This window comes from Geomobilimonas luticola (assembly GCF_018476905.1).
In the GTDB taxonomy this organism is placed as follows: Bacteria; Desulfobacterota; Desulfuromonadia; order Geobacterales; family Geobacteraceae; genus Geomobilimonas; species Geomobilimonas luticola.
Genome location: NZ_JAHCVK010000003.1, coordinates 169,323 through 225,869, shown reverse-complemented (window position 1 = coordinate 225,869; position 56,547 = coordinate 169,323). Strand labels below are relative to the sequence as shown.

General features: G+C 59.6%; 58 protein-coding genes (2 of these 58 running past the window's edge). 28 read left to right on the top strand and 30 right to left on the bottom strand.

From position 1 onward, the window contains the following. From KI810_RS10070 to uvrB, 4 genes are all read right to left on the bottom strand, one after another. A protein-coding gene (locus KI810_RS10070; protein ID WP_214175403.1) for a spinster family MFS transporter crosses the window boundary here: on the bottom strand, positions 1-665 show its 5' portion. The gene continues 568 nt to the left of window position 1, outside the view; only the first 665 of its 1,233 coding nucleotides appear in the window; its start codon is at positions 663-665; its stop codon lies beyond the left edge, outside the window. Positions 666-702: 37 nt separating this feature from the next. After that, a complete protein-coding gene (locus KI810_RS10065) occupies positions 703-1,002 on the bottom strand; it encodes an MTH1187 family thiamine-binding protein (protein ID WP_214175402.1) in 300 nt (99 codons plus the stop codon). Positions 1,003-1,014: 12 nt separating this feature from the next. Then, positions 1,015-1,233, bottom strand: a complete 219-nt coding sequence (locus KI810_RS10060) for a hypothetical protein (protein WP_214175401.1) — start codon at positions 1,231-1,233, stop codon at positions 1,015-1,017. Positions 1,234-1,506: 273 nt separating this feature from the next. Continuing rightward, positions 1,507-3,501, bottom strand: a complete 1,995-nt coding sequence (gene uvrB, locus KI810_RS10055) for an excinuclease ABC subunit UvrB (RefSeq protein WP_214175493.1) — start codon at positions 3,499-3,501, stop codon at positions 1,507-1,509. Positions 3,502-3,641: 140 nt separating this feature from the next. Between uvrB and KI810_RS10050 the strand changes: the two genes are divergently transcribed. From KI810_RS10050 to KI810_RS10015, 8 genes are all read left to right on the top strand, one after another. Beyond that, the gene (locus KI810_RS10050; protein ID WP_214175400.1) at positions 3,642-3,833 is read left to right on the top strand and encodes a twin-arginine translocase TatA/TatE family subunit; all 192 of its coding nucleotides are present in this window, start codon (positions 3,642-3,644) and stop codon (positions 3,831-3,833) included. Between the two features lie 388 nt (positions 3,834-4,221). Continuing rightward, on the top strand, positions 4,222-5,841 hold the full coding sequence (locus tag KI810_RS10045; RefSeq protein ID WP_214175399.1) for a sensor histidine kinase: 1,620 nt from the start codon (positions 4,222-4,224) through the stop codon (positions 5,839-5,841). A 1-nt stretch (position 5,842) separates the two neighbouring features. Next, positions 5,843-6,205 (top strand): response regulator, encoded by a 363-nt coding sequence (locus KI810_RS10040; RefSeq protein WP_214175398.1) that lies wholly within the window; start codon positions 5,843-5,845, stop codon positions 6,203-6,205. A gap of 140 nt (positions 6,206-6,345) precedes the next feature. Beyond that, positions 6,346-8,850, top strand: a complete 2,505-nt coding sequence (locus tag KI810_RS10035) for a mannose-1-phosphate guanyltransferase (protein ID WP_214175397.1) — start codon at positions 6,346-6,348, stop codon at positions 8,848-8,850. An 82-nt stretch (positions 8,851-8,932) separates the two neighbouring features. Continuing rightward, positions 8,933-11,137, top strand: coding sequence for a glycoside hydrolase family 57 protein (locus tag KI810_RS10030; protein ID WP_214175396.1), 2,205 nt, complete (start codon positions 8,933-8,935; stop codon positions 11,135-11,137). 41 nt (positions 11,138-11,178) lie between these two features. Further along, positions 11,179-12,204, top strand: coding sequence for a galactose-1-phosphate uridylyltransferase (locus KI810_RS10025; protein ID WP_214175395.1), 1,026 nt, complete (start codon positions 11,179-11,181; stop codon positions 12,202-12,204). A gap of 67 nt (positions 12,205-12,271) precedes the next feature. Beyond that, positions 12,272-13,726, top strand: coding sequence for a glycogen synthase GlgA (gene glgA / locus KI810_RS10020; RefSeq protein ID WP_214175394.1), 1,455 nt, complete (start codon positions 12,272-12,274; stop codon positions 13,724-13,726). 3 nt (positions 13,727-13,729) lie between these two features. Next, a complete protein-coding gene (locus KI810_RS10015; protein ID WP_214175393.1) occupies positions 13,730-13,885 on the top strand; it encodes a hypothetical protein in 156 nt (51 codons plus the stop codon). Between the two features lie 137 nt (positions 13,886-14,022). Here the strand turns inward: KI810_RS10015 and KI810_RS10010 are convergent, their stop codons facing one another. After that, a complete protein-coding gene (locus tag KI810_RS10010; protein ID WP_214175392.1) occupies positions 14,023-15,573 on the bottom strand; it encodes a cytochrome c3 family protein in 1,551 nt (516 codons plus the stop codon). A 312-nt stretch (positions 15,574-15,885) separates the two neighbouring features. Between KI810_RS10010 and KI810_RS10005 the strand changes: the two genes are divergently transcribed. Next, entirely contained in the window at positions 15,886-16,956 is a 1,071-nt protein-coding gene (locus KI810_RS10005) for a pyridoxal-phosphate-dependent aminotransferase family protein (RefSeq protein WP_214175391.1), read from the top strand. A gap of 155 nt (positions 16,957-17,111) precedes the next feature. Beyond that, positions 17,112-17,285: a hypothetical protein gene (locus tag KI810_RS10000; protein WP_214175390.1), complete on the top strand. Its 174-nt coding sequence runs from the start codon at positions 17,112-17,114 to the stop codon at positions 17,283-17,285. Between the two features lie 24 nt (positions 17,286-17,309). On the opposite strand, the gene rd is transcribed toward KI810_RS10000, so the two are convergent. After that, complete coding sequence (gene rd, locus KI810_RS09995; RefSeq protein WP_214175389.1) at positions 17,310-17,468, bottom strand: rubredoxin; 159 nt, start codon at positions 17,466-17,468, stop codon at positions 17,310-17,312. A gap of 364 nt (positions 17,469-17,832) precedes the next feature. Between rd and KI810_RS09990 the strand changes: the two genes are divergently transcribed. The 10 genes from KI810_RS09990 (at position 17,833) to KI810_RS09945 (ending at position 27,119) form a co-directional block, all read left to right on the top strand. Then, positions 17,833-19,683, top strand: a complete 1,851-nt coding sequence (locus tag KI810_RS09990; RefSeq protein WP_214175388.1) for a phosphoenolpyruvate carboxykinase (GTP) — start codon at positions 17,833-17,835, stop codon at positions 19,681-19,683. 424 nt (positions 19,684-20,107) lie between these two features. After that, positions 20,108-21,130 carry a hydrogenase small subunit gene (locus tag KI810_RS09985; RefSeq protein WP_246525449.1) on the top strand — a complete coding sequence of 341 codons (1,023 nt, stop codon included), beginning with the start codon at positions 20,108-20,110 and terminating at the stop codon, positions 21,128-21,130. Positions 21,131-21,133: 3 nt separating this feature from the next. After that, a complete protein-coding gene (locus KI810_RS09980) occupies positions 21,134-22,834 on the top strand; it encodes a nickel-dependent hydrogenase large subunit (RefSeq protein WP_214175386.1) in 1,701 nt (566 codons plus the stop codon). Between the two features lie 10 nt (positions 22,835-22,844). After that, entirely contained in the window at positions 22,845-23,501 is a 657-nt protein-coding gene (gene cybH, locus KI810_RS09975) for a Ni/Fe-hydrogenase, b-type cytochrome subunit (protein ID WP_214175385.1), read from the top strand. A gap of 3 nt (positions 23,502-23,504) precedes the next feature. Then, positions 23,505-23,987 carry a HyaD/HybD family hydrogenase maturation endopeptidase gene (locus KI810_RS09970; RefSeq protein WP_214175384.1) on the top strand — a complete coding sequence of 161 codons (483 nt, stop codon included), beginning with the start codon at positions 23,505-23,507 and terminating at the stop codon, positions 23,985-23,987. A gap of 152 nt (positions 23,988-24,139) precedes the next feature. Continuing rightward, complete coding sequence (locus KI810_RS09965) at positions 24,140-24,331, top strand: hypothetical protein (protein ID WP_214175498.1); 192 nt, start codon at positions 24,140-24,142, stop codon at positions 24,329-24,331. Positions 24,332-24,362: 31 nt separating this feature from the next. Continuing rightward, the gene (locus KI810_RS09960; protein WP_214175383.1) at positions 24,363-25,595 is read left to right on the top strand and encodes a GGDEF domain-containing protein; all 1,233 of its coding nucleotides are present in this window, start codon (positions 24,363-24,365) and stop codon (positions 25,593-25,595) included. Positions 25,596-25,855: 260 nt separating this feature from the next. After that, positions 25,856-26,083 (top strand): hypothetical protein, encoded by a 228-nt coding sequence (locus tag KI810_RS09955; protein ID WP_214175382.1) that lies wholly within the window; start codon positions 25,856-25,858, stop codon positions 26,081-26,083. A 2-nt stretch (positions 26,084-26,085) separates the two neighbouring features. Then, on the top strand, positions 26,086-26,544 hold the full coding sequence (locus KI810_RS09950; protein WP_214175381.1) for an iron-sulfur cluster-binding oxidoreductase: 459 nt from the start codon (positions 26,086-26,088) through the stop codon (positions 26,542-26,544). A 2-nt stretch (positions 26,545-26,546) separates the two neighbouring features. Continuing rightward, on the top strand, positions 26,547-27,119 hold the full coding sequence (locus KI810_RS09945; protein WP_214175380.1) for a hemerythrin domain-containing protein: 573 nt from the start codon (positions 26,547-26,549) through the stop codon (positions 27,117-27,119). A gap of 124 nt (positions 27,120-27,243) precedes the next feature. On the opposite strand, the gene KI810_RS09940 is transcribed toward KI810_RS09945, so the two are convergent. The 5 genes from KI810_RS09940 to KI810_RS09920 form a co-directional block, all read right to left on the bottom strand. Continuing rightward, entirely contained in the window at positions 27,244-28,389 is a 1,146-nt protein-coding gene (locus KI810_RS09940; RefSeq protein WP_214175379.1) for a hypothetical protein, read from the bottom strand. A gap of 3 nt (positions 28,390-28,392) precedes the next feature. Beyond that, positions 28,393-29,199: a peptidoglycan editing factor PgeF gene (gene pgeF, locus KI810_RS09935; RefSeq protein WP_214175378.1), complete on the bottom strand. Its 807-nt coding sequence runs from the start codon at positions 29,197-29,199 to the stop codon at positions 28,393-28,395. 51 nt (positions 29,200-29,250) lie between these two features. Beyond that, a complete protein-coding gene (locus KI810_RS09930) occupies positions 29,251-30,240 on the bottom strand; it encodes an RluA family pseudouridine synthase (RefSeq protein WP_214175377.1) in 990 nt (329 codons plus the stop codon). Positions 30,241-30,317: 77 nt separating this feature from the next. Beyond that, positions 30,318-30,581: a hypothetical protein gene (locus KI810_RS09925; RefSeq protein ID WP_214175376.1), complete on the bottom strand. Its 264-nt coding sequence runs from the start codon at positions 30,579-30,581 to the stop codon at positions 30,318-30,320. Between the two features lie 116 nt (positions 30,582-30,697). Continuing rightward, complete coding sequence (locus KI810_RS09920; protein ID WP_214175375.1) at positions 30,698-32,125, bottom strand: DegQ family serine endoprotease; 1,428 nt, start codon at positions 32,123-32,125, stop codon at positions 30,698-30,700. A gap of 155 nt (positions 32,126-32,280) precedes the next feature. Here KI810_RS09920 and KI810_RS09915 point away from each other — a divergent pair, with 155 nt between their 5' ends. Then, positions 32,281-32,871: a helix-turn-helix domain-containing protein gene (locus KI810_RS09915; RefSeq protein WP_214175374.1), complete on the top strand. Its 591-nt coding sequence runs from the start codon at positions 32,281-32,283 to the stop codon at positions 32,869-32,871. A gap of 58 nt (positions 32,872-32,929) precedes the next feature. Here the strand turns inward: KI810_RS09915 and KI810_RS09910 are convergent, their stop codons facing one another. Continuing rightward, entirely contained in the window at positions 32,930-33,253 is a 324-nt protein-coding gene (locus tag KI810_RS09910; RefSeq protein WP_214175373.1) for a PilZ domain-containing protein, read from the bottom strand. Positions 33,254-33,255: 2 nt separating this feature from the next. Then, positions 33,256-33,447 (bottom strand): hypothetical protein, encoded by a 192-nt coding sequence (locus KI810_RS09905; RefSeq protein ID WP_214175372.1) that lies wholly within the window; start codon positions 33,445-33,447, stop codon positions 33,256-33,258. Between the two features lie 123 nt (positions 33,448-33,570). Between KI810_RS09905 and KI810_RS09900 the strand changes: the two genes are divergently transcribed. The 4 genes from KI810_RS09900 (at position 33,571) to KI810_RS09885 (ending at position 36,839) form a co-directional block, all read left to right on the top strand. Then, positions 33,571-34,482, top strand: a complete 912-nt coding sequence (locus tag KI810_RS09900; protein ID WP_214175371.1) for an NAD(P)H-binding protein — start codon at positions 33,571-33,573, stop codon at positions 34,480-34,482. A 58-nt stretch (positions 34,483-34,540) separates the two neighbouring features. Further along, positions 34,541-35,197: an isoprenoid biosynthesis glyoxalase ElbB gene (gene elbB / locus KI810_RS09895; RefSeq protein WP_214175370.1), complete on the top strand. Its 657-nt coding sequence runs from the start codon at positions 34,541-34,543 to the stop codon at positions 35,195-35,197. A 149-nt stretch (positions 35,198-35,346) separates the two neighbouring features. After that, positions 35,347-35,946 (top strand): outer membrane beta-barrel protein, encoded by a 600-nt coding sequence (locus tag KI810_RS09890; protein WP_214175369.1) that lies wholly within the window; start codon positions 35,347-35,349, stop codon positions 35,944-35,946. A gap of 455 nt (positions 35,947-36,401) precedes the next feature. Then, on the top strand, positions 36,402-36,839 hold the full coding sequence (locus tag KI810_RS09885) for a GSU0071 family protein (protein WP_214175368.1): 438 nt from the start codon (positions 36,402-36,404) through the stop codon (positions 36,837-36,839). A 66-nt stretch (positions 36,840-36,905) separates the two neighbouring features. On the opposite strand, the gene nrfD is transcribed toward KI810_RS09885, so the two are convergent. The 17 genes from nrfD to KI810_RS09800 form a co-directional block, all read right to left on the bottom strand. Next, positions 36,906-38,159: an NrfD/PsrC family molybdoenzyme membrane anchor subunit gene (gene nrfD, locus KI810_RS09880; protein WP_214175367.1), complete on the bottom strand. Its 1,254-nt coding sequence runs from the start codon at positions 38,157-38,159 to the stop codon at positions 36,906-36,908. A gap of 2 nt (positions 38,160-38,161) precedes the next feature. Next, a complete protein-coding gene (locus KI810_RS09875) occupies positions 38,162-38,947 on the bottom strand; it encodes a 4Fe-4S dicluster domain-containing protein (RefSeq protein ID WP_214175366.1) in 786 nt (261 codons plus the stop codon). Then, positions 38,944-39,417, bottom strand: a complete 474-nt coding sequence (locus KI810_RS09870; protein WP_214175365.1) for a cytochrome c3 family protein — start codon at positions 39,415-39,417, stop codon at positions 38,944-38,946. Before KI810_RS09870 ends, KI810_RS09875 begins: the two co-directional genes overlap by 4 nt. Before the next feature lie 114 nt (positions 39,418-39,531). Beyond that, on the bottom strand, positions 39,532-41,388 hold the full coding sequence (locus KI810_RS09865) for a DUF2339 domain-containing protein (protein WP_214175364.1): 1,857 nt from the start codon (positions 41,386-41,388) through the stop codon (positions 39,532-39,534). A gap of 373 nt (positions 41,389-41,761) precedes the next feature. Continuing rightward, a complete protein-coding gene (locus KI810_RS09860) occupies positions 41,762-42,361 on the bottom strand; it encodes a carbonic anhydrase (RefSeq protein ID WP_214175363.1) in 600 nt (199 codons plus the stop codon). Positions 42,362-42,477: 116 nt separating this feature from the next. Then, a complete protein-coding gene (locus KI810_RS09855) occupies positions 42,478-42,768 on the bottom strand; it encodes a Dabb family protein (RefSeq protein ID WP_214175362.1) in 291 nt (96 codons plus the stop codon). A 145-nt stretch (positions 42,769-42,913) separates the two neighbouring features. Then, the gene (locus KI810_RS09850) at positions 42,914-43,765 is read right to left on the bottom strand and encodes an NADH-quinone oxidoreductase subunit B family protein (RefSeq protein WP_214175361.1); all 852 of its coding nucleotides are present in this window, start codon (positions 43,763-43,765) and stop codon (positions 42,914-42,916) included. Positions 43,766-43,805: 40 nt separating this feature from the next. After that, entirely contained in the window at positions 43,806-44,441 is a 636-nt protein-coding gene (locus KI810_RS09845) for a HEAT repeat domain-containing protein (RefSeq protein ID WP_214175360.1), read from the bottom strand. Between the two features lie 67 nt (positions 44,442-44,508). After that, positions 44,509-45,366: an Nmad3 family putative nucleotide modification protein gene (locus KI810_RS09840; protein WP_214175359.1), complete on the bottom strand. Its 858-nt coding sequence runs from the start codon at positions 45,364-45,366 to the stop codon at positions 44,509-44,511. Further along, a complete protein-coding gene (locus KI810_RS09835; RefSeq protein WP_246525476.1) occupies positions 45,363-45,974 on the bottom strand; it encodes an Nmad2 family putative nucleotide modification protein in 612 nt (203 codons plus the stop codon). The genes KI810_RS09840 and KI810_RS09835 overlap by 4 nt, the downstream gene beginning before the upstream one ends. A 27-nt stretch (positions 45,975-46,001) precedes the next feature. Beyond that, positions 46,002-46,331 carry a hypothetical protein gene (locus KI810_RS09830; protein WP_214175357.1) on the bottom strand — a complete coding sequence of 110 codons (330 nt, stop codon included), beginning with the start codon at positions 46,329-46,331 and terminating at the stop codon, positions 46,002-46,004. A 200-nt stretch (positions 46,332-46,531) separates the two neighbouring features. After that, complete coding sequence (locus tag KI810_RS09825) at positions 46,532-48,052, bottom strand: hydrogenase large subunit (protein WP_214175356.1); 1,521 nt, start codon at positions 48,050-48,052, stop codon at positions 46,532-46,534. Continuing rightward, entirely contained in the window at positions 48,049-49,482 is a 1,434-nt protein-coding gene (locus tag KI810_RS09820; protein ID WP_214175355.1) for a proton-conducting transporter transmembrane domain-containing protein, read from the bottom strand. The genes KI810_RS09825 and KI810_RS09820 overlap by 4 nt, the downstream gene beginning before the upstream one ends. Positions 49,483-49,752: 270 nt before the next feature. After that, a complete protein-coding gene (locus tag KI810_RS09815) occupies positions 49,753-50,391 on the bottom strand; it encodes a hydrogenase (protein WP_214175354.1) in 639 nt (212 codons plus the stop codon). A 6-nt stretch (positions 50,392-50,397) separates the two neighbouring features. Further along, on the bottom strand, positions 50,398-51,306 hold the full coding sequence (locus KI810_RS09810) for a respiratory chain complex I subunit 1 family protein (protein ID WP_214175353.1): 909 nt from the start codon (positions 51,304-51,306) through the stop codon (positions 50,398-50,400). An 80-nt stretch (positions 51,307-51,386) separates the two neighbouring features. Next, the gene (locus tag KI810_RS09805; RefSeq protein WP_214175352.1) at positions 51,387-53,369 is read right to left on the bottom strand and encodes a proton-conducting transporter transmembrane domain-containing protein; all 1,983 of its coding nucleotides are present in this window, start codon (positions 53,367-53,369) and stop codon (positions 51,387-51,389) included. Further along, the gene (locus tag KI810_RS09800) at positions 53,366-54,055 is read right to left on the bottom strand and encodes a PTS sugar transporter subunit IIA (protein ID WP_214175351.1); all 690 of its coding nucleotides are present in this window, start codon (positions 54,053-54,055) and stop codon (positions 53,366-53,368) included. The genes KI810_RS09805 and KI810_RS09800 overlap by 4 nt, the downstream gene beginning before the upstream one ends. 496 nt (positions 54,056-54,551) lie before the next feature. Here KI810_RS09800 and rho point away from each other — a divergent pair, with 496 nt between their 5' ends. The 3 genes from rho to thyX all read left to right on the top strand — a co-directional run. Beyond that, positions 54,552-55,799, top strand: a complete 1,248-nt coding sequence (gene rho, locus KI810_RS09795) for a transcription termination factor Rho (RefSeq protein ID WP_214175350.1) — start codon at positions 54,552-54,554, stop codon at positions 55,797-55,799. 139 nt (positions 55,800-55,938) lie between these two features. Further along, positions 55,939-56,136 carry a 50S ribosomal protein L31 gene (gene rpmE / locus KI810_RS09790; RefSeq protein WP_214175349.1) on the top strand — a complete coding sequence of 66 codons (198 nt, stop codon included), beginning with the start codon at positions 55,939-55,941 and terminating at the stop codon, positions 56,134-56,136. Between the two features lie 161 nt (positions 56,137-56,297). Then, positions 56,298-56,547: the 5' portion of an FAD-dependent thymidylate synthase gene (gene thyX / locus KI810_RS09785; protein ID WP_214175348.1), read on the top strand. It continues 440 nt past the right edge of the window; 250 of the gene's 690 nt are visible here — the first part of the coding sequence; its start codon is at positions 56,298-56,300; the stop codon falls past the right edge of the window.

Sequence of the window (56,547 nt, the reverse complement as noted above, 5' to 3'; positions counted from 1 at the left end):
GCCAGTGTGTTGGTGACGAAGGAACGATTGGAGAAGAGGGAAGTGTAGTTTCGTTCTACAGCTTCAGACTCTGGCGAGTTAGTCATGGCGCCGCGGGCCGGCTCGTCGAGGAACCAGACCGGCAGCGCGAGTAGTATCCCCGGCATCCCGACGAGGAGGAAGGCGGTCTTCCACCCCAGGTGCTGGCCGATGAGGCCGCCGAGGAGATAGCCGAGGGCGCTCCCGACCGGGATGGCGAGGTAGAAGTAGGCGAGTATCCGGCCGCGCCGCTCCTTGGGAAAATAGTCTGCCAGAAGTCCCGGGGAAACGGTCCCGAAGCTCGCCTCACCGATACCCACAGCGGTGCGGGCGGCCAGCAGGGTCCGATAGCCGACGGCCACTCCGGCCCCGACGGTTGCGATGCTCCAGATGGCAAGCCCTCCGGCGGCGAGTCTGACCCGGTTCCACCGGTCCCCCAGCCATCCCATGAACGGTGCCGCTACCATGTAGCAGACCATGAAGGCGCTTCCCAGGAGACCGAGGGCGGTGTCGGAGAGGTTCAGATCTGCTTTGATCAGGGGGAAAACGGCATAGAGCACCTGCCGGTCGATGTAGTTGAGGAGGTTGACCGCCAGGAGCAGCGCCAGGGCATAACGGGGGGAAGAGGTTGTCTGTTGTCGGTTCATGACATGTCAGTTCCGCAGGGAAACGCTGCGCCTTCCCCTACAGCTTCTCCTCCACGGACCGGACCTTGCCGGCCATGGTATGGGCGGTCTTGTCGCGCCGGTCGTCGATCTTGATCAGGGTGGAGACCCGCACGGCCCCGGCGGTGAAGACCGACTCCTGCATCTGCCGGATGACCCGGAGAATGTCGTCTAGGTCCCCTTCCAGGATGGTCCCCATGGGGGTGAGCTGGTGGCTTATTCCCGACGCGCGAACGATCCTGAGGCACCCCGCCACGTAGCGGGAGACCCCGGTGTCGGCGGTGCCAAGGGGGGTTATGCTCACTTCGACGATGGCCATGTCAGTCTCCCTTTACTGGCGGTATTTCTCGCAGGGGCCGGTCCGTGACCCGGGTGGCGGGTCGGTGACCGTATAGATGGTGCAGACCCCGTGGTCGTTCTGGACGCACTCCAGGAACGTACAGACCAGGTAGGCCCGGTCGGCGGGGCGGCTGAGAAGCTGGTCGAGTTTTTCGGCCACGTCGGGGTGGCTGCCGATGGTTACGGCTGCCTGCTGGCGTTTCTTTTCCATAGGGACCTCCCGCTCCGGTTCCGGTCGTATTGTAGTACCAGAAACGGGGACGGTTTGCCATGCAAAAATCGGGCTGCGGATCCTCGTTGCACATACCCGGTGACGGCAGGGGGTGGGGGCTCTCCTTCCGCAAAGAGTCAAGCGTCACAGTCAATCGTTCAAACAGGCCAAACCCTTTATGCCGAATCTTTCCCAGGAACAGGCGAATGGCATTTCCATGCAGGACTCTTTTCTCCAGGAGAGCCCCCCAACCTGCCGCTCGCTGGCTTGGTGCTAACGTAGCGCCAGTTCCTGCTCCTCCAGTTTCTTGATCCGGTCCCTCAACTCCGCCGCGGTTTCGAAGTTCAACTCCTTGGCGGCGGCCAGCATCTCCTTGCGCAGCTTCTTCACCAGCTTCGGGATGTCCTGCAGGGGGACGTACTCCGTGCGGGGTTCGGCGGCGACGGGAATGGTGTAGTAGTCGTGCTCTTCCAGGGATTCCAGGATGGAACTGAATCCCTTCCTGATGCTCTGGGGGGTGATGCCATGCTCCTGGTTGAATGCCAGCTGCAGTTCGCGGCGCCTGGTGGTTTCGCCGATGCATGCCTTCATGGAATCGGTGACGGTGTCGGCGTACATGATAACCCGGCCGGCGACGTTGCGGGCGGCTCGGCCGCAGGTCTGGATGAGGGAGCGGGCGGAGCGGAGGAACCCTTCCTTGTCGGCGTCGAGGATTGCCACGAGGGATACTTCGGGGATGTCGAGCCCTTCCCGGAGCAGGTTAATCCCGACGAGCACGTCGAACTCACCCAGCCGCAGGTCGCGAATGATCTGCATCCGCTGGATGGTGTCGATGTCCGAATGGAGGTATTTTGCCTTGATGCCCAGCTCCCGGTAGTAGTCGGTGAGCTCTTCCGCCATCCGTTTCGTCAGGGTGGTGACCAGCACGCGTTCACCCCGGGCCACCGTCTCCCGTACCTGGTGGAGAAGGTCATCCACTTGGCCGGAGGCGGGGCGTACCTCGATTTCCGGGTCCACCAGCCCGGTGGGGCGGATAACCTGTTCCACGATGGCTCCTTCCGCCTGCCTGAGTTCGAAGTCGGCGGGAGTGGCGGAGACGTAAACCGTCTGGTTGAGCTTGGCGGTGAACTCCTGGAAATTGAGGGGACGGTTGTCGAGGGCCGAGGGGAGGCGGAAACCGTAGTTGACGAGGGTTTCCTTGCGGGAGCGGTCCCCCCGGTACATCCCCCCCACCTGGGGAACGGTGATGTGAGACTCGTCGATGAAGAGGAGGAAGTCTCGGGGAAAGTAGTCGATGAGGGTGTAGGGGGGCTCACCCTCATTCCGGCCGTCGAAGTGGCGGGAGTAGTTTTCGATCCCCTGGCAGAATCCCATCTCCTCCATCATCTCGATGTCGAAAAAGGTCCGTTGCTCGATCCGTTGGGCCTCCACCAGCATGTTCTGTGACGTGAACCAGCGGATCCGTTCCTCAAGTTCGATGCGGATCTGCCCGATGGCACGTTCCATGGTTTCCCGGGTCGCTACGTAGTGGGAGGCGGGGTAGATGGCGCATTTGGGGAGGCGCTGCATGACCTGTCCCCGCAGGGGGTCGATCTCGCTGATAGCTTCCACCGTGTCGCCGAAGAACTCGATGCGAAGTGCCCGCTCGTCATTGTGGGCCGGGAAAATCTCCACACTGTCACCCCTGACCCGGAAGGTGCCCCGGTGAAAATCGATGTCGTTACGCTCGTACTGAATCTCCACGAGCTTCCTGAGCAGGTCGTCCCGCCCCACGTCGTCCCCCTGGTGGAAGAAGATGTGCATCTCCTGGTACGCCGCAGGGGAACCGATGCCGTAGATGCAGGAGACCGATGCGACGATAATGACATCCCGGCGGGTGAGAAGGCTGCGGGTGGCGGAATGACGGAGCTTGTCGATCTCGTCGTTGATGGAGGAATCCTTCTCGATGAAGGTGTCGGTGGTGGGGAGGTACGCTTCGGGCTGGTAGTAGTCGTAGTAGGAGACGAAGTACTCCACGGCGTTATCGGGGAACAGCTCCTTGAATTCCCCGTAGAGCTGGGCTGCCAGGGTCTTGTTGGGGGCGAGGACAAGGGACGGCCGGTTAGTCCGGGCGATGACGTTGGCCATGGTGAAGGTTTTACCCGACCCGGTGACACCAAGGAGTACCTGGTGCCGGTCCTCGCGGAGAACGCCGTCAACGAGCTCGTCGATGGCGCGGGGCTGGTCGCCCCGGGGGGTGTGGTCGCTGACCAGTGAGAAGGTGTCCATGGGATGGATAGTACCATGCCCTGCGGTCCTTTGCATGGAGAAATGCGTTCGTCACGGGTCAGGTGGAGATTGCGGAACACTTGATTTTTTTCGTTGCCGGTGCGATACTCTGGGCAAATTCGGAACGTTGCGGAGGTTGTATGTTTGGCTTTGGGATGCCGGAACTGATTGTCATCCTTGTTATTGTCCTGGTCGTTTTTGGTGCAGGGCGTCTTCCTGAAATCGGCGGCGCATTGGGGAAGAGTATCCGGAATTTCAAACGGGCTTCGGATGGCAAGGACGAGATTGAAATCAAGCCGAAAAAGGATGGTGACCCGAAAAAAGAGGAGTAGTTTTTTCGGTATTGTTGCAGTGCATAGGTCCAAAGAGCACTTCTCCCGTTATCTCTCCGTTTTGACCCTCCCTGGCTGCCAGGTTGACGGGGTACCTGGAAGTTATTAATTAACAAATTGTATGGTTGTTCTCCTCCCGAAACTGTCGTCAGGGCACCGCGCGGCGTGGAAAGTGCCTTGGAAAGCGCCTGCGTCGCAGTGGTGCTGGCGAATTGCCTTGAAAAACAGTCCGCGACTGATATACTTGCCTCGATTATTCCCATCGACGGCGCTCTGCCGTTATCTTGTCCCGTTTAGCCGAAGTGTTTAATGAACAATTTCATCCCCATACGCCAGCACTTGGCGTTTCCGGGGAGGATGTCCGATATCGTGGCTGCTGGAGGTCTGCGTGGAGTTCGCGTGCTGCTGGACGAAAAAGGAACTCGCCCCGGAGGAGTGTCCCAATATTGCCGAGGGGGAAGAGGAACTGTACAGCGTCCACCGGCGTCGGGTTATGGAAAAGTGTCTTGATTGCCCGCTCTTTGCCAATGACCTGCTTCGTTTCAAGGAGTCCGGTCACCCCCTGGCCGAAATTTTTTCCATTGTGGTCAGTGAATTCCTCGACCAGAAGTCCCAGCTTCAGTCACTGGGGGGGTTCCTCTCCAGCAAGACCCGGGAAATAAAATTCCTCCACGAACTGAGCCTGGTTCTGCAGACATCCGTCGATCTGGACGAAGTGCTGTCGGTGGCCATGACTGCCATAACCGCAGGCAAGGGGTTCGGCATGAACCGGGCCTTTCTCCTGATGACCGACAAGGAGCGGCAGGCGTTACGGGGGTATCTGGGGGTCGGACCGCGTACCATGGAAGAGGCGTGGCATATCTGGGAGGATGTCAACCGCTCCAATCTGACCTTGCGGGATATGGCCCGCCTGTTCCAGAAGAACAAGCTATCGTCGGAGAAGGTGAAATTCAACGACATTCTCGAACGGCTAAGCGTTCCCTTGAGAGATCAACAGCATGTCTTCAACCGGGCATTGCGGGAACGGAAACCGATCCTCGTGGAGAACGCTTTTTCCAACCCGGACATCGATCCGGACCTGGCGCAACTGCTGGGGGTGGACAGCTTCCTTATCATGCCCCTGATTTCCCGGCATCGGCGCATCGGACTCATCATCGCGGACAACTGCATTACCCGGAAGCCGATCACGAGCCAGGACCTGCAATCCATGGAAACCTTTGCCTTTCCCGTAGCCTTCGCCCTTGAACGCGCCTTCCTCTACGAGCGTTTGCAGGAGGAGATCGACAAGCTTACCGTTGTCAATATCAAGCTCAAAGAACAGCAGGAGCTGATTGTCAAGATGGAGAAGATGGCCCTGGTGGGGCGGATTACGTCCAGCATCGCCCATTCCATCCGCAATCCGCTCATGATTATCGGCGGTTTCGCCCGGTCTCTTCTCAAGAACATGGAGCAGGATGATAGCAAGCGGGACTACCTGGAAACCATTGTCCACGAAGCGAAACAGCTGGAGGGGGTGCTCGAGGAGGTTCTCACCTATTCGGAATCGCTCTATCCCGCTCTGGATGCCTGGGACATCAATCAGCTTATCAGCGGGGTCAGAGATGACCTTGCAGGACACCTTGCCCGGCGCGGCGTCACCTGTATGCTGGAACTGGCGCCGGAACTCCCCAAGGTATCCATCGACTACCGGCAGATATCTTACTGCATAAAGACCATCATCACCAGTGCCCTCGAAACCGCCACTGCGGAGGGAGAAATTGTGATCCGGACCTGGCGCGATGACGGGGTAGTGGTGGTGAAGATTTCAGACAACGGCACGCCCCTTTCCCCGGAGATGGTGGAAACCCTCACCACCCCATTCATGGTAACCCAGAACCTGGGGACGGGCGTCGGCCTGCCGCTCTGCAAAACCATCCTGGAAAAGCACGGTTCACCGTTTATCATCGAAAGCTCTCCCGAAGGGGGAACGCACTATATCATCAGACTGCCGATCAAGGAGGAGATGTGACATGGCACGATTACTCGTGGTGGACGATGAAAGCAGCATCCGGCTGCTCTACTCCCAGGAACTGGCAGATGCGGGGTACGACGTGGTGACTGCCGGCAGCGCAGCGGAGGCGGCAGCGCTGCTGGAGGGGAGCGAGTTCGACCTCGTGGTGCTCGACATCAAGCTGAAGAACGAAAGCGGTCTCGACCTCCTGCAAAAGATTGTCAAGGAGCGGCACGAGATGCCGGTCATCCTCTGTACCGCCTTCTCCTGTTACAAGGACGATTTTTCCGCCTGGCTTGCCGACGGCTACGTGGTAAAATCGAGCGATCTGCACGAACTGAAAGAAGAGATTCGCAAGGTGCTGGACAAGAAAAGCAGGTAAAAGAAACAGGTAAAGGTAGAGGTAAAGGTAAAGAGAGAGAAATGGCAGGTTTGTTACTTTACCTCTACCTGTGAGCAGCGCGAACGCATGCCTTTCCACGATGTTTCACCTGATATTTACATGACAAAGGAGTCTATGCCATGAAAGCCGTGATAATGGCGGGGGGCTTCGGCACCCGCATCCAGCCCCTGACCAACAGTCTGCCGAAACCCATGGTCCCGCTGCTCAACCGCCCCATGATGCTCCACATAGTTGAACTGCTGAAGAAGTACGAAATCACGGACCTGGTGATGCTCCTCTACCACCAGCCCCACATAATCAAGAATTTCTTCCGGGACGGCACCGATTTCGGCGTCAAGATCACCTATGTAACCCCCCTGGAGGACATGGGGACGGCAGGTGCGGTCAAATGCGCCGAAAAGTACCTGGATGACCGCTTCCTCATCATCAGTGGCGACCTGTTGACCGACTTCAACCTGCAAAAGGTGATGGATTTCCATGAGCACAACAAGGCCCTGGCGACCATCACCCTCACGTCAGTGAAGGATCCCCTGCAGTTCGGCGTCGTCGTCACCGACAAGGAGCACCGGATCACCCAGTTTCTGGAAAAGCCGGGGTGGGGAGAGGTGATCTCCGACACCATCAACACCGGCATCTATGTGCTGGAGCCGGAGATTTTCAACTACATCCCCGAGGGGGAGAACTTCGACTTTTCCCAGGACCTGTTTCCGAAACTGCTGGAGAACCGGGAACCACTGTTCGGCTTCACCGCCAAGGGGTACTGGCGGGATATCGGCAATACCGACTCCTATCGCGAGGCACACCACGACATCTTCAAAGGGCGGATCAATGTCAGGATCGATGAGCCGAAACAGGATTTCGTCGGTCGCGACCTGCGCCTCGGGGCCGATGTCCGCCTGGCCGATCCGTCCCATCTTCAGGGGACCGTGGTTATCGGCGACAACTCCCAGATCCTCGGCGAGGCCCATATCAAGGATTCGGTGATCGGCCGCAACTGCACCATCGAGCCGGGGGCCAAGCTCAACCGCTGCGTGATCTGGGACAACGTGTACATCAAGAAGGGGACACGTCTGAATGATTGCGTCATCTGCAATAACGTCCGGGTCGGTCAGAGTGTCGTCATTGACGAGGGGGTCATCATCGCAGAAGAGACCTCCATCGGCGAGGAAGTGTACATCAAGCAGGACGTGAAGGTCTGGCCGCGCAAGGTGATCGAGGCGGGGGCCATCGTCACCGCCAACCTCATATGGGGGGAAAAGTGGAAGAAGTCCCTCTTCGAAGGGGCGATGATCAAGGGGCTCACCAACGTGGAGCTGACCCCGGAGTTCGTGGCCAAGCTCGGATGCGCCTACGGCACGTCGTTCCCCAAGGGGGGGTTCGTGCTCGCCGGCCGCGATGCGTACCTCGCCTCGCGCATGCTCAAGCGGAGCTTCATCGGCGGCATCCTTTCCGCCGGCGTCAATGTGCGGGACCTGCTGATGACGCCGTTGCCCATCGTCCGTTACAAGCTGAAGACCTTCGGCGAACTGGGGGGGGTCTACTTCCGGCAGGCGGCCGACGATCCGGCGTCCACCGAGATCATCTTCCTCGACAGCGATGGTCTCGATTTTTCCAGTTCCATGGGGAAAAACACCGAACGGGTCTTTTTCAAGGAAAATTTCCGTCGTGCCCACCATACGGAACCGGGGCGGATCACCGAGCTGCCGCAGGTCGTCGACTTCTACCGCGAAGGGATAACCCGGGGGCTCGACCAGGCAGGCATCCGGAAGGGGAAATTCAAGATCGTCATCGACTTCAACCATTCGCCGGCGGGCCAGGTGTTTCCCCCCATTCTCAATGACCTGGGGATCGAGGTCATCAGCCTTAATGCCTATGTGGACGAGGAGCGGGGCTCCAAGACCACCGAAGAACGTCCCGTCGGGCTTCAGCAGCTGGCCAAGATCGTTGCCACCCTGGAGGCCAATGCGGGGATCTGGCTCAGTCCCTGTGCGGAGATGATTACCCTGGTTGACGAGCAGGGGGCCATTTACGAGGGGTCCGGGTTGCTGGAGCTGTTCGTTGCCCTGACGCTCAAGGCGGGCCAGAAGGGAACCTTCGCGGTGCCGGTTCATGCCCCCTCCACCGTGGAGATCATGGCCCAGGAGCGCGGGTGCGCCGTGGTCAGGACCAAGAGCAGCGAGCGGGCCATGATCGAGGCGACCCTTTCGCCCGAAGCGGTCATGGCCGGGTCCATGGATGGCCGGTTCGCGTTTCCCAAGTTCCAGGCTGCCTTCGACGGCATGTTCGCCATCGGCAAGGCGATCGAACTCCTGGCAGCGGTCGGCAAACCCCTTTCCCATATTCTGGCCGATGTCCCGCGGCGAGCCTTTCTCCAGACCTCCGTCCCCTGCGTTTTCGAACTGAAGGGGGGGATCATGCGCAAGATGAGCGAGGACAGCCTGGACAAGGAAGCCTCCTTCATCGACGGCATCAAGGTGCATTTCGGACAGGACTGGGCGCTGGTTCTGCCGGACCAGTATCTGCCGGTGGTGCACATCGTAGCCGAGGCCAAGGAGCCGAAGGCGGCGCAGAAACTGCTGGATGAATACAAGAAAAAGGTCGAGAAGTGGAAGAAGGAACTTTAACCGTAGTTCAATGTTCCGGGTTCAACGTTCAACGCTCCACATCCTTTTCCCTGGCTGACGTCGAACCTCGAACGGGATTGCCATGGCCGAGCCCCTTTCCATAGTCTTTCTCTGGCATATGCACCAGCCTTACTACAAGGAGCCGGTCCGGGGGGAGTATCTCCTCCCCTGGACCTACCTCCATGCGGTCAAGGACTACTACGACATGGCCGCCATCGTGGCGGAGACGCCGGGGGCAAAGGTCGTCTTCAACCTGGTGCCGTCGCTTCTGGAGCAGATTCGGGATTATGCCGGCGGAACCGCGGTCGATCCCTTTCTGGTACGGGGTAAGATGGCGCCGGCCGAGATGGCCGAAGAGGACCGGCTCTTTCTCCTGGAGAACTTTTTTTCCGCCAATCGCCAGCGGATGATAGAACCCTATCCCCGGTATCTGGAGCTGCTCTACCTGGCGGGGGACGGTGCCGCAACGAGACTCTCCGACCGGTTGCGTCACTTCCGGGAACAGGAACTCCTCGACCTGCAGGTCTGGTTTTTCCTCGCCTGGACCGGCGAGGCAGCCCGCCGTCGTTACCCCGCCCTGCAGAGACTGGTGGACAAGGGGAGGCATTTCAGCCCGGCGGACAAGGCGCTCCTGTTTGCGACACACCGGGAGATACTCAACGAGATCATCCCGCTCTACCGGCGCCTGCACGAGGAAGGGAAAGCCGAGCTGGCGGTCTCCCCCTATTTCCATCCGATCCTGCCGCTTCTCTGCGACATGAAAAGCGCCCAGACGGCCATGCCGAGGGTGACTCTCCCTTCACAGCCCTATCGCTATCCCGAAGATGCCCGTGCCCAGGTGACCGGAGGGATCGCCTACTTCAGGGATACCTTCGGATTCGAGCCGACCGGCATGTGGCCGTCGGAGGGTTCAGTGAGCGACGAGGCCCTCACCATCATTGCCGAAAGCGGTCTGAAATGGGCCGCCACCGATGAAGGTGTGCTCGTGCACACGCTTGCCGGCGGTCTTGGTCAGGGAAGGGAGAACCTCTATCAGCCCTATGCCTTCCAGTCGGGAGAGCGGCGGCTGGGACTCTTCTTCCGGGACCATGCCCTCTCCGACCTGATCGGGTTTACCTACTCCCAGTGGGATGCTGCACGGGCAGCGGGGGATTTCGTCGGCAGGCTGCTCGATTTGCGCCAGCGGGCTCCCCACGCCCGGGTCGTGCCGGTCATCCTGGACGGCGAGAACGCCTGGGAGTATTACCCCGACAATGGCCACCCTTTCCTTCCCCGGCTGTACGGGGCAATTGCCGCCGAAAAGGGGCTGCAGCTGGCAACCTTCAGTGAGATCCTCGAACGGTCGGCGCCCCGGCAGGTGCTCCAGCACATTTATCCCGGCTCCTGGATCAATGCCAACTACGGAATCTGGGTCGGCCACCCGGAGGAGAACCTGGGATGGGATTACCTTGCGCGAGCCCGGGCCGCGGCAGTGGAGTTGGATGACGAGATGGCGAACCTGCTGTCGGCCGGAGGAGGAGCCCTCGACCCTTCCGCGACGGTCGATGACCGGCGCCGGCAACTCTGCCGGGCTCTTTATGCAGCGGAGGGGAGCGACTGGTTCTGGTGGTACGGCGATGACCACTTTTCTCCCCACAGCGACCGTTTCGATGCGCTGTTCCGGAAATACCTGATACACGTCTACACCCTGCTCGGCAAGGAAATCCCCCGTGAACTGTACCAGCCGATAAAGCAGAAAAGCCCGGCCGGTTTCGTGCGGGAGCCGGCGGCTCTCATTACCCCCATCGTCAACGGACTGGTGGCGGACTATTTCGAGTGGCTGGCAGCCGGTCTCTACGACCTGACCAAGCAGGCCTCGGCCATGCACGCCGCGGAAAGCCTCCTGCAGTCGTTTTTCTACGGCTTCGACCGCACTAACCTCTACTTCAGGATCGACGGAGTCTCCTCTCTCGACCGCTCCCTCCATGCAGGGGACAGCCTCGGTATCCACCTCCTTACCGAGCGGGAATGGCGGGTCACCATGGATATGGGGGGTGGTGAGGCGAAGTTGCAGTGCAAAGAGGATGGGGGATGGGCAGATACCGGCATTACCTGTGTCTGGAAAATTGCCCGGGTCTGCGAGATCGCGATTCCCGTCGATGCCATCAAGCTGGCGCCGGGGGGGAAGCTGTTCGCCTATCTTACCCTGGTTCGCGGTCGGGAAGAGGTGGGGCGCTGGCCGACGGATGCCCCCATGGTGCTGAAGTACGCGGGGCCGGACATAGAACTTGAAAACTGGCTGATATAGTTCATTGTGTGGTAGGAAACTGAAAAAAGAGGATACATTTCATGTCCGAACTGCGCTGGGACCCCCTGAAACTTCACTGGGTGATTATTGCAACGGAACGGGGGCGCCGTCCCCGGGACTTCCCCGTGGAGGCCGAAGCCGGTGTCCAGACCAGCTGTCCCTTCTGTTACGGCAACGAGGACAAGACCCCCCGGGAAATCTTCGCCATCCGTCCTTCAGGGGCACCCAACACGGCAAACTGGCAGGTGCGGGTCGTCCCGAACAAGTATCCGGCACTGCGGGTGGAGGGGGAACTGAAGAGCCGCGGTTACGGCCCCTATGACGTCATGGACGGGATCGGTGCCCATGAGATCATCATCGAGACGCCGGACCATGATCGGGGACTGGCTGACCTGGCCCCTGCGGAGATAACCAACGTGCTCAAGGCGTACCGCGCCCGCTTTCTCGACCTGCGTCAGGACAGGCGGCTTCGCTACATGGTGCTGTTCAAGAATCACGGTACCCGGGCCGGCGCGACCCTTTCCCATGCCCACAGCCAGCTCATCGCCGTACCCCTCACACCGCCGGTGGCGGCGACCGAACTCCGGATCTGCCGTGAATTTTACGATGCCAAGGATCGGTGCATCTTCTGCGACCTCATCGATTTTGAAATCTCCTGCGGTGACCGGATCGTGCGGGAGTTCGCCAATTACGTCATCATGACCCCCTATGCCTCCTGTTTCCCCTTCGAACTCCGGCTCTACCCCAAGCGCCACTCCCATGATTTCGCCCTGCTCGGGGACGGAGATCTGGCGGAGCTTGCGGTAGCCATGAAGGAGATGCTCTTTCGCCTCAAAACGGTTCTCAAGGACCCTCCCTACAACTTCATTCTCCACACGGCACCACCGACCCAGGACCGGCTGGGAAAGCCGAATTACTGGACCTCAATCGAGTATGACTATCACTGGCACATCGAACTGGTGCCGCGACTTACCCAGATTGCCGGCTTCGAATGGGGGACCGGCTTTTTCATCAACCCGACGTCGCCGGAGGATGCGGCGACTTTTCTCCGGGATGCGGAGGTCTGAAACCCGGTGCAGGTGTTCCCCGGAGAATCTGCGGCTACCTTTGTCCGCACGTGTGTGAGGCTGTGCAATGAAGATTCTGTTTGTCGCTTCTGAAGTGGCTCCCTTTGCCAAGACCGGCGGACTGGCGGATGTCACCGGTTCGCTCCCCGTTGCCCTCAAGGGTCTGGGGCACGATGTCCGCATCATCCTTCCCCTGTACAAAACCGTTGGTGAAGGACCGTTTCCCATCCACAAGGGGCGCAAGAGCGTCGAGATCCCCCTGGGCGGGAGCACCCACAAGGGATTTCTCCGGCAGAGCACTTCTGCCGATATCCCGGTCTACCTGTTGGAAAACAGGGGGTTTTTTCATCGTGACCATCTGTATGGAACGCCGGCTGGCGACTATCCGGACAATCACCAGCGCTTCGCCTTTTTTTGCCGGGGGATACTCGACCTGCTGAAAAGGATGGATTTTCGTCCCGACATACTCCATTGTCACGACTGGCAGACAGCCCTGGTTCCCGTCCTGCTCCGGTATGAACACCGGGAAGACCCGTTTTTCATGAACACGGCGACCGTTTTTACCATCCATAACCTTGCCTATCAGGGGCTGTTTCCCAAGACATCCCTGGCGGAAATGGGACTCGACTGGTCGTACTTCACCATTGACCGGCTGGAGTTCTATGACCAGGTGAATCTCATGAAGGGGGGGATCCTGGCAGCAGACCTGGTCACGACCGTCTCTCCCACCTACTGCAATGAAATCCTTTCCGTTGAACAGGGGTGCGGGCTGGAGGGGGTGCTGGCGGAGCGTCGAGACGATCTGTATGGTGTCCTCAACGGCCTTGACCCTGACGAGTGGGACCCGGCAACCGATCGGCACATCTTCAAGACCTACACGTCCGCGGCATTGGCGGCGAAGACGGCAAACAAGAAGGGTCTGCAGAAGCGTCTCGGTCTGGAGGAGGTGCCGGATATTCCCCTTGTCGGCATGGTGACAAGGCTGGCGTCCCAGAAAGGTATTGACCTGCTGGTGGAACTCCTCCCCCGCCTTGCAGCGGAAAAAGTGCAGTTTGTACTGCTCGGCGCGGGTGACGAATCCTATCACCGGCTGTTTGCAGATTTCAAGGCGAGGGGTGCCGGCAATATCTCGCTCAATATCGGCTACGACTCCGCTTGTGCCCGGCAGATATATGCCGGAAGCGATATCTTCCTCATGCCGTCCCACTACGAGCCGTGCGGTCTCGGTCAGCTGATAGCGCTCCGCTATGGGGCGGTGCCGGTGGTGAGAAAAACCGGCGGCCTGGCGGACACGGTGTTCGATGGAAGGGACGGGGTGCGGGAGCCCAACGGGTTCAGCTTTGATGATTTTACCTCGGAAGCGCTCTGGGAGACTCTTCAGCGGGCGCTACAGGCTTACCGGCAGCGGGATGCCTGGAAAAAAATGGTCCGGCGCGGCATGAACAGGGATTACTCCTGGCTGCAGTCGGCCGCCGAGTACGAGCGGCTCTATCGCAATGCACTGGCTACAAAGAGGTTATGAGACATGACGATTGAAAAGGATGACTTGGCGGAACTGGAGAAGGAAGTCAGAAAGCTTCTCGATGACAACCGGAAATTCCTCGAACGGGTGCTGGATGATGATTTTGAGCCGGAGGAGACTGTTGACGATGAGGGGCCGGAGGTGGCCGAGGAGTTGTAGTGCCGCGGGACTGTCATTACCGCGAAAACGCGAAGGAACCACCGGAGAGCCTTTCTCCGCAAAGTTTTTTAGTCCAATAAGAAAGCCCCCGGTCGAAACTCCGGGGGCTTTCTTATGTTCAGTGTATTGTAGGGGGGTCAGTGTTTCGGGATGGTTCCGGACCCCTCGCTCGTGACGTCGTGACCACCCGCCATGTGGCAGTCGCTGCAGTTGGTCTTGTACAGTTCGTCGCCGATATCTACCGGATGAACGAAGTTTTTGACCTGGGTGCCGGCGGGGATGTTCTCCTGCTTCTGATCGAGGACCGTGTGGCAGAGGTTGCAGTCCTTGGAGATGACCTTGCCCTCAGGTGACTTGTGTTTGCCGTCATGGCAGCGGAAGCATCCCGGCGAATAGAAATGGCCGATGTGGTTCGGGTAGGTGCTCCACGATACCTTCATGGCGGGGAAGAAGTTCCGGTTGTAGATTTCCTGGATCTCGACAGTCGCTTTCTTGATGGCTGCCGCCTTCCCCTTGGCTACGGCGGGGTAGTTCTTCTCGTAATATTCGGGAATCCCTTTGGAAATGGATGTCATAGCCTCACTGGAGGTCTTGTAGGGCTTGCTCAGCAACTCCACGGCAACCTTCTTGATAAAGGGAAGCGACTGGTCGATGTGCCCGGAGACGAAATTCTCGTCCATCTCCTGGCTCGGCGAGCGGTAGATGTGGGTCGGTCTGTTGTGGCAGTCGGTGCAGTCCATCAAGCGTTTTTCCCCCTTGGTGACCTCATCCTTGGTCAGGGGTTTATCGGTGTCCATGTATTCGGTGATCTTGCCATCTTTCCCCATGACCGCGATGTAGGGAATGTCGAAACGTTTCTTGTCGCGGGCGATATACTTGACCTCGGTGCCGATATGCCAGTGAATGCCCTTGGCATGGGGGGTTTTGGGCGTTCCGCCGATGTTGATCAGCATGTTGATCTCGCGCGGCATGTTGGTTTCATTGGGAGCGTAATGATAAAAGACTTTCTGTCTTCCGGAGTAGAATTTTTCCGGCCAGTGGCAGTGTTCGCAGGTGTCCCGCGCCGGCCGGAGGTTTTCAATGGGGGTTTCGATGGGGGCCGGATAGGTGTGGAATGCAACGGCAAAGAGCTGTCGCATGCCTGATATCTTAGCTTTAACGTACCAGGCCGCGCCGGGGCCGACATGGCACTCCACGCATTTGACCTTGGCGTGGGGGGAGTTGCTCCAGGCGGTGTGTTCGGGCTCCATGACCGTGTGGCAGAGTTCGCCGCAGAAGGAGGTGGATTCGGTGAACTCGAACCCCTTGAGGGAGGCGATGGAAACGATCAGGACAAAGATGATGGACGCCACGATGAAGAAAATGAACAGGTGCCGCCGGGAGGGTTCGTTCAGGTCGAGGCGGGGGTATTGGGGGATCTCCTCCTCCAGCGACGCCATCCCTTCGATGATCGCCTTGCGCCGCTGGGTACGGACGCGCCAGGCGCCTACCGGTACGAGGAGAAGGCCAAAGATGAGCATGCCGGGGAAAAGGAAATAGGTCAGCAGGCCGAGGTACGGTTTCTCGACACCGGTTATGGCCTCATAGGAGAGGAAAACGATGATTGCGCAGGTGGCGGTGACCGCCAGAATCATGCCTATCAGGCTTATGATGTTCCAGGCGTAGCCTGCGGTTTTTCTGATGGCCATAGTAAATGGTCTCCTTTGTGAAAATTTGCAATGACGTCATAACTATCTAAATTGTGTTGAAAACCGGTACAATTTACAACGCTGTTTCAGATTTTGTCAAACATAAAAAACGGGACGGAGATAAAAAAATCTTGCCATCGAGCCAGACAATCTGTTAAGTTTACTACCTTTAATTTGCAGTGCCACATGTTGTCGTTGCCCTCTTTTCCGTTAGTCCTCAGCGCCCGCTCCCCATCCCCTCCGCCTTGACATTCCCCCTGCTTTTTGCTAGCTTCGCGGCAATACAGGCAACATAGGCAAAGGAGTTCCCCCATGAGGAAAAAGCTTTTCATCCCCGGTCCGGTAGAGGTCGTACCGGAAATTCTGCAGGCCATGGCAACCCCCATGGTTGGCCACCGCATGGCAGAATATGCCGTCCTTCACCGGGGGGTAAAGGAGAAGCTGAAGCGGCTCCTTGAGACTGATACGCGGGTATTCCTAGCCACGTCGAGTGCATTTGGCGTCATGGAGGGGGCTGTCCGCAACCTGGTGGGGAAGCGTTGCGCCAATTTCTGCAACGGGGCCTTTTCCGACAAGTGGCATGACGTTACCCGTCGCTGTGGCAAGGAGGCGGATGCGATCAAGGTGGCCTGGGGAGAGCCGGTAACCCCGGAGTTGGTGGACGCGACGCTGGCCACCGGCCGGTATGATGCCATAACCCTGATTCATAACGAGACATCCACCGGCGTCATGTCACCGCTCCCCGAGATCGCCGCGGTATTGCGCCGTTATCCGGAGGTCGTGTCGATCATCGATACCGTTTCGTCCATGAGTGCTTTCCGGATTCCGGTTGATGAACTGGGGATCGACTGCTGCATCTTCGGGGTGCAGAAGGCCTTTGCCCTCCCTCCCGGAATGGCGGTCTTCACCGCCAGCGACAAGGCGCTGGATCGTTGTAAGACGATCGAAGGGCGTGGGTACTATTTCGATTTTCTCGAATTCGCTGCTGCCGATGAAAAAGACAATACTCCCTCCACTCCGTGCATTTCCCAAATCTACGCCATGGACCTGCAGTTGGACCGCATGTTTGCCGAAGGGCTTGATGCTCGCTGGAAGCGCCACCAAGCGATGGCCGACCATGTGCGGGGATGGGTGGCGGATCGGGGCTATGGCTTTTTCCCGGCGGCTCCCTACCGTTCCGTGACTCTTACCTGCGCTGCCAACACCCGTGGCGATGACCTGGGCGCACTCAAGAAACGGATGGGAGAACGGGGGTATGCGTTTGATGACGGTTACGGTAAAATCAAGGGGAAGACGTTTCGTATCCCTCATATGGGGGACATGCAGCTTGCCGACCTGGAAGAATTTCTCTCTGTCCTGGATGAACTCCTTTCCCCGTCTTGAGGGATTGTTGAGCGCCGCCGGTCCGATATTGTTACGACAGGTCCTGAGCTTTTCTTCGATTAGCTGCTATAGTTTGTGATAGCGGGAATCGATTGCCCGTGAACCCATTGAGTGTCAGTGATGACTATGTGGAATGCCAGAGCGAGGAGGTTTTCATGAAGTGTCCCAACTGTGGAGGAAGAAAGGCCGTCGAAATCGACATCCATTCGGAAGGGTTCTCTGCCGAAGTGTCGCCGGTGAAAGAATGCGGTGAATGCGGACTGGTCTGGCGCGTAAAGGTAGTGGGGGACAAGTCCGAGATAGACATCATCAAGCCTGCCAAGAAATAACGGAGTAGCTGGAGTATGGCCCGTTCAGGCCGGCTCGAACAGTTCCTTGCCGGCGCCGCAGATGGGACAGGCCCAATCGTCCGGAAGACTTTCGAAGCTGGTGTTCGGCGCTATGCCGTTGTCCGGGTCTCCTGCGGCCGGGTCGTACACGTACTGACAGATGGTGCACCGCCAACTTTGCATGTCTTTTCCCTCCCTGAGAAATAGTGTCTCCGTACCTGCCAGGGGGACGGGTGTAGCGCGTTCCCCTGTCTCCCTTTTTGCTTCCTTGAGGAAATAAAACAGTGGTGCGTTTGGTGTTCCGCATGGCGGGCTGTCCGCTGTTGTTTGCGTTGCTCCTCCGTTCCCGCAGGCAATTCCCCGTCGTTGCGTGAGGTGTCAGGGGGAGGCAACGGATTTGTTGTTCCACTGTAACACCCGGCGTACGGGTGTCAACCGGTACAAAATGAACAATGGTAAATTTTACTTTGAATTTACAGAATGTTGTGCTATTTTAGCAAGCCTAAAAACCTGCATCATTTACTTTCATTAAGAAGGGACACGAGGCATGAGTTACGAGGTTAAAAACGAGCAACTGCGTAAATGGGTGGCGGAGGTGTCCGCACTGTGCGAGCCGGATAACATCCACTGGTGTGACGGGTCGCAGGAGGAGTACGACAACCTGTGCAACCTGCTGGTGCAAAGCGGGACCTTCCGGAAACTGAATCCGGAAAAGCGCCCCAACAGCTATCTGGCCTGGTCAGACCCCATCGATGTTGCCCGCGTTGAAGACCGTACCTTCATCTGCAGTCTTTCCAAGGACGATGCCGGCCCGACCAACAACTGGATGCACCCCAAGGAAATGAAGGAGAAATTGCACGGCCTGTTCAAAGGGTGCATGAAGGGGCGTACCATGTACGTTATCCCCTTCTCCATGGGCCCGCTCGGCTCCAACATTGCCAAGATCGGCATCGAAATCTCCGACTCTCCCTATGTCGCCGTCAATATGCGGATCATGACCCGCATGGGCAAGCAGGTCCTCGACGTCCTGGGGAACGGCGACTTCGTCCCCTGTCTCCACTCCGTCGGTGCGCCGCTGCAACCGGGAGAGAAGGACGTCCCCTGGCCCTGCAACAAGGAGAAATACATCGTCCACTTCCCGGAAGAGTACGCCATCTGGTCCTTCGGTTCCGGCTACGGTGGCAACGCCCTTCTGGGCAAGAAATGCCTGGCACTGCGTATCGCCTCGAAACAGGGGAAAGACGAGGGATGGCTGGCCGAGCACATGCTGATCCTGGGGGTCGAGTCTCCCACCGGCGAGAAGACGTACGTCGGGGCCGCCTTCCCGAGTGCTTGCGGCAAGACCAACTTCGCCATGTTGATCCCCCCCAAGCCGTTCCAGGAGAAGGGGTGGAAGGTGACCACCATCGGCGACGACATCGCCTGGATCAAACCGGCCGCCGACGGGCAGGTCTACGCCATCAACCCGGAATACGGCTACTTCGGCGTCGCTCCCGGCACCAACTACAAGACCAACCCGAACGCCATGATCTCCTGCGAGAAGAACTCCATCTTCACCAACGTTGCCCTTACCGAGGACGGGGACGTCTGGTGGGAGGGAATGGACGGCGAGCTCCCCGCAAAACTGACCGACTGGCAGGGTCAGGAGTGGACCCCGGGCTGCGGCCGTCCGGCCGCCCATCCCAATGCCCGTTTCACGGCACCCGCTTCCCAGTGCCCTTGCATCGACCCTGATTGGGAGAACCCCAAAGGGGTGCCGATGAGCGCCTTCATCTTCGGCGGACGCCGCAAGGACACCGTCCCGCTGGTCTACCAGGCCTTTAACTGGAACTTCGGCGTCTACCTGGCCTCCACCCTCGGTTCCGAGACTACCGCCGCTGCTGTCGGCGCAACCGGCAACGTCCGCCGTGACCCCTTTGCCATGCTCCCCTTCTGCGGCTACCACATGGCAGACTACTTTGCCCACTGGCTGCAGTTCGGCCGCTCCATCGCCAAGCCCCCCCGCATCTTCAGCGTCAACTGGTTCCGTAAGGATGCCAACGGCAAGTTCATCTGGCCGGGTTACGGTGACAATATGCGCGTCCTGAAGTGGATTGTCGAGCGTGTCCAGGGCAAGTGCGGCGCGGTCGAATCACCGCTGGGCTGGATGCCCAAATACGAAGATATGGACTGGAGCGGCCTCGACATGCCCCGTGAGACCTTCAACGAGCTCATGTCCGTTGACCGTGACGTCTGGCAGAACGAGGTCATCTCCCACGAGGAGTTGTTCGTCAAGATGTACGATCGCCTCCCGAAGGAGTTTCTCCATATCCGCGAACTGATCCTCTCCGGTCTCTGGCGCTCGCCCGAGCACTGGGAACAGATCGGCGAGGTCCATCCAGAAGGGTGGAACGAGTAAGCGATTCCCTTCACTGGTGCTGGATTGATGTAAAGAGCCGGGCGACATGCCCGGCTCTTTTTTTTTGTGCCCGATGCACCCCCCCTTCAAAATTGCCGCAGGTGGGTGCGGTGCTATACTGTTACTACGTTCCTGGAAATGGCGGAGTCGGCGTGAGGTCTGTGGTTTACGGACAGCATCTCGGCAGGTGTACGGTATCTTTCTGCTTGACAAAATATCGGTATTTTGTAAAACAATGTTTAATTGAGTTGGTGTGGATGATAGGGTAAGATGGGTCTAATGGGTTGGGTCTCACGCACTCCACAGTACAAACAGGGGGTATGGCATGGGTCACACAGACAAAGGAGACGGAACTGACTCGGTAGAACGGCATTTGGACTTGCCGCGGATTTTTGCGGAGCGGGGTATTTCCCGGCGTGACTTCATGAAATTCTGCACCGCCATGTCCGCGGTCCTGGCGCTTCCGGTGACGCTGGTGCCGAAGATTGCCGCGGCACTGGAAGCGGACGGTCGTCCGTCCATCATCTGGCTTGAGTTCCAGAGCTGTACCGGCGACACGGAAGCGTTGCTGCGTGCCGCCAACCCGACCGTCGGGGAAATAGTCCTCGACGTCCTGTCTGTCGACTATTCCGAAACGATCATGGCTGCCGCCGGTCATCAGGCGGAAGAGGCCAGAATGAAGACTCTCAAGGAGCAGAAGGGAAAATACATCGCTGTCGTCGAGGGGGCGATCCCCGTGAAGGACGGGGGTATTTACTGCTGCATTGCCGGCAAGTCCGCCCTCGACATCGCCCGCGATGTATGCGGCAATGCCCTGGCCACCATCACGGTCGGGACCTGTGCCTCCTACGGTGGTATTCCTGCCGCGGCTCCCAATCCGACCGGCGCGGTCGGCGTGAAGGAGGCGGTGCCGGGTGCGACGGTGATCAATCTTCCCGGCTGCCCCGTGAACACCGACAACCTGGTGGCCACCGTCGTCCATTTCCTCACCTTCGGCAAGCTCCCGGCCGTCGACGGCAAGGGACGTCCCCTGTTCGCCTACGGCAAGCGGATCCATGACAACTGCGAGCGGCGTCCCCACTTCGATGCCGGCCAGTACGTGGAGGCGTGGGGGAGCGAGGCCCACCGAAGCGGCCACTGCCTCTACAAGATGGGGTGCAAGGGGCCCGAGACCTTCCACAACTGCCCCATCCAGCGTTATAACGAAAAGACCAACTGGCCCGTGGGGTCGGGGCACGGCTGTGCAGGCTGCTCCGAGCCCCAGTTCTGGGATACCATGACACCGTTCTACAAGCGGCTCCCCAACGTGCCGGGATTCGGCGTCGAAACGACCGCCGACAAGATCGGCACCGGTCTTGCGGTGGCGACGGCGGCTGCCTTTGCCGCCCACGGCGTGGTGAGTGCCTTCCGGCGCAAAGACGAACCGGAACGGGAAAAGGAGGAGTAGCCCATGGCCAAGATCGTCGTTGACCCGATTACGAGGATAGAGGGGCACCTTCGCATCCAGGCGGAGGTGGAGGGAGGGCGCATTACCGATGCCTGGAGCTCCAGCACCATGTTCCGCGGGATCGAGAAGATTCTCAAGGGGCGAGATCCCCGCGACGCCTGGTACTTTACCCAGCGGTTCTGCGGGGTCTGCACCACGGTCCACTCCATCGCCTCCATCCGGGCCGTGGAGAACGCCCTCAACATCAGGATCCCCCTGAACGCGGAGCTGATCCGCAACCTCATCATCGGCATCCAGGTGGTGCAGGACCACGTCATCCATTTCTACCACCTCCATGCCCTCGACTGGGTGGACGTGGTCTCCGCGCTGAAGGCCGATCCGGCCAAGACCGCGGCCCTTGCCGCCTCCCTCTCCGACTGGCCCCTCAATTCCCCCACCTACTTCAAGGGGATTCAGGAGAAGCTCAAGGCATTCGTTGCCAAGGGGCGTCTCGGCCCCTTTGCCAACGCCTATTGGGGACACCCGGCCTACAAGCTGCCGCCGGAGGCCAATCTCATGGCTACGGCCCATTACCTGGAGGCCCTGGACTGGCAGCGGGAGGTCATCAAGATCCACGCCATCCTCGGTTCCAAGAACCCCCATCCCCAGACCTTCCTCGTGGGGGGGATGGCGATCCCCATCGATCCCAATTCCCAGAACGCCCTGAACGCCGACAAGATTGCCGAGATCGGGGAACTGCTCAAGAGGGCGAAAACGTTCGTGGAGAAAGTCTACATCCCCGATCTCCTGGCCGTGGCCTCCTTCTACAAGGAGTGGGCGGGGATCGGCGCCGGGGTGGGGAATTATCTGAGCTGCGGCGAATATCCCCTGGATAACAGCGGGAAGGCGGAAAAGCTCTGGTTCCCCGCGGGAATCATACTCAACCGGGATCTTTCCAAGGTCTACCCCATTGACCAGAAGAAGATAACCGAGAGCGTTGCGCACTCCTGGTACGAGGGGAGCGACGCCGGTGTCCACCCCTACGACGGGCAGACCGAGCCGAAGTACACGGGACCCAAACCCCCCTACGACATGATCGACACGACGGGGAAATATTCCTGGGTCAAGTCACCCCGCTACGACGGGACCTCCATGGAGACGGGACCCCTCGCCACCATCCTTGTCGCCTATGCTTCAGGACATGCCGGGGCAAAAGGTGCCGTGGACATGGTGCTGAAAAAGCTCGGGGTCGGCCCCGAAGCTCTCTTCTCCACCCTGGGACGGACGGCGGCCCGGGGAATCGAAACCCTCCTGGTGGCTCAGGAGCTGTCCAAATGGCTCGACATGCTCGTGGCCAACGTGAAGGGTGGGGACCTGGCGGTTCACAACGGGGAGAAGTGGGATCCCGCGACCTGGCCGCGGGAGGCGGCCGGCTTCGGCTGGCACAATGCGCCCCGCGGTGCCCTGAGCCACTGGATCAGGATAAAGGACCAGAAGATCGAGAACTATCAGGCGGTGGTTCCCTCCACCTGGAATGCCTCTCCCCGGGACGGGAAGGGGCAGCGGGGGCCCTACGAGGCGGCGCTCGTGGGTACACCCATGGCCGACCCGAGCAAACCCCTGGAGATCCTCCGGACTATCCACTCCTTCGACCCGTGTCTTGCCTGTGCGGTCCATGTGGTGGATGCCGGCGGGGGCGAAATGGTGCAGGTAAAGGTGGTTTAGGAGGCCGGCCATGGGAAACCTCTCTGAAAAGTACGTATGGGAAGTGCCGGTACGGGTCACCCACTGGGTGAACATGGTCTGCATTCTGACCCTCTCCGTAACCGGCCTCTATATCGGCGCGCCCCGGACCCTGGCGCTCACCCCATCGGAGTACGTCATGGGATGGGTCCGCTTCGTCCACTTCGTTGCCGCCTACGCCTTTGCCATCAGCGTAGCGAGCCGCATCTACTGGGCATTCAGGGGGAACCGCTATGCACGCTGGCAGGAATTCTTTCCCATCCTGACCAGGGAAGGGCGCTGGCACATGTTCGAAACCTTTCGTTACTATACCTTCCTGAGCCGGCAGATCCCCCACGTTACGGGGCACAACGCCCTGGCCGGAACGGCATACGCGGTGGTCTTTCTCCTCTACCTGGTCATGATCGTCACCGGCTTTGCCCTCTATGCGGAGCACGCGCCCCAGGGGACGCTGCACACACTGGTGGGGTGGATGTTCGCCCTCTTTTCCAACCAGGGGATACGGCTGACCCATCACCTGACCATGTGGCTCCTGATCGCCTTTGCCATCCATCATGTCTACAGCGCCTGGCTCATGGACGTGAAGGAGAAGGGGGGGGTGATGTCGGGGATGTTCGGCGGCTACAAGTCGGTCAGGGAGAGGAACTGACCCTTGTCGACGCTCGTGCTCGGCATAGGCAACCTGGTTATGGCCGATGACGGCGTGGGGGTCCGGGTTGTCCAGCGCCTTCAGCGCGATTACCGGTTTCCCCCCGGGGTGACGGTCATGGATGGAGGGACCCTGGGGCTGGATATCCTCCCTTGGCTGGAAGGGGTGGAACAGCTTCTCATGGTTGATGCGATTGAAACCGGCTGGGAGCCGGGAACGGTGGTGCGGCTCGTGGGGGAAGAGCTCCCCGTTGCCCTCAAGACCAAGCTTTCTCCCCACCAGATGGGGCTGCAGGACCTGCTGGCGGTAGCGGAACTGCAGGGGTTTTCGCCGCGGGAGATGGTGCTCTGGGGGGTTCAGCCGGCGGTGCTGGAGTTGGGAATGGAACTCTCCCTACCGGTGGCGGCACAGCTCGATACCCTCGTCGATCGGGTACTTGCCGAGCTTGCGGGGTGGGGAGTGGGGGTGGAGCCGCTTGCCGGCTAGGCAAGATTTCCCCGACTGGTTTACGGTTGTTATGGGCCCGTGCCGGCATTGCCGGCCGGGCATTTTTTTGCTTCGTAACCTGTTGACGCGTGGAATGCCGCGGGTGTATAACACAGAGCCGGGGAGTATCCGGAAACATGGCGGAGGGGTTGATGCACAATGAAGGAAAGCCGGTCGGGTCGTACGGCAGAATTGTAGCTGCGTTACAGATCGTGATAGTTGGGCTGATCGTCGGCTTTGCCACGGTTCAGCTCTTCCTCGGCAATTTTGCCGCGGCCATGGCCACCTTTCCCCTGCTGGTTGTCTACTGGTTTTTCCTCACAGTCTGGAAAAAACAATCCTAGCAAATCGTCCAACCAGGGAGTACAGACTGTCGTGCGCCACCCCCTGCTGAAAAATCTTACCGCGTTCGCCCTGCCGGCCATCCTCCTGGTGGCCGCTTCCCTTATCCTGCCCCGCATCGCCACGTTTCCCGCCGAATGGCAGGCGCATCTGGTTTCCGCCCCGTATCTCATCTTTGCCACCCTCATCATCCTCAGCTTCCACTTCAACCGCGGCCGGATCTTTTGTGTGGCGCTCCTGCTCGGTGTTGCCTACTGGAGCTGTCGCGTCTACCTGCAGCAGGGACTGGTGGATTTCCGAGCCGGCATGATCTACCAGTCCTTGGCGGTCCTCCTTCCGGTCAACATTACCCTCTTCTGTTTTGTCCGCGAACGGGGAGTCCTGACGACCGCCGGACGGTTGCGTCTTGCCTTCCTTGCGGGGCAGGCGTTCATGGTTGCCTGGTTCGTCCGCTACAACTACGTGGAGGTTCAGCAGTTCATGGGACGGGAACTGGTGGCCAGCCCGTTTTTGGAGCGGTTCCTCCTTCCCCAGTCGGCGCTGTTTCTCTTCTTTGCCGGGGGGCTCCTCATCGCCGCGAAACTGCTTGTCCGCCCCGCCCCCCTGGAGAGCGGCATGTTCGGCGCCCTGCTCGCCGTGGCTGTGGTCTGCAACTGGCTTGCCACCGAACACCTCGTGCCGCTGTTCATGGGGACCGCGGGCCTGCTCCTCATCATCAGCGTCGTTCAGGATTCCCACAACATGGCCTACCGGGACGACCTCACCGGCCTGCCGTCGCGCCGTGCCCTCAACGAGCAGTTGATGGGGCTGGGACGGCATTACGCAATCGCCATGCTTGACGTCGACCATTTCAAGAAGTTCAACGACATCTATGGCCACGATGTGGGTGACCAGGTCCTGCGGATGGTGGCGAGCAGGATGCAGGGGGTCAAGGGAGGTGGCAGGGCGTTCCGCTACGGTGGGGAGGAATTCACCATCCTCTTTCCGCGTCGATGTCTTGCGGATGCCGTTCCCCACCTGGAAGAGGTGCGCAGTACTATTGCCGGTTACCAGATGAAAATCCGCAGTGTCGACCGCCCCAAGGATGGCCAGGAGGGGAAAAAGCAGCGTGGAGCAGGCAACAGCGACCAGACCGTCTCGGTCACCATCAGTATCGGCGTGGCCGAGTGCTGCGATGGATCCGCGACCCCCGAGGCAGTGATAAAGGCAGCCGATCAGGCCCTTTACCGGGCCAAGCAGAAGGGGCGCAACCAGGTCTGCACGTAACGTAGTCCGTATAATCTGTCTCCTCATCTTACCCCTCGTCCCTTTAGGCCCGTATTCTGGGTCATCCCATCAAGGGAGGGGAACACCTGTTTGCTATGTTGAAGGTTCTCTCCTGTAGTGGTGTTCTGCGTGAATCCGCCGTTTTCCCCAGAATTCTGCGTTTAATTCTGCGTTTCTTGCAACCTGCCGATTTTTGACCCACGTCATAATCTTTTTTCCTCCTAAGCGCTATGCTGACATCATCAAAGGAGGAGGAAACCATGGAATTCAGGCAGAATCTCGGCAATCAGGCGATCCAGGACGTCATCGCCACCTATCCCCCGGTCGGCGACATTCTCAACCGTTACGACATCGGCTGCGTCACCTGCAAGGTGGGGATATGTCTTCTCAAGGACGTGGTTTCCATCCACGGCCTTTCCAAAGAGGATGAAGCGAAAATAGAGGCGGAAATCAACACATATCTCGAAAACAGGGAAAAAGGAGAATAACAATGAGTCATCTTGGTTGCGGCTGCCCCGGCAGCATGGCGCGGGTCATCGAAAGAAACGAAACGAACGGTAACGAGACGGCGGCACAGGCGCCGTCCGAACTGCGGCAGTGGCCGGTTCAGCTCCAGCTGGTCCCTCCCACGGCACCCTACTTCAAGGAGGCGGATATCCTGGTCGCGGCCGACTGCGTGGCGTTCGCCCTGGGAAGTTTTCACCGTGACCTGCTGAAGGGTAAGGCGCTTGCTATCGCCTGTCCGAAGCTCGACGAAACGGGGAGCTACGTGGAGAAGCTGGCCACCATCTTCCGGGAAAACGGGGTAAAGAGCATCACCGTCGCCATCATGGAGGTCCCCTGCTGCCGCGGCCTCGATGTCATGGTCAAGCAGGCGGTCGGGCTTTCCGGCAAGGATATCCCCCTGGAAACGGTCATCATCGGCGTGGATGGCGAGAGGAGGAACTGAACATGGCAACGAAACGGGACATTACGACCGCTCTGGTCGATGAGCACAAGCTGATTCTGAGGATGCTGGCTGTTCTGGAGCGGAACGCCACTCTGACACGGGAGGGGAAATATACCGATTACCGGTTCTATCTCAGCGCAGTGGATTTCATCAGGAACTACGCGGACCGTTTCCACCACGCCAAGGAAGAGGATGTGCTGTTCGAGGCGCTGGTGGCAAACGGCATGCCGCGACAGAACAGCCCGGTGGCGGCGATGCTGCTGGAGCATGACCAGGGACGGGCGTACGTTCGCGCCATGGAGGAAGCCGCCCAGGCGGCGCTGCGGGGGGAACCGGGACAGGACGAGGTGATTGCCGCCAATGCCCTCGGCTATCTGGAAATGCTCCGGGAGCACATCGCCAAGGAAGACGACATCCTCTACCCCCTTGCGGAACGGCTTATCCCCGACACCCTGAGGGACGGCATCATTGCTGCCTATGGCGCAGCGGAAGCAAAAACTGCGGCCGATTTCGCGGCCACGTACGAGGAACTGGTGGCGCGCTGCGAAGGAGAGACGGTCGATCGGGCAGCGTAACCGCTATCTGTTTCCACGATGAACGCAAAAAGGGGAGGTCGATTGACCTCCCCTTTTTCGTTCAAGAGGATCTATACAATGGGACCTATACGTCTTATATGACCTATAGGCCCCATTCTTCGATCTATCTGTCCGAATGGGGCACAGCCGGCGCTATCGGCTTAACCGGCGCTGCCGCTGGCGAGGCCGATTCGACCACCAGGGGTGCCGGTGCGGCAATCACTGGTTCGGCAGCCGGTTGTACTGGCGCTGGCGCTGGCGTTTCAGCGACCGGTTGCGCCGCTGCGGCAGGGGGGGCGGATGCGGCTGGAGCGGATTGTTTACGGATCGGCTGCAGTTCCGGTTGTGGTGCCGCGGGCTTTTTCCCTTCGCTATTGCCGTTGCCGAACAGGTTGGAATCGGGGGTGAGGAGGGAAACCATCTTCTCGAACTGGTCGGCGTAGAGAACAGAAACCTGGGCCTTGGACGAGAGGCTGGAGGTCCGAGTCTTGTCAAGAGCCCGGCCGATCCCCGCCATGGTTTTGAACTTGACCTCCACCTTTTCGCTGGCATTGGCCTCTGCCTCGTCAAAGGCGGGGTACTGGAGAGGGAGCAGGGGAGGGAAGGATAGCAGTCGCTGGCGGAAATTGGGGTATTCCCAGAGTACGGTGCCGTCCGCATCGAGTATCTGGGCCGTCATGATCAGGTAGTCGTAGCTGCTGTCGAGATAGGACAGAAGGTTGCTGGAGCGGATCGAATCCTTTTTGGTAATGCCGCTCACCACGACGAACATGACCGCGTCAACACCGTTTCTGGTGATATAATCGCGCAGTTCCTGCACCTTGAAGAAATACTTGTTGTAGACCACACCGGCATCGTCGCGCCGTTCGCGGCGATACACCAGCTTGCCCGCAAGCTGGTCGGGATCGTCGGGGAGATGCAGTACCGAGAAATAGGCGCCGGTGTCCTTCAGCAGGGCCACCAGTTCCTTTTCGTTCCTGCGGTTGGCATCCCTGACGAGACCGATGAGCGCGTCCTTGTCCGGATAGCGGATTTCGGAGTCCGCGTCCACCAGCAGCGGCGCTACGCCCAGCACCCGTACCTTGCTTTCGTAGACATCCTTCGGGACATTGTAGTAATTGTGGGAACAGCCAACGGTGAAGATGGAAATGAGAACGACGGGGAGAAGCTTCAGCATCCTGTTCACAGCCAGGCCTCCTGGGGAGAGTGTCGCGGTGGTAACCGGGGCGTTGATGTGCCGTTTATAGCAGAAACGGGGCGAAATGGCCATGGATTAATCCTTGTCCTGGAGCATGATGAACCCCATCTGTCGCCCCGTATCCCCGCCGTCCCGCCGGTAGGAGAAGAACAGATCGTGGTTGCAGCTGACGCACTGCGCCGCCGTGCTGATGTTCTCCTCGGCAAGCCCGGACTCCAGAAGGTGGCGCCGGTTGGCCGCCACCAGGTCGAGCCCCCACTTTCCCTTCTCCGTTTCCGTGGCAAACAGGTCCCAGCCGGCCCCCCCTTTACGGAAGGCCTCCATGACCGGTCCGTCAACCTGGTAGCAGCAGGGACCGATGCCGGGGCCGACCGCCGCCAGAATGTCGGCGGGGCGGCTGTCGAACATCTTCACGAACGCCTCGACCCCCTTGTGGGCGATGAGCCCGGCGGTCCCCTTCCAGCCGGCATGGAGCGCTGCCACAACTTTCTGCACCGGATCGAGGAGAAGGAGCGGCACGCAGTCGGCAACGCATATGCCGATCATCACGCCGGGCTGATTGGTGATGATGCCGTCCGCCTCCAGCTTGAGGAAGTGGCTGTAATCGGGATTTGGTGTGTCGAGCACCAGGAGATCCACACCATGGACCTGGTTGACGGTAACCAGCCGTTCCAGCCGGGTGCCGAAGGCCCTGGCAAGCAGGCTCCGGTTTCCCTGCACGCTGTGGGGGGAGTCGAGGGTGTTGGTCCCCAGGTTGAACGAGTTGTAGGGGGGACGCGAAAGGCCTTCATGACGGGTGGTGAACCCCTGGACCGCCATCCCGGTCTTTGCAAGATTCAGCGGCTCCAGGTAGTGGACCTTGCCGTTTTTTTTCATTTCCATACGAGTGACTCCTTGTAAGTGCTCGGGATCATGATTTCAATAAACCAGTCCCTAATCCCTGGTCCCTTCAGACCCGTTTTTTGGGTCTGACCCCTGATTTTCCAGATACTCGATGATCCGGCCCATGTCCTCGGGCAGGTCGGTGTCGAACTCCAGGTATTCCCCGCTGGTGGGGTGAAGGAAGCCGAGGGTCTTGGCGTGGAGGGCCTGGCGTCCCATCTCCCGGATGAGCGTGCGCAGCTGCAGGTCGCGGATGCCTGCGAGCCGGCCGCCACCGCCGTAGGTGTCATCTCCCAGCAATGGGTGCCCAGCTTCGGAGAGGTGAACCCGGATCTGGTGGGTACGGCCGGTCTCCAGGCGGAGCTTGAGCAGGGTGACCCCGCTGTAGCGGCCCAGGACCTGCCAGTGGGTCACCGCGTGCTTGCCGTGGCGGGCCTTGCCGGACATCTTTTTCCTATCCGTCGGGTGCCGGCCGATGACCGATTCGATCCGCCCCTTGTCCGTCTTGGGGGAACCGAAGACCAGTGCCAGGTAGATCCGCTTGATGGTGTGCTCCTTGAACTGGTGGGCCAGGGACTGATGGGACGCATCATGCTTGGCTACCACGATGACCCCCGAGGTGTCCTTGTCGATCCGGTGCACGATTCCCGGCCGCAGCTCCCCGCCGACACCGGACAGGTCAACACAATGGGCAAGGAGAGCATTGACCAAGGTGCCGCCGCTGGTCCCCGCCCCGGGATGAACCACCATGCCGGCCGGTTTGTTGACAACCACCAGATCACGATCTTCGTAGAGAATGGTGAGGGGGATCGCTTCGGGGGCAGGGGTGGCCGGCACCGGCGGGGGAATGGTGACGAGGATCCGTTCGCCCCCTCTCAGTTTGAGGGAAGGCTTCTGGGGAGTCCCCCCAACCGTCACCATGCCGGCCTCGATGAGCCGCTGGGCCGCCGCCCGGGTGAGGCCGCCGATCAGCTGTGCCACTGCCTGGTCGAGGCGGGCCGGTTCGCTGTCCGGCGGATAGATGAACTCGTGTGTTTCCATTGGCCTGTCCGTCTTGAAATGAAAGAAGGCGCGATTCCCTTAACCGCGCCTTCCCTGAAATGGATGTTGTAGGGGGATTACCAGATGGACGACTCGATCTTGCCGGCCCGCTTGATCAGGACATCCACGACGGCGATCTCGAAAATGTTGGAGGATGCCAGTTGGGGGGCGACACGGGAGATGAAGTGTTGACGTCCCTCTTCCAGTTCATCGGTCAGGATCTCGAAGATGTTGTCGTTCTTGATCCCCTGTTCCACCTTGTCCCGGTTGTAGATAGCGACATCGGAGATGATGGCCCGGGCAAGGCGGCGTGCCTGCTCCGGATTATCAATGAGACTCATGGACATCCTTTCCCCGGCTGGCGTCAGCCGCTCTCGAATCAGTCCGTACTGGAGGTTCGGGGGATTATACACCAAGTCTACCGCCGTATGCCAGTTTTTTCCTCCAGGGGGCGCGGTCAGCGGATGCGAAGGGCAAAGAAGATGCTCGCATCCCCCCGGCGAACCAGGAGTATCGCGCTCCCGCGCTGCTCCGCCTCTTTCATTGCCCGGCTGTAATCGGCCAGGTTCCCGACTTTCTTCTGGTTGACGGAGGTGACGATGTCTCCCGGCCGGATGCCCGCCTCGGCTGCCGTGCCATCCTCTTCCACGCCGCTGACGATGACGCCGCTGAGGCCGCCTGCCCGTCTGTTGCGGGGGAGCTCATCCACCGTGAGCCCGAACGCGCTAGCCTGGGCCTCGGTCGAACGGGGCTTGCTCGCCGCGGCACTGTCGGCATTTCCCGTTGCCAGGGAAAGCTTCACGGTTTTGCCGTCGCGGAAAATCTCCACCGCCACTTGCTGGCCGACCGGTGTCTCGGCAACGACCAGCTGGAGCTGGCGGGAGTCCTTGATCTCCTTGCCGGCGAAGCTGAGAATGATATCGCCACGACGGAGCCCCGCCTTTTCCGCCGGGCTGCCGGCCATGATGTCGCTTATCAGCGCCCCGCGGGGCTTGTCAAGGTTGAAGGACCGGGCGATTTCCTGGGTCACCGGCTGGATCGCCACGCCGAGCCAGCCGCGCGTCACGCTCCCCTTCTTGATGAGCTGGGCCACCACCTGCTTTGCCATGTTGACCGGTATGGCGAAGCCGATTCCCTGCCCCGCAGCGACGATGGCGGTGTTGATGCCGATGACTTCGCCGTAGATGTTGAGGAGCGGCCCCCCCGAGTTGCCCGGATTGATGGATGCGTCGGTCTGGATGAAATCCTCGTAGGTCTCGATCCCCATGTTGGAGCGGCCGGTGGCGGAAACCACCCCGACGGTGACGGTCCGGTCAAGCCCGAACGGGTTGCCGATGGCAATGGCCCACTGTCCCACCTGGAGTTTGCTCGAGTCGCCCAGCACCGCCGCCGGGAGCGGGTCCTTGGCGTTGATCTTGATGACGGCGATATCGGTCTTTGGATCGCTCCCCACGACCTTGCCGCTGTATTCCTCTTCGTTGGAGAGCTTGACCTGGATGCTTTCCGCGTCGCGCACCACGTGGTCATTGGTGATGATATACCCCTCCTTGTTGATGATGAAGCCGGAGCCGAGGCTGTTTTCGCGGCGGTACTGGGGCTTGGGCTGGCGTCCGTCGAAGAAATCATCGAAGAAGGGGGAGAATTCGAAGAACGGCTGGACCAGTTTCTTCTTGCTGACGGTGGAAATGTTGACCACCGCGGGGTTGACCGCCTTGACCACGTTGGAGAACGCCTGTTGGGTGGCCAGGATATCCTTGGGCACCTCCTTGACCGGTGCCTCGGCCTGGCGGGACGATTCTGAAAAGAGGGGGGCTTCCTTCTTCTTGCAGGCAGCCAGCGGGAGGACGATCAACAGAAGGCAGATCGACATGCGGGACCAGTTCATGATAAAACCTCGTGAATACGTTGTGTTACGTCGACTCCGGCAAGGTTAGCCAAAATCCGTTCCGATGTCAATCCGCATTTGCCGGAACAAAATCGCCCTTGACGCAGAACACTCTTTTGCATATAAAAAAACCTACAAAAATCAAGGAGTCGGCTGTGACGGATATCAAATCGGAACTGAAGGATTTGCGGCTGGGGGAGAAAATTCGTAAACTCCGCCAGGAGCGGCGCTTCACGCTACAGGAACTGTCAGAGCTTTCAGGGCTTTCCAAGCCGCTTCTTTCCCAGATCGAAAACGACCAGGTCATGCCCCCCCTTGCGACCCTCCTGCGGATCGCCAAGGGGCTCAAGGTGGGGATCCATTATTTCTTCGAGGAGGAGGGGGACCGGCAGAAGTATGTCCTCATCCGCGGGGAACAGGTGACGGCAACGCCGCGCCGTCCCAACAGCGACGTCACCGGCGGCTACCTGTACCGCACCCTCGCCCCCGGCATCCGGCAGAAGCACATGGAGCCGTTCCTCGTGGAGTTCGAACATACGGTATGGGATGACAGCCACTTTTACCGCCATGAAGGGGAGGAGTTCCTCTACATTGTGGAAGGGGAACTGGAGTTCCATTTCGGCAAGGAGGTCATGCGCCTTCTGCCGGGGGACAGTGTCTACTACGATTCATCCGAGCCCCACGGCTATGTGTCGGTGGGTGAGACCCGGGCGAAGGCGGTGGCGGTGCTCTATACAAAGGGGTGAATCCGGGACCGGGAAAGTGAAAAGTGAAAGGGGGGCGGTCATTCGACCGCCCCCCTTGTCATTTATGGCGCCGCTGAAGGAGGGCGGTGAACTCCTTGATGACCTGCAGGGCGGTCGGGTCGAGGTCGGTGAAGCGGAGCCCCATGCCGGCGCTGGGCTCCAGCCGGCTCCAGACCACCTCGGCCGTTATGGTTACCGGCGCTGCGCCCTTGGGGGTGAAGAACTGGAGCGTGACAACCCGCCCAACCGGCAGCGGCTCGTCGGTGTTAACACAGACCCCGCCTTCCGACAGGTCGAAGGTATAGAAACAGGAGGCGCCGTCCATCTCCACCAGCCAGCATCCCACCTGAACCGCCATCCGCTTGCACGCCCGCTCTTCCAAGTTTAAATCTCTTCGCAGTCGGCCGGGTCCCAGCTGTCCAGTTGGCCGTTTTCCAACTTCACCTGGATGGTGCCCCCTTCCAGGGTGCAGCCGAAGGAGAGGCCGATTTCACCGGTCTTCATGTTTTTCAGGCGAACCGGTTCGTCCTTGCGTTCGGTCCGGTTACATACGGCAATGTGCTCGGATTCTTTCATGGTCGCCTCCTCTGGACCGTTCTCCGGAAATAGTAGCACGGCGTGGGGGGGATGCAAGCAAAGGCCCCTTGCTTTCCCGTCGGAACGTGTACAATTATCGGTAGGCTGCCAGGGGGAGGAAAGATGGAACAGGGTGACGGCAAAGTTCTTGTAACGGGCGCAACGGGGTTCATCGGCCGGCGGCTGGTGCGGGCGCTCCTTGCGGAAGGGTTCAGCGTGCGCTGCCTGGTGCGGAGTCCCGATGCGAAGCTGCCGGACGGGGTGGAGGCGGTAACGGGAGACATTCTGGAGCGTCGGAACCTGGATGCCGCCCTGGCCGGTATCGATACGGCCTATTACCTGGTCCATTCCATGGCCGGCGGCCGGGCCGGTTTCGAGCGGCGGGACCGGGAGGCGGCGGGGAATTTCGTGGCGGCCGCGGAACGGGCCGGCGTGCGGCGGGTCATCTTCCTGGGAGGTCTGGGGGAGGAGGGAGAGAACCTTTCCGAGCACCTGGCGAGCCGTCTGGAGGTTGCGCAGATACTGCAGTCCGGCCGGTTCCGGACCACGTTTCTCAGGGCCGCCGTCATCATCGGTGCAGGAGGTGCTTCCTACGAAATGGTGAAGGGACTGGTGGAACGCCTGCCGGTCATGATCACGCCGCGCTGGGTCTCCACCCACTGTCAGCCCATTGCGGTGGGGGACGTGATCGCCTACCTGGTCGGCTGCCTGAAGGATGAGCGGACTGCCGGGGGGACGTTCGAAATCGGCGGTCCGGAAGTCCTCTCCTACCGGGAGATGATGGAGCGGTTCGCCCGTATCGAGGGACGTTCCTGCGTCATCGTGCCGGTCCCCTTTCTCACCCCCAAGCTCTCCTCCTACTGGGTGGGACTGGTGACGCCGGTCAGGCCGTCCATCTCCATGCCCCTTATCGAAGGGGTCCGCAACGAGGTCGTCTGCCGGGAAGAGAGGATCAGGGAGCTTCTGCCCCTATCTCTCACCCCCTATGACGAGGCGGTCAGGATTGCCCTTGCGGAAGAGGGTAAAACCGCTTAGTATTGTTCCCCTTAATCGTGTCAGTACTCTTTCATTTCAATCGGACAGGGAGGAGCGTATGAAGAAAAAGATCGGTGTGGTGCTTTCGGGGTGCGGGGTGTATGACGGCAGCGAGATCCATGAGGCGGTCTTTACCCTGCTCGCCATCGACAATAACGGAGCGGAGGCGGTCTGCATGGCCCCCGACCTGGCGCTGGACGAGGTGAACCACCTGACGGGGGAGGCGACCGGTGCCAAACGGAACGTGCTGGTGGAGTCGGCCCGCATCGCCCGGGGAAAGATCCGCAACATTAGCGAGGTGACGGCTGGCGATCTGGATGCGGTCATTTTCCCCGGCGGGTTCGGCGCGGCCAAGAACCTCTGCAACTTTGCCGTGAAGGGGGCGGAGGCGACCGTTCACCCCGAGGTGGCCCGGCTTCTTCGGGAGATGGCGGCGGTGAAAAAGCCGATCGGGGCAATCTGCATCGCTCCCGCCCTGATTGCGGCGACCCTGGGGAAGGAATACCGGCCGAAGGTGACCATCGGCACCGATGCCGGCACCGCCGCGGCTATCCAGCAGACGGGGAGCGAGCACGTCCAGTGTCCGGTTACCGACTTCGTGGTGGACAGGGAGAACAAGATTGTGTCGACCCCTGCCTATATGCTGGCCGAGCGGATTTCCGAGACGGCCGAGGGGATCGAGAAGACGGTGAAGACGGTCATCGGGTTGATCTGAGAGGTTCGAGGGGAGCGGAAAGAGGGAAGGTCCTTTTTCCTTTTCTATTTTGGCTTGTTATGAACTAGGACTTGTCAACCGTAGGGACCTGGTTTATAACGTTGTGCAACATAAGCGGCAAAAGTCCAATAATTCAGGAGGAATGCACAATGAAAAAGATCTGTTTGCTGGCCTGTGTGGCACTCACTCTGGCGCTGACCACCGGCACCGCCATGGCCGATAGCATCAAGGGGCGGCTCGGGGTGACCGGCCGTCTCGGTTTTGCCGTTCCTACGGATGGCGTATTCGCAAATAATGACACTCTGCATGACTATGATACGGACCCCGATTTCATCTTCGGTGGCGGGTTCATCTACGGCATCGACCAGAACTGGGCCGCCGAGATCGACGTGACCCGGACAAAGTTCGACGTTGCCCTCCCTTTCACCGGGGACCGTAACGGCGAGATCATCAATGTCAGCCTGGGGGGGCAGTACCGGTTCATGCCCCAGGAAAAACTCGTCCCCTACGTGGGGGCCGGCCTGGACATCCTGATCAACGATCTGAAGGGGTATAGCGTGGACACGACCGTGGGGGTCCATGGCGCCGGCGGAGTCGACTACTTCATTCTCAAGCCCCTGGCGCTGACCGCGGAGGCGAAGATCGTCGCCGGTCCGGAAGCGGATATCGATCGCAACGGTACGAGGGTAGGGCGGTTCAGCACCACCAATTTCACCAGCACCTTCGGGGTCCGGTTCTTCTTCAACTGAGCAGATTCCTCTTTCGACGCGCAAAGGCGGCCACCCTGGCCGCCTTTTTTTTGTCGCCGAAATAAGGCCTTATTCACGCGGCGACGCCCGAAAAGGCAGTCAACCCGCAGAGGTTTCCCCTGGGTACTACTCTGTGGTTAGCTGTTTTTTTTATGCATCAAATTTTTGCAGAAACGCAGAGGAAATGACCCGTTTTTGCATATGTGCAAAATCAGACAGGGATGGCGGGGAGAAGTTACTCCGGTTTCCACGGCAGGAAAGGGGTTCCTGCCGACGGGTAAAAAAAGCCGCGAAACCTGCTGTGCATATACTTTATGTGCAGTATAATTATTTCATGCATCATGCACCGGTGACCCTTGTTTTCCGTCGGCACGATTTATGTAAAAGAGAAGTAATCTCTTGCGGTTTCCGTTGGAAAGGGAAGGCGCGACACGCTGACAAGCGAGGTGAATGGTATGGATACCCGGACAATCGACGAGGCCATTGACAAGTATGTTCACGAGCGGATGGAAAAGGGGAAGGAGAAGGCTGTCGAGCGCTTTCTCTCCTACGCCTACCTGCGGCATGGGGGGGATGAATTCCGCGAGTTCATGAAAAAAGTCGGGGGGCTTTCCCGCTACTACATGGACTTTCTCAGGGTGATGGAGAACCCCTTCCGGGGTCCGGAGATGGCGTGGCTCGCCTCCATGCTGGTCATCGGCGTCTTCAGCTGCTACCTCATGAGTGTGGCCGATGAACAATTGCTGGGGATATGCGTCTTCGCAGGGACACTCGTGCATGGCGGGGCGCTGGTCCGACTTGTGGCGAAAAAGTGGAGCGACGTCGGGGTGATGATCGCCATCTACCGGGAGATTGCGGAGATAGCCGACGGCGAGATTTCCTCCCCGGCTTGAGGGGAAAGATGCATGCAGTACAGGAAAAAGGCGGCCAGATGGCCGCCTTTTTTTGTATCTGCTCCCTCAGTGGGAATCCTTGAGGTTGAAGATCGGCAGGATTCGGGTGAGGCCGAAAAACAGCACGAAGGGGGTGATGGCCACCATGATGGCGCCGAACAATCCTTCCTTGAAAAGTTCCATGGTCGTCGGCCACACGGGGAGACGGTACTCCATGAATCCGGCGAAGGAGGAGGAGAATGCCTGGCCGCCGATGACCACGTTCCAGCGCATCATGAAGACCCCCATGAGGACCAGCAGGGAGCAGAACACCACCCGCTTGAGCGAAAGCCGGGGGAGCAGCAGCAGGACGAACGGTATGGCATTGCCGCAGCCGTACTGGAGGACGAATATCTTGAAGAAATCCTTGTCGTAGATGACGCTCCGGAGGATGTCCCAGGACTTCAGCGCCGTGTAGCCGCGGAAGATGAGGTCCAGCAGTTCCAGGGTAATGGCAAGGACCAGGAACATGAGGAGGTACTTGCTGGTCATGGTGACCACCTGGACCTCGGCGCTCTTCAGTTCGTCGGTCGAGGGGAGCCACGGTTTCTGCTGACGCTTCCAGGAGAATATCATTTTCCGCAGTTCCATGGTGACGGTGTAGGTGACGATGCAGAGGGCGATGCCGGAAACGACCGCCGAGCAGATGAAGATGACCGGCATGAGCGGCGTCATCCAGAGGGCGTTGGCCTTGACCGAGCCGAAGATGAAGCCGGCATAGCCGTGGAGGAAGCAGGCGACGGGGATGCCGGTCGCGGCCAGGACCTTCACCGCCTTTTCGTCCTTTTCCACGGCCTCGTGGCTGATATCCCAGGCGCCCATGATGAGCAGGCGGTAGATGAGGTAAAGAATCCCTTCCCACAAGGTGCGTTCCCGTTTTTCACCGAGGGCCGTGGCGGTTTCCACGAAGTAGACACGGTACACAAACCAGAGTTCCGAGGCGACAATCAGGGCGTAGGTGGTGAAGACGATGCCGAAGGCGGCGATGGCCGAGGTGAAATGGGGGGTCATCATGACCTCGATCCCCCGCAGCGGCTGCTGGAGGTGGAGCATGAGGGGCATCATCGCCACCGGCAAAAGGGCGAAGGAAAAGACCAGGGAGAACCGGGCGATCTCCTTGAGCTGTTTGACGCCGAACACGTGGTAGAGGGAGGAGAGGACGAAGGCCCCCGCCACGAGACCGGTCATGAAGGGGTACATGACGATCTGGATGGTCCAGTAGATGTACTCGTTGGGATAGCAGAAGAACTCCTTGATGGTCCAGGCTTCACCATGCACCATGACTATTTCACCTCCTTGGTCAGTCCCAGATAGAATACCTGCGGCTTGGTTCCGTACTCCTCCTTGAGGACGTTGACCCGTTCGGTCATGATGACCCTGGTCACCGGGTCATTGGGGTCCTTCAGGTTGCCGATGCGTCGCGCACCGAAGGGACAGGCATCCACGCAGGCTGTTTTCATCCCCTTGGTGATGCGGTGATAGCAGAAGTTGCACTTTTCCGCCACATGGTAGACCGGGTGGAAGAAGCGGACGCCGTAGGGGCACCCCATGATGCAGTAGCCGCAGCCGATGCACCAGGAGCGGTCGACGAGCACCACGCCGTCGGCGGTCTGGTAGGTGGCCCCCACCGGGCAGACCTGGACGCAGGGGGGATTGTCGCACTGGTTGCAGAGCTTGGGGACGAAGAACGCTTTCGCGATGTCCTCGTTGCGGACCTCCACTGGGTGTTCCACCCCCTGCTCCATCTTGGGCGAAATGAACCCGTCCCGGGCTCCCTTGGGGGAATCGATGTGGGTCTTGCCGTCCCGGGAGATGACGTAGCGTTCCACCCAGGTGCGGGTCACGTTGGCATCGTAGGGGATCTCGTTTTCGATCTTGCACGCCTTGACGCAGAAGCCGCACCCGACGCACTTGTGGGTATCCACCAGGAAGACCCAGCGGGTCGGGGCGGGATCGTTCTTCTCTGCCAGGAGTCTTTTGGGGTCGAACAGTTCCAGGGCCGACAGGGGGATGGCCATCCCTCCCGCAATGAGGAGGGCTTTTTTGCAGAAATCGCGCCGGTCGATCATCGTTTCGCCTCCAGTTTGGGGTTGTGGGGATAGTGGCAGAGGACACATTCCGCTTCCGGGTGGTGGGTTTCGGGGTTTATGCCGCGGATTGCGCCACGGCCGCTGGCTTTGTAGGGGAGGCTGGCATGGCAGCGGATGCAGAGATCGCGATGGCGGTCGATAGTGAGGGTCGGCGGGTCGTCCGGATGCCCCAGTGCCGGGCCATGGCAGTTTTCACACTGGATGGCGGCGTGGGGGGAATGTCGGAGGTCGTTGTATTTGTCCTCATGGCAATCCTTGCAGTACTCCATGGTCTTGTACTTTACCTGGACGGCCTTCCAGTCGGCTTCGTTACCCTTGCGGTGCCATCCATACATGTACCCCCGTTCGCCGATGCCGAAATCCTTCGGCACGAGGACAGTTCTGGCCAGCAACACCAGAGCGATGACGCCGAGCACGATGTAGAGCGGTCGCCAGACATGACTCTTCACGCATGTACCTCCCCTGTAAAATTATCCTGGTGCGCGTCCAGATGCCGGTCGGGAGCCAGGAGGTGTAGTTAAATCTACCAGCTAAAGCCGCAATTACAACGCCAGCGGGAAATCTTACGGCCCCTGCCCCGCTTTTTCCCCGTCGTCCGGAGTTCCGGCGGGCGGCGGGGCGGTCCGCACGTCACCCTTCTGCCAGCGCCCCAGGGCGATGGATTCCAGGGCGGCGGCCAGGCCGAAAGAGAAGACGCTCAGTACCAGCGGCATGCCGTGGGTGCCGAGAAGGTCGTAGAGGAAAACCTTCACCGCACCGATGATGGTGACCATGATGGCGACGTTGCGGATTTCCCTGTTGCGGCGACGCAGGGCAAACAGCATGAGACCGGCCGCCGCGCTGGTGATGAGGATGGACTGGGCGCAGCGGAAAGAATTGCCCACGTCCACCGGCACCGTGGCGAGTACCTGATAGATAACGTTCCTCAGCATCAGGAAGCCGGTAACCAGGGCTGCGAGAAGAAGTGCGACCGCGCTGTGGTCCCGATGGTCGAAGCGGGCGAAGAAGAGAGCCGTTTCGGAAGGAGCCGCCCGGCGAGCCAGCTGGTAATGAAAGAGGCTGCAGACGGCAATCAGCCCGGCGGGGAGGGCCATGAGAAAATCGACCCCTGCAGGACGGTTACCGAAGAAAAAGATTGCCAGGGCAACGGCGGGGTAGACCTGAACCAAGTAGGAGATGACCCTGGTTCCCCCATTGCGCCATTTGCCCGAAACTATCATGAGGAAAAAACCCGCCACCGACAGCACCGGCAGTGACAGGGGAAAGCTGCCGGATGCCGCGGGAAGGGCAAGCGCCAGAAGGGTTGCACCGGCGAGAATGAAGGCGTTTTCTCCTTTGCCCCCGGTCGTTCCCCGTCTCACCAGCCAGGCAGCCAGCGAGAAATGGACGACGGCAGTGGCAATCCCCACCCATCCCAGCAGGTGCTTGCTCCCCTCCCACGCGTTGACCACGTAGAAGGAGTTGATGTACATGAGGACCACGTTGATCAGGGGGAGGAAGAAATCGAACCGGGACATTTTTTGGCTGCCGGCACGGATGATCCCGGTCAGAGCGATTCCGGCGAAGGTGACGGTAAAGATGGCGAGCACCGGGAAGAACCAGGAGAGCGCCAGTGTCTCCGGCATCAGTTCATGGCGGGCCAGGGGGAGGGTGAGCTTGAACGACCAGAGGTAGAGCATGACCATGCTCACCGTCAGCACGATCCAGCGGAGCCAGGAACAGCGCTTCAGGCTGGTGGCGAAGAAACCGAGCATGTTGGCGGTCCAGAGAATCATGGCCAGGTAGGGGAAGAACGGATTGGGGTAGTCGATGGCGGCGCCGGCAAGGCACATGCCGAGAGTGCCTGCGGAGATCGGTATGAAGGCGTTATAGCGATAGCTGATGACCGCCATGGCCATGCCGGTTGCCATGAGGGTCAGGTAGGCGGGCACCAGGGGGAGGGACTGGAATCGGGTATGGGTTTCCACCACGATCAGCGCCATGAGCGCCGCGCCGCAGGCGGCGAACACCGGCGCCAGGGGGCTTCCCTTGTCGTACTTGTACCAGCCGACCACCATGAGGATGGTCGCGTATGCCATGCCGAGTATCGAGCCGATGAGGGTGTTGATGATGTTGTTGTCGGTAATGGTCCGGAGGATGAGCGCCACCACCAGGAGGAAGCAGAGTGTGGAGAGGCGGGGGAGGAGGGCGGTCTTGCCGGCCCAGCTGAGAATCTCCTCGGTCACTTCGTCGGGGGCGTCGGCCGCGTGCTCAGCGGTTTTGGCGGTCACGGGGGGGGCTATCAGGGGGTGCGGGGAAACGACTGGCGTCACTGTTGGCGTCACGGCCATCCGGGCAGCCAGCTGCTCAACCGTTGCGGTCAGCGCCTGCACCTGGGCCGCCAGCTGTTCAACCCGTTTTTCGAGCGTGTCGTCTGCCATCTGGGTTCCCTCCGTGTGCACCGTCCATGGGGCGAGGGGGCTGTGGCTGTGTGCGGTATATGAAGCGAATTGTTTCGGCAATCAAACGCCATTAAATATTTTGTTTAATATGATACATCTAATATTAATAAATTTATAACAATTCGTAATCACACATGTTTATTGTATAACATCTTTTTATTGACTTGGCTACCAGGAAATTGTTGTAGGTCGATTTTATGGTAAAACGGTCGAGATCATAGGTTGGCGACATGGAGGGGGTTGAAGTCGTAACGCAATCCGTGACGAGACGGCTAGCCGTTTCGTGGAGCGTCCTGCGTGGCGGTACGCCGGTGGCGGCGGACAAGGTGTGGTGGCCGTCAAGCTGCGGCTGCTAACGGTTTTTCTCGGTTTTGACGATCTTGATCTCCCCCGTCTGCATGTCGTAGACCCAGCCGTGGAGGTTGAGGTTTTTCCCCTTCATGGCGTTTCTGACGAAGGGGTACTCCTGAAGGTGCTCCAGCTGGAGGCGGACGTTTTCCTCCACGATCAGTTCCATCCGCTTCTCCCTAGGTATCTCGATGTGGAGGCCGCGCAGCTTTTCGTCCACCCTCTCCTTGGCCTTGTAGGCATTGATCAGCCAGATGGGGATGTACTTGTCGTCGCCGTTGTCCTCGTCGAGGGCGGCGATTCCGCCGCAGCCGTAGTGGCCGCAGATGACGATATCGGGGATCTTCAGGTGATTGATGGAGAATTCCAGCACCGCCGACAGGTTCCAGTCGTTGGTGGCGACGATGTTCCCCACGTTCCGGTGGGTGAACACCTCGCCCGCCCGGGTCTGGGTGATGGTATTGACCGGCACCCGCGAATCGGAGCAGCCGATCCAGAGGATCGTCGGCTTCTGGTCCTTGGCCAGGGAGGCAAAGAACTCCTTTTCCTTCTCGAACGTCTCGGCGACGAACCGCTTGTTCCCTTCCAGCAGGGTGGTGATCATGGCATCCCCCTTCCGTGCCCGTGATGGAGGAAGTGTACTACATCACGACGGCGCGGCAAGGGGGTTGACATGAATTTTGTGAAAATCAGAACATCGTTAGATTTGTATCGGTCGGGTCAGCCGGCGTAGTCGACGGCCGCGGATGCTGCCGTGACGCTTTTCATGTAGGGGAGGATTTCCCCTTCGTGGTAAGGATGGACCTGGTAGGCCTGCAGGTCCTCCAGGGAGTCGAAGCGGGTCACGAGGGCCAGGTCGTAAGAGCGTTCCGAGCGGATGACATCCACTCCCACCTCCAGGTGACGCAGCTGGGGGATCTTGCCGTTCATGCTGAGAAGCTTCTCCTTCGTTGCGGCCAGGTTGGCGGCGGACTGGTCCTTGAGGCGGAAGAAGACGATGTGCGTGATCATGGGAAACTCCTTTACGGTTGATGTGGTCGTATGACGGGCGCACCATACCCCGGCCGGGGCGGCACTGTCAAGCGACGTATGGGGCTGTTTCTCCTGAATCCGTAAGGGGCACGCGGGCACATTCGCTCCACGGAACACTCACCCCTTACGGAAGGTTATCTTCCAGCCGCCCGAGCATCCGGAGCAGGCCGTCGAGGATGGTGATCGGGTGGGGTGGGCAGCCGGGGATGTAGAGGTCCACCGGCAAGAGGCCGTCCACACCGTTATGAACCTCGGGAGAGTCCATGAACGGGCCGCCGTTGATGGCACAGGCGCCGCAGGCGATGACCAGTTTCGGCTCCGGCACCGCCGCGTACGTCTTGAGGAGCGCCTCCCGCATGTTCTCCGACACCGGCCCGGTAACGAAAACCCCGTCGGCGTGGCGCGGACTGGCGACGAACTGGATGCCGAAGCGTCCCAGGTCGAAGCCGACCGTATTGAGCACGTTGGTATCCGCCTCGCAGGCGTTGCACCCTCCTGCCGACACCTCCCGCAGCTTCAGCGACCGGCCGAAGAGCTCCCGCATCTTCTCATCCAGCTTCTGGGCCAGCTTCCGCTCCATCCCCGCCGCCACAATCAGATCCTCCCGCCGGTTCGCCGCCAGCCGGGCATCATTGCTGAAGGAAATCGCCCCGTGGGGGCACGCTGTTGCGCACTCGGGACAGAACAGACACTTCCCCATATCAAGGGAAAGAGTGCCTTCCGGGATTTTATCGCCTTCCCGGTCCCGGGTCCCGAGTCCCGGACTTCGTTTTTCCCAGTCCCGAGTCCCGAGTCCCGAGTCCCGGTTTATCGCCCCATAAGGGCAGGCATCGGCACAGAGCCGGCAGTCAGGGGGGCAGCGTTCCGGCGCAAGGAGCGGATACCCCCGGAACAGCTCCGGTAGCACCGCCGGCTCCGCCGGGTACTTCATCGTCCGGTGCTTCTGGTGGATGCGGGCGAGGATGGCTTTGAACATGGTGTGGTCCTGTTGGTACGCGTGTTTGACGGCTTTCGGGCTATTCTGCTTTTTGTGAAGGCACCCTTATCAATTCCAGAGCGCGTTTCGCTGATTCCCTTACCATGGGAGACGGGTCTTGCAGTGCATTTTCCAAGGCGGGAATGGCTGCTTGCGCAGCGGAACCAATATTGCCGAGAGCTTCTGCTGCACGGGCACGCGCATCGGCGTAATACCGATCCGGGCCATCAAGTGCCGGACCTTTCCCTTGGTAGGTCTCCAAAGCCCGGATGATGTTGGGTAGTGCAGATCCAGCTTTATTCCCATACTTCTTAAGTGCGGACAAGGCCCAGTATCGGACGTTCAGATTGACGTCCAGCGAAGCTTCGGCCAGTTCCGGAATCGATGCGGGATATGCGGGAGCCATGTGATTCAAACCCATCACGGCGATAGTCCGCAGATTCGGGTTAGGACTTCCCAGGAAAGCCAGGAGCACTTCGCCACCGCTTTGATCGGCTTGTATAAGCTCAGTAAATGCCTGGGCACGGATATCCTCATCTGACTGACTGAGCATGTCCAGCCACTGCTCGGCGGACTTTCCATGGTACATCGGCGTAGCAGCTAACGCGACAGTGCCCCAAAAAAACGCCAGAAACAGTGTCCACAAAATAAACCGGCAACAACGTCTAATTCCCATGTTCATCCCCCATATTCAAACTCTCAAGTCCTGACCCCATAGGCTCATTGCCGATGGTTAGCAGAAGTTATCTGGTGCTTGTCAGTATTTTCTTAAGCCAGCCGATTGCCTCAGGATGTTCTTTACAGTCAAGAATGAATTCTTGTCCTCTGGCAGCAGTTTTCAATATTGTGCTACGCTCGCTTTGTTGCCACCTTGTCATATCAGCGTGATATGTGAATGTTGGTTTTCCGTTATGAGGATAGAACCATTGCGGAAGCTCCCAAACACTCGGTGTTTTTGCATTTGGTGCTGTCAATTGCAGTTGATCTGAATATTTTGAGAAAACGCCAGCACCTGCGACGTCCCTAGCGCTCAATTCTGGTAGGGTAAGGTACTTTTTGGACACATAGACGGTGTTGTTAGTTTCCTCATTTCTATGAAAATGCGGATGATACTCGGCCCACTTGTAGCGCGAATGGTCGTAGTCATCCACTTTCAGGATTTCATCAATCTGGAGCCAACCCCACAAAACGTGACGCAGAGGGGAGTCGATGTCCCATTCTACTTTTCCACTACGGCATGCAACCTGGCGAAACAGTCCGAAAAACAGAAAAATATCGCCTGTTGTCACACCGTTATTTCGGAGGTGTCCTTGTGCAGCGCCAGTTTGTCCCAAAATCGGCTTCCATTCTGGAAGTCTAGGAAGGCTTTCACTGCATAGGTCCGGGTCAAGGTGTGCAAAATGTGTCGCCGGTATCTTTCCTTTGGTCAAGTCAGAGACAATATTTCCAATGTTGAATTCTTGCCAATGTATGTCCGAATATCGTATCGGAGAGTTCTTGTCTGGAATAGGAAGAGATACCATGCGTCCATCTTGGAGGATCGGGCTTGGTTTGCCTCCTGAAGCGGAGTCGAATCCTTTTCTACTGAAGATAATTTTCAAGGCCAACTCCTTTTCCATGAATTATCATTCGGTGGCCAAGAGTATGGAGGAGCATTGACTCCTGATTGCTGGTTGGATATGAAATTAAGGAATGCGGTAATTACCTCTGGGGAAAATCTGTTTTTGTGTGCTCTGCCGACCTTTAACACGTTGAGGTCTGTCGGGAGTACAAGCGCTTTTGAGCCATGGTAGTAAAAATTATCATTATGAGCGATTAAAACTTTTATCCCGCCTAGATCGTGGGCTTTTGTAGTGGGATTTTCGCTGTCTCCATTGGAATGCATGGACTGAAGCTGCTGGAAATTCCCGTTTTGTAGGGGCCTGTAGATATTGTCACCACGTTTGTGAACCACCTTGCTGTTGTAGTATGGGATTTTTTCTGAAAAACGCTCATCATTGAAATACTGCTCGTATGTGAGTATCTCATTAACCTGCATGGCATAAATTAGCTTATTACCCTTGGCTTTGGGACTTATTCCGACTATCCAGTCTCCCACATTAGCCGCCCGTCGTATTGCAGGTTTACAGTTCGCAAGCGTGCAAAATCCCCAGAACGGATTTGGTGCGAATCCTGTATCGTGGGTGACAATGTAAGAAAACAATCTCATCATTATTCCTTGCCGCAGGTAAAAGGGTTACTTTCCAAAACAATCGGTGATATCAAAATAGTAATTTTCAATAGTAGTACTAATTTCAGATTCAGTTTCTTGAGTTACTTCAATCTTCAATTTATCATATTTTCGATCTCCAACAGTCAGTAATTGCTGCTGAATTCGTTTCCATGATACTTGCCTACCCATTCCTAATAATTTTAGATAGCTGTGCTCTACTGAAACATAATCATTCGGTATCCCGTAATGCACTATAACAGCATTTTCGATCGTGTTACCCCAACCGCCTGAAATTGGCAAATCAACTCCGAAATCATTTTTTAGCATTTCTCTAATAGAAATTTCATTACTCATTTGATTACTCCTTTGACTAACACTAATTGTTAGTATGTTCCCCTATATAAGTAACTTGTTTCTGTTACAGGCAATTTGTTTATTTTATAGGTAACCTAGTTGATTACTTATATGTGTAACTTACCGTTTAATGCCGCCATCCAGAAATTCAACAGGAATTCTCGCCTCCAGCACATCTTCGCGCAGTTGCCACTTTGCCGCTACAGATCGAACCCGCAGTACGACAGGTTGAAGCTCTTGTTGCAGAGGGGGAAGTCGGAGATCTGCTCGTTCCTGAGGGCCAGGGAGAGGCCGGTCCAGTTGTGGAACGACGGGTCGGTGACCTTGTAGCGGGCGAAGCGTCCCGCGGCGTCGGTGATGGCGACGTGGCAGATCTCCCCCCGCCACCCTTCCGTCAGTGCCACTGCCACCATGCCGCCGCCCGGCGGTTTCAGACCGGTGCGGATATCCTTGCCGGGGAGCTGGCGGAGCTGTTCCGCCAGGAATTCGAGGGATTTTTCCGCCTCCATCCAGCGGACCAGGGCACGGGCGTACACGTCGCCGGTGGGGGCGGTCACCACCGGTATCTGGCTCATCCGGAAGATGCCGAAGGGGTGGTCGCGGCGCACGTCGCGGTTGAGCCCGCAGGCCCGGGCGGGCGGGCCCACCAGCCCGATTTCCCGTCCTGTTTCCGTATCCACCCTTCCGGTCCCCTCGAAGCGGGCCATGACCGACGGCGAGTTCCAGAGGAGATCCACGGCACTGGTCAGGTCGTTCCTGGCCGCGTCAAGGCGGGCGAGAAGGTCTTCCTGCTGTCTGTGGCTGCAGTCGAAGCCGACGCCGCCGGGACGGATGAGCCCCCGGCCGAAGCGGCTGCCGCAGAGGACCGCGCTCATGTTGAGGAAGTCCCCCCGGATGCGGCCGCAGTAGGAGGCGGTGGGTAGGTAGCCGACATCGCCGGCCAGCGCACCCAGGTCGCCGGTATGGTTGGCAAGCCGTTCCAGTTCCAGGGCGATGCCGCGCAGCACCTCGGCCCGGGCCGGCACCGGCATGCCGCCGAGGGCTTCCAGCACTATGCAGTAGGCCTGGCTGTGGCCGACGGTGGTGTCCCCGGCGAGGGTTTCCATCCGGTAGAGGGTGCGGGGGTGGGGACCGCCTGCGAGTCCCGCCTCGATCCCCCGGTGCTGGTAGCCGAGGGATATCTCCAGGTTGAAGACCTCCTCGCCGTGGCACTGGAAGCGAAAATGTCCCGGCTCGATGATGCCGGCGTGGACCGGGCCGACCGCCACCTCGTGGACCTCCTCCCCCTCCACCCGGTAGAACTCCATGACCCCCGGCAGGATCGGTTCCCCGGGCGCCCTCCCCCAGGCATCGTGCCCCGGCCGGAACGAGCGGTGGAAACGGACCGGCTTGAGCCCGGGGTGGCCGTCGGGAAGAAGCCCCGTTTCTTCGGCGATCTCCCGCTCGAAGAGGTGGAGCTGGGGGATGATGGGGGTGAGGGAGGGGAAGGCTTCGCCGTTGACGGTGGTCGCCATGATCCCCAGGAGCCCTTTCTTCTTGTAGGCGAGAATGGCATAGAGTGCAACCGTCTCGCCGGCCGGTGCCCCGAAGTAGGAAGAGACCCGCCAGCCGCCGTCGACGGCATCAATGAGCTTCTGCATGAAGTCGTCGGTGGCAAGGAAGGGAACATCCGCCAGGGGAAATGCTTCGCCGTTGTGGAAGGTGTGCAGGGACCCGGTCATGGCCGCACCTCCAGGAGCGCTGCGGCATCCGTGAGGAGCCGCCGGAGCGGTTCGGGGAGCCAGAGCCCGAGCATGAGCACGAGGAGCATGGTGACAAGCGGCGGCCCGACGGTGAGAAGCCTGTCCCGGTAGGGGGTTCGGACCGCCTCCGCCGGTTCTTCTCCGGAAACGAGGGGGAGGACGGTGGAGGCCATGCCGATGAAGATTACCGCCAGGAAGAGGAGGAACAGTCCGCTGGTCACGTTCCTTTCCTGGTGGAAGGCGCTGCTGACGATGGAAAATTCGCTGAGGAACGGTGAAAACGGCGGCGAGCCGGTGATGGCGAAGAAGCCGGCGAGGAACAGCCCCCCTGACCAGGGGAGCCTCCGCAGCACCCCCTTTACCTGGCTGGTGTTCTTGCTGTTGTAGGAGCGGTGGATGTTGCCGGAGGAGAGGAACAGCACCCCCTTGGTGAGACCGTTGTTGACAAGGTGGAAGATGGCGCCGAACAGTGCCCCTTTCCCCAGTCCCAGGGCGACGGCCAGGATCCCCACGTGCTCGACGCTGGAATAGGCGAGCATCCGCTTGAAATCGGACTGGTTCACCATGAAGACCGCGGCGAATCCCATGGAGATGAGCCCCATGATCAGGAGGGTATCGAGGAAGAAACCGGGATTGCCGGCCGCGGTGCAGATCTGGTAGATCCGGGCGATGCCGATAAAGGCGCAGTTCACGAGCCCCCCCGCCAGAAGCGCCCCCACGAGCCCCGGAGCCTCGCCGTAGGCGTCCGGCTTCCAGGTGTGAAGCGGCGCCAGCCCCATCTTGGTGCCGAAACCGACCAGCAGGAAAATGAAGGCTGCCTTGAGCCAGTCGGGGGAGAGGTTGCGGGCCGACGCGATGAGCGGCTCCAGGAGCAGGGTCGGTTCCTGGCCCGCGACCATGGTGGAGTAGGCAAGGAAGAAGAGCCCCATGAGGGCGAGGGCGATCCCCACGGAGCAGATGAGCATGTATTTCCAGGTCGCCTCGATGGAGCGGGCATTCCGGTTGAAGTAGATGAGGGGGGCCATGGAGACGGTGGTGGTTTCAATGGCCACCCAGAGAAGCCCCAGATGATGGGCCGTACAGACCAGCGACATGGCGGACAGGCAGATGAGGAGCCCCGCGCAGAGCACGCGGTTGCTCCGCTCCCGGCGGTAGCCGAGGTAGCCGACGGCGTAGACGGCGCAGACCAGGAACAGGACACTGATGCCGAGCAGCACCACCTTCCCCAGCGCATCCAGGTGTATCCAGTCGTTGGGAGAGGGGAGCGGCGTGATGATCAGCACGCCGATGGTCAGGGCGGTATGGAGCGCGCCGAACAGGGGCAACAGCAACGGCCGCAGCCGGTCACCGGGGATAAGCCAGGCGATGAGGGCGCCGACCAGGGGGAGTATGATGAGGCTGTAGAGCATAAGCAGCGTTCCTGGGGACGTATGGGGTTAAGGTTCAGTGTTCAAGGTTGAGCGATGGCAGTACGATGAGTTCGTGGGAATTGAGCGCCCTGTTACGCTCAGAGTCCCCTCGATCCGCCGCTGTACGGCTCATTCCGCGCCGGTCGATCAACTCACCCTGACGGGTTCGAACACGATCGACCTGCTCTGCTCCATATCGCCTACAGCGGCAGGCTCTCGGGCACATTCGCTCCACAAGACGCTCAATTCCCGGAGATTCAAGTGTAGTGTTCATTCTTTCAAAGTGGTCAGGCGCGATGTGTCGATCGACGAAAACTCGCGGCTGATGTGGTTGATGATGATCCCCATGACGAAGATGCCGACCAGGAGGTCGAGAAGCGCCCCCGCTTCCACCATGACCGGCATCGCCTCGGTCAGGAGCAGGCCGAAGATGAAGATGCCGTTTTCCAGGACCAGGTAGCCGATAACCTGGGTGATCGCCTTGCGCCGGGTGGTGAGGACGAGAAATCCGGTCAGTACCGTGGCCACGGATGCGGGGACGAACAGGAGCCCCTGGTGAGCCGGCGCCAGCGGCAGTTTCCCGGCGAAGACGAATGCGAATGCGGTCAGGAGTGCCCCGATGATGAGGGTGGTGACGTAGCCGACGAACGGTTCCGTTTCCCGCCGGATCTCCGCCTTGTTGACGGCGCCGGTGAGAAGCCAGGGGATGAGAACCCCCTTGGCGAGGATGATGCCGACCATGATGGCCAGCAGATGCCAGGAGAAGGGGTGGATGAGCCACGGCAGGAGTCCGAGGACCACTCCCTGGGCCGCCACGGCACGGATGGCGAGGGCGATCCGGCTCGAGCCGAGGACGGCGAAGTTGATGAGCATGACGAGGACGAGCAGCTGGTCGGCAAAAGAACTCATGGATTCTTACCTCAACATCAGGAGCATGGCGAAGGCGGACAGGATGGTGGCCGCCACGAGCATCTGGGGGATGCGGATCAGCCTGAGCCGCGCCATGATGGACTCCACCACGCCGATGGCGATGGCGAGAAGGATCATCGTGCCGATGAAGACCACCCAGTCCACGGGACCGACGCCGGTCTTGAACGGGAGCGCCACCTGGATGAAAAAGGCGCCGAGCACGAACAGCTTGAGGGCGGCGCCGTAGAGAATGTAGCCGAAGGCGGGGCCGCTGTGGTCAAGCACCATCACCTCGTGGATCATGGTCAGTTCCAGGTGGGTGTTCGGGTCGTCGAAGGGGATGCGGCAGTTTTCCGCCAGAAGCACGATGAACAGCCCGCCGGTCAACAGGAGCATGGCCGCGCCGGTGCCGAGCCAGTTGCCGGCGGCGGCCCGGGTGAGCATGTCGGTGAGGGAGAGGGAGCCGGTGAGCCGGGCGAGCACGACCAGGGCGAAGAAGAGGGTCGGTTCCGCCAGGCAGGAGAAGGTGGCCTCCCGGGCCGCCCCCATCCCCTCGAAGCTGGAGCCGGTATCCAGAGCCGCTGCCATGGTGAAGAAACGGGCCAGCCCGAACAGGTAGGCGAACAGGATCATGTCGCCGGTGAAGGCGAGGGGGGCGGGGTGGTTGCCGAGGGGGATGAGCAGGGCTGCCGTTACTGTCGCGGCGAGGGTGACGACCGGCCCGGCCCGGAACACCCAGGTAGTGGTGTCGCTGAACACCGACCCCTTGCGCAGCAGCCGGAGGATGTCGTAATAGGGCTGCAGGTAGGGCGCACCGGTCCGGCCGGCGAACACCGCCTTGGTCCGGGCGATGATCCCGAGCAGGAGCGGCGGCATCAGGATAACGAGGAGCAGGTGGACGATGATGTCGGTCATGGGTTGTCTGGTAGTCCCGATTTGTGCTGCATGGTTTGTGTCGTTAACTCAAAATTCATAATTCAAAACTCAAAATTGCTTCAGTATGCCCATATGAGCAGCACCACCAGGGTGACGAAGGTGTAGAGGATGTAGAGGTGGAGCTGTCCGTGCTGCAGTCTCCTGAGCTGGGCAAGCCGATCGTTGGCGAGGCGCAGGACCGGCATGAACACGTGTTCCAGCATGGTCTCCGGCACATGGCTGGCGAAGCGGGCCGGGCCAGGGAGCGGCTCCTTCATGGCCGGCGAGGTCACGTGGGGGTGGAGGATGCCGGCGAAGGTCTTGACCAGCAGTTCCGCGAATGAAGATGCGGTGTACTGCATGCGGGGTGCTGGTCGGAGGTAGCCGCAGTCCCAGGTGACGCCACCGGCGACCGGCTCCGCCTTGAGACGGCCGACGAAGTGCAGGGCAATGCCGCCCGCAAGGCAGATCAGAACCAGTCCCAGGATAGTGATCCAACCGAGGGGTGCGGCGGCCGTGAGAGCATATCCCGTCATTCCGGCGTCCGGTTGCCAGGAGTGCACTGCTCCGGCCAGAGGAGCGGCCAGTACGAGGGGGAAGAGCCCGATTCCCAGGCAGATGACCGCCAGGAGAGCCATGGGGGCCAGCATGACCCGTACCGCCTCGTGGCCATGGTTCGTCTTCTCCGATCGGGGTATGCCGAGAAATGCAATTCCATAGACCTTGACGAAGCATGCCGCAGCTAGTCCCCCGATCAGGGCGAGGGCTGGTGCTGCCAGGGCAAGAACCGCCACGGCGGCCCCCCCTTCGTCCAGGATGCCCGAGAACAGACCGACGTAAATGAGGAATTCGCTGACGAAGCCGTTCAGGGGGGGAAGGCCACAGATTGCCACCGCCCCCACGAGGAAAAAGGCGGAGGTGTAGGGCATGCGCCGGGCCAGCCCCCCCAACAGGTCTATCTCGCGGGTACCCGTGGCATGGATCACCGCGCCGGCGCAGAGGAAGAGGAGCGACTTGAAGGTTGCGTGATTCAGCACGTGGAGCAGCGCCCCGGCCATGCCGAGGAGAACGAGGGTCGAATTCCCTAGGGTCTGGCCGATGAGTGCCACGCCGATTCCCATGGCGATGATGCCGATATTCTCGATGCTGTGGTAGGCGAGGAGGCGCTTCAGGTCGTGCTGCCCGATGGCGAAGGCGACCCCTGCCACGCCGGAAACGATGCCGATGGTGAGCACCGTTATCCCCCACCAGAGGGGGACGTGGTGGAACAGGGAAAGGGTCCGGACCAGGCCGTAGATCCCCATCTTGATCAGCACTCCCGACATGAGGGCGGAGACGTGGCTCGGGGCGTTGGCGTGGGCCGACGGAAGCCAGATGTGGAGCGGCATGAGTCCAGCCTTGAGGCCGAAGCCGAGGAGGGCGGTGACGAATATCCCGGTGGCCAGGGGGGTGGCTGCGTTCAGGGAGCCGGCTGCAGGGAAGAGAAACGACCCGGCGGCACCCCGCAGGAGGGAGAACATGGCGAACAGGGCCAGGGTGCCCAGATGGGTGGTGATCAGGTAGAGGGTGGCCGCTTCCCGCACGTCGGGTTTTTCGTCTTCCGTACTGAGCAGGAAGTAGCAGGAAAGGGCCATTATCTCCCAGGCCATGAGGAACAACACTCCGTTCCGGGCGGTGACGAGGAGCGCGAGGGAGGCGGTCAGCAGGCCGAAGAAGAAGGTGATCCGGTGCACGGTGGCGGGATTGTCGTCCGCCGGCCAGTAGCCGGCGGCGTAGACGGCGCAGCTGCCGGAGATGACGAACACGGCCAGGAGAAATATGGCTCCAAGGGGGTCGAGGCCGATTTCGCAGGGACCGAAGGGGAGGCTCCACGCGACGACGTAGGTCTCGGCCTGCCCGGTGACGAGGATGGCCATGGCGCCGGCCAGGCCGATCAGGCTGCCGAAAACAAGTATGACCGTGGCCAATTTCTGGCCCAGGGAACGGTTGCGGAGAAACAGGGCCGGTATCCCCGACAGGGCGGCCATCAGGATGGCGGCGATGATGAAGGTGCCGGCGGTCATCGGCTCCCCTTCGGCAGACCGGCTTCGATCGCTGCGACGGTTGTCATGATCTCGGCCGCATCGGCCCGACGTCGCAGAACATCCTGAAAGCGTTCGTCCCGCAGGGCATAGGCGAGCTTTGCCAGGAGGTGGAGGTGAGTCTTGACGGTGGGGCTCACCAGGGTGAAGAGGGTCTGGACCGGCAGGGAGTCGAGGGCCTTGAAATCGGTCGGCTGGGCGAGAAAGCAGAGGGTGACGAGGGGAGCCGTCACGTGGAGAAGGATCGGGTTGCGGACATGGGGGATGGCGATACCGTTGCCGATGGCGGTGGTGCCGAGCGCTTCCCTGGCCAGCAGGACCTGGAGGAGAAAGTCGGGGTCGACCTGGGGGGGGAGCTTTAGGAGTGCGACTACTTCCCGGAGGACGTTCGGCGGGTCCCCTCCCGGAACGTCGTAATGGATTCCTCCTGCCGCCAGGGCTTCTGCGAGGGTGGGAAGCGGCTCTTCCTCCTCTTCCGGCGTGGCGGCGAATATCTCGGGGGAGACTTTGATGTTGTGCTCCGTTGCCCATTCCAGGAGGTCCACGCGGTTGAGGCGGAGCTGGTCGTTCATCTTGCTGGCGGCGAGCCCTTCTTTCCGTATCCAGGCGTGGACGGTTTTTTCATCCACCTGGAGCAGTCTTGCTGCTTCTGCTACGGAGAGGAGCATCGGGAACCCCCATGGTAACTGGCGCGGCTTGACGGATGTGCTCTCCCGTCAGCGCTTTATAGGGTGGCAAGTACGAGGTTATGTGTTAATAGAACAGGATTATATGCCGTCATGGTCTATCCGTCAACTGATTAATCCGGATATTTCGTGGCGAGGCCGACACCATTTCGCGGATATCACCGCGACTGGACGCAGCGCCAGTTGCAGTAGGGGAGGGTGCCGCATAAATTCTGTTGACAAACCACACAAGAGCGGTTAATAGATTACCTATCCTCGCAAAACTCATGTCGGTTCTTTCTATTCAATTCTATCGTCATCCCGACCCTGTTTGTTAAACGGTACCCCGATCCAAGAATTTCGCACGCATACTACATTCAGTGACCATTCTGCCAGGATATATCCTTTCGGACGGCATACCGTGCCCAGCCGATCACAAACCAATTTCCCCCGAACATTTCCAGCGTAGTAGCCCTAACTGCCCCAATCAGGAGAACCGATGAACCTACAGGAACTGAAGAACAAGAAGATCAGCGAGCTTACCGCCATCGCCAAGGGGCTCAACATCGAAGGGGCATCCAGCCTGCGCAAGCAGGATATGATCTTCGCCATCCTCAATGCCCAGACCGAGAAGAACGGCATGATCTTCGGTGAAGGGGTGCTGGAAACCCTCCCTGACGGCTTCGGTTTTCTCCGGGCACCTGACTACAACTATCTTCCGGGCCCCGATGACATCTACGTATCCCCCAGCCAGATCCGCCGCTTCAACCTCCATACCGGCGACACTGTTTCCGGCCAGATCCGCCCCCCCAAGGAGGGGGAACGCTACTTTGCCCTTCTCAAGGTGGAGACGGTCAACTTCGAACCTCCCGAAGTGGCGCGGGACAAGATCCTCTTCGACAACCTCACCCCTCTCTATCCCGATGAGAAGCTGAAACTGGAGACCGCTCCCGACAATATGCCGATGCGGGTCATGGAACTGATTTCGCCTATCGGCAAGGGTCAGCGCGGCCTGATCGTCGCCCCCCCGCGGACCGGCAAGACCATGCTGATCCAGAACATCGCCAATTCCATCGCCGAGAACCATCCGGAAGTCTATCTCATTGTCCTTCTCATCGACGAGCGGCCGGAAGAGGTAACCGACATGCAGCGGTCGGTAAAGGGTGAGGTGGTTTCCTCCACCTTCGACGAACCGGCAACCCGCCACGTCCAGGTGGCCGAGATGGTCATCGAAAAAGCGAAGCGGCTCGTGGAGCACAAGCGGGACGTGGTGATCCTCCTCGACTCCATAACCCGCCTGGCCCGGGCCTACAATACCGTCATCCCCCCTTCCGGCAAGATTCTCTCCGGGGGGGTCGATTCCAACGCCCTCCACAAGCCGAAACGCTTTTTCGGCGCAGCCCGCAACATCGAAGAGGGGGGCTCTCTCACCATCATCGCCACTGCCCTCATCGATACGGGGAGCAAGATGGACGAGGTCATTTTCGAGGAGTTCAAGGGGACCGGCAACATGGAGGTCCACCTGGACCGGAAGCTGGTGGAGAAACGGACCTTTCCGGCCATCGATATCAACAAGTCCGGCACCCGCAAGGAAGAGCTTCTCATCGAAAAGAGCTCCCTCAACCGTATCTGGATTCTCCGCAAGGTGCTCCACCCCATGAACGTGGTGGACAGTATGGAGTTCCTTCTCTCCAAGCTCGCCGAGACCAAGGGAAACCAGGATTTCCTCGATTCCATGAGCAAATAGCCCGCCAGTGGAGCAATTCCCGCCGATGGCGCGGTAGCGAAAAATGTCTTGAAAAAATAAGTCGATAGTGTTACTTTTAGACCTTTCGAGTGACCGAATAATGATACCGCCGGCACTTACCCGGCGTAAGGAGGAAGAGATGAAAGAAGGAATCCATCCCAAGTATGAAGAAGTGACGGTCAAGTGCCTGTGCGGCAACACCTTCCAGACCCGTTCCACCAAGTCGGAGATCAGCACCGAGATCTGCTCCGCATGCCATCCGTTCTTCACCGGCAAGCAGAAGCTGATCGACACAGCCGGCCGTGTCGAGAGATTCAAGAAGCGCTACGGAATGTAAGCACCCCGTGGGGTGACAGGTTTGGTAAGGGGATTTTGTCGCTGGCGAAATCCCCTTATTGTTTTTCTGCTCCCTGCTTCGACGGGGGGTGCCATTTTGGCGGTTGTCTTGGCGCTGCAAGATATGCGATAATGCTTCATTAATCCTTCCGAGGAGTCGGCGTGAAAGTTGCCCTTCTTCAGCATACCCCCGAGCCGGAACTGACGGTGGCCCTGGCGGCCCGGCTCTGCTATTCCCCCGTGGACATCGACGAACTGAAGCAGAAACTGGGCACTGCCGACATCGAGGCGTTTCTCGACAAGATCATGTCCCTGGGGCACCAGTCGGTGCTGGAGCATGCCTCCTTCACCTTCGGCATCGAGGGGATATCCCGGGTGACCTCGCATCAGCTGGTGCGCCACCGGGTCGCTT

Coding starts and splice junctions, on each gene's coding strand:
- KI810_RS10015 (WP_214175393.1), top strand. CDS start 13,730: ATGACGATTGAAAAGGATGACTTGGCGGAACTGGAGAAGGAAGTCAGA.
- KI810_RS09900 (WP_214175371.1), top strand. CDS start 33,571: ATGGAACAGGGTGACGGCAAAGTTCTTGTAACGGGCGCAACGGGGTTC.
- KI810_RS09930 (WP_214175377.1), bottom strand. CDS start 30,240: ATGGAAACACACGAGTTCATCTATCCGCCGGACAGCGAACCGGCCCGC.
- elbB (WP_214175370.1), top strand. CDS start 34,541: ATGAAGAAAAAGATCGGTGTGGTGCTTTCGGGGTGCGGGGTGTATGAC.
- rho (WP_214175350.1), top strand. CDS start 54,552: ATGAACCTACAGGAACTGAAGAACAAGAAGATCAGCGAGCTTACCGCC.
- KI810_RS09815 (WP_214175354.1), bottom strand. CDS start 50,391: ATGAGTTCTTTTGCCGACCAGCTGCTCGTCCTCGTCATGCTCATCAAC.
- KI810_RS09925 (WP_214175376.1), bottom strand. CDS start 30,581: ATGAGTCTCATTGATAATCCGGAGCAGGCACGCCGCCTTGCCCGGGCC.
- pgeF (WP_214175378.1), bottom strand. CDS start 29,199: ATGGAAATGAAAAAAAACGGCAAGGTCCACTACCTGGAGCCGCTGAAT.
- KI810_RS10005 (WP_214175391.1), top strand. CDS start 15,886: ATGAGGAAAAAGCTTTTCATCCCCGGTCCGGTAGAGGTCGTACCGGAA.
- glgA (WP_214175394.1), top strand. CDS start 12,272: ATGAAGATTCTGTTTGTCGCTTCTGAAGTGGCTCCCTTTGCCAAGACC.
- rpmE (WP_214175349.1), top strand. CDS start 55,939: ATGAAAGAAGGAATCCATCCCAAGTATGAAGAAGTGACGGTCAAGTGC.
- KI810_RS10050 (WP_214175400.1), top strand. CDS start 3,642: ATGTTTGGCTTTGGGATGCCGGAACTGATTGTCATCCTTGTTATTGTC.
- KI810_RS09985 (WP_246525449.1), top strand. CDS start 20,108: ATGAAATTCTGCACCGCCATGTCCGCGGTCCTGGCGCTTCCGGTGACG.
- KI810_RS09825 (WP_214175356.1), bottom strand. CDS start 48,052: ATGACCGGGTCCCTGCACACCTTCCACAACGGCGAAGCATTTCCCCTG.
- KI810_RS09890 (WP_214175369.1), top strand. CDS start 35,347: ATGAAAAAGATCTGTTTGCTGGCCTGTGTGGCACTCACTCTGGCGCTG.
- KI810_RS09865 (WP_214175364.1), bottom strand. CDS start 41,388: ATGGCAGACGACACGCTCGAAAAACGGGTTGAACAGCTGGCGGCCCAG.
- KI810_RS10030 (WP_214175396.1), top strand. CDS start 8,933: ATGGCCGAGCCCCTTTCCATAGTCTTTCTCTGGCATATGCACCAGCCT.
- KI810_RS09955 (WP_214175382.1), top strand. CDS start 25,856: ATGGAATTCAGGCAGAATCTCGGCAATCAGGCGATCCAGGACGTCATC.
- KI810_RS09835 (WP_246525476.1), bottom strand. CDS start 45,974: ATGAGATTGTTTTCTTACATTGTCACCCACGATACAGGATTCGCACCA.
- KI810_RS09905 (WP_214175372.1), bottom strand. CDS start 33,447: ATGAAAGAATCCGAGCACATTGCCGTATGTAACCGGACCGAACGCAAG.
- KI810_RS10025 (WP_214175395.1), top strand. CDS start 11,179: ATGTCCGAACTGCGCTGGGACCCCCTGAAACTTCACTGGGTGATTATT.
- KI810_RS09800 (WP_214175351.1), bottom strand. CDS start 54,055: ATGCTCCTCTCCGTAGCAGAAGCAGCAAGACTGCTCCAGGTGGATGAA.
- KI810_RS09820 (WP_214175355.1), bottom strand. CDS start 49,482: ATGCTCTACAGCCTCATCATACTCCCCCTGGTCGGCGCCCTCATCGCC.
- KI810_RS09845 (WP_214175360.1), bottom strand. CDS start 44,441: ATGGGAATTAGACGTTGTTGCCGGTTTATTTTGTGGACACTGTTTCTG.
- KI810_RS09830 (WP_214175357.1), bottom strand. CDS start 46,331: ATGAGTAATGAAATTTCTATTAGAGAAATGCTAAAAAATGATTTCGGA.
- KI810_RS09850 (WP_214175361.1), bottom strand. CDS start 43,765: ATGTTCAAAGCCATCCTCGCCCGCATCCACCAGAAGCACCGGACGATG.
- KI810_RS09950 (WP_214175381.1), top strand. CDS start 26,086: ATGAGTCATCTTGGTTGCGGCTGCCCCGGCAGCATGGCGCGGGTCATC.
- KI810_RS09945 (WP_214175380.1), top strand. CDS start 26,547: ATGGCAACGAAACGGGACATTACGACCGCTCTGGTCGATGAGCACAAG.
- KI810_RS10035 (WP_214175397.1), top strand. CDS start 6,346: ATGAAAGCCGTGATAATGGCGGGGGGCTTCGGCACCCGCATCCAGCCC.
- KI810_RS09885 (WP_214175368.1), top strand. CDS start 36,402: ATGGATACCCGGACAATCGACGAGGCCATTGACAAGTATGTTCACGAG.
- KI810_RS09990 (WP_214175388.1), top strand. CDS start 17,833: ATGAGTTACGAGGTTAAAAACGAGCAACTGCGTAAATGGGTGGCGGAG.
- KI810_RS09855 (WP_214175362.1), bottom strand. CDS start 42,768: ATGATCACGCACATCGTCTTCTTCCGCCTCAAGGACCAGTCCGCCGCC.
- rd (WP_214175389.1), bottom strand. CDS start 17,468: ATGCAAAGTTGGCGGTGCACCATCTGTCAGTACGTGTACGACCCGGCC.
- KI810_RS09920 (WP_214175375.1), bottom strand. CDS start 32,125: ATGAACTGGTCCCGCATGTCGATCTGCCTTCTGTTGATCGTCCTCCCG.
- KI810_RS09980 (WP_214175386.1), top strand. CDS start 21,134: ATGGCCAAGATCGTCGTTGACCCGATTACGAGGATAGAGGGGCACCTT.
- KI810_RS09860 (WP_214175363.1), bottom strand. CDS start 42,361: ATGATCACCACCCTGCTGGAAGGGAACAAGCGGTTCGTCGCCGAGACG.
- KI810_RS09875 (WP_214175366.1), bottom strand. CDS start 38,947: ATGATCGACCGGCGCGATTTCTGCAAAAAAGCCCTCCTCATTGCGGGA.
- uvrB (WP_214175493.1), bottom strand. CDS start 3,501: ATGGACACCTTCTCACTGGTCAGCGACCACACCCCCCGGGGCGACCAG.
- KI810_RS10010 (WP_214175392.1), bottom strand. CDS start 15,573: ATGGCCATCAGAAAAACCGCAGGCTACGCCTGGAACATCATAAGCCTG.
- KI810_RS10000 (WP_214175390.1), top strand. CDS start 17,112: ATGAAGTGTCCCAACTGTGGAGGAAGAAAGGCCGTCGAAATCGACATC.
- KI810_RS09965 (WP_214175498.1), top strand. CDS start 24,140: ATGCACAATGAAGGAAAGCCGGTCGGGTCGTACGGCAGAATTGTAGCT.
- nrfD (WP_214175367.1), bottom strand. CDS start 38,159: ATGGTGCATGGTGAAGCCTGGACCATCAAGGAGTTCTTCTGCTATCCC.
- KI810_RS10060 (WP_214175401.1), bottom strand. CDS start 1,233: ATGGAAAAGAAACGCCAGCAGGCAGCCGTAACCATCGGCAGCCACCCC.
- KI810_RS09810 (WP_214175353.1), bottom strand. CDS start 51,306: ATGACCGACATCATCGTCCACCTGCTCCTCGTTATCCTGATGCCGCCG.
- KI810_RS10040 (WP_214175398.1), top strand. CDS start 5,843: ATGGCACGATTACTCGTGGTGGACGATGAAAGCAGCATCCGGCTGCTC.
- cybH (WP_214175385.1), top strand. CDS start 22,845: ATGGGAAACCTCTCTGAAAAGTACGTATGGGAAGTGCCGGTACGGGTC.
- KI810_RS09940 (WP_214175379.1), bottom strand. CDS start 28,389: ATGGCCATTTCGCCCCGTTTCTGCTATAAACGGCACATCAACGCCCCG.
- KI810_RS10065 (WP_214175402.1), bottom strand. CDS start 1,002: ATGGCCATCGTCGAAGTGAGCATAACCCCCCTTGGCACCGCCGACACC.
- KI810_RS09805 (WP_214175352.1), bottom strand. CDS start 53,369: ATGACCGCCGGCACCTTCATCATCGCCGCCATCCTGATGGCCGCCCTG.